Annotated in this window: 30 protein-coding genes; 13 read left to right on the top strand and 17 right to left on the bottom strand. The window is 53.2% G+C overall.

Translation table 11 applies throughout. The annotated features are described in order from the left end of the window. From RIC19_RS23500 to RIC19_RS23490, 3 genes are all read left to right on the top strand, one after another. The coding region (locus RIC19_RS23500; protein ID WP_502930855.1) for a T9SS type A sorting domain-containing protein at positions 1-4,470 on the top strand (4,470 nt) is incomplete at its 5' end. A gap of 233 nt (positions 4,471-4,703) precedes the next feature. Then, positions 4,704-5,609, top strand: a complete 906-nt coding sequence (locus RIC19_RS23495; RefSeq protein ID WP_350180830.1) for a helix-turn-helix domain-containing protein — start codon at positions 4,704-4,706, stop codon at positions 5,607-5,609. A gap of 100 nt (positions 5,610-5,709) precedes the next feature. Beyond that, entirely contained in the window at positions 5,710-6,768 is a 1,059-nt protein-coding gene (locus tag RIC19_RS23490; protein WP_350180829.1) for an NAD-dependent epimerase/dehydratase family protein, read from the top strand. Here the strand turns inward: RIC19_RS23490 and RIC19_RS23485 are convergent. The 5 genes from RIC19_RS23485 to RIC19_RS23465 form a co-directional block, all read right to left on the bottom strand. Further along, positions 6,746-7,204 (bottom strand): hypothetical protein, encoded by a 459-nt coding sequence (locus RIC19_RS23485; RefSeq protein ID WP_350180828.1) that lies wholly within the window; start codon positions 7,202-7,204, stop codon positions 6,746-6,748. The genes RIC19_RS23490 and RIC19_RS23485 overlap by 23 nt on opposite strands. 89 nt (positions 7,205-7,293) lie before the next feature. Next, positions 7,294-7,662 (bottom strand): DoxX family protein, encoded by a 369-nt coding sequence (locus tag RIC19_RS23480; RefSeq protein WP_350180827.1) that lies wholly within the window; start codon positions 7,660-7,662, stop codon positions 7,294-7,296. Between the two features lie 101 nt (positions 7,663-7,763). After that, positions 7,764-8,237: a Crp/Fnr family transcriptional regulator gene (locus RIC19_RS23475; protein WP_350180826.1), complete on the bottom strand. Its 474-nt coding sequence runs from the start codon at positions 8,235-8,237 to the stop codon at positions 7,764-7,766. Positions 8,238-8,246: 9 nt separating this feature from the next. Beyond that, positions 8,247-9,281, bottom strand: a complete 1,035-nt coding sequence (locus RIC19_RS23470) for a bestrophin family protein (RefSeq protein ID WP_350180825.1) — start codon at positions 9,279-9,281, stop codon at positions 8,247-8,249. A 12-nt stretch (positions 9,282-9,293) separates the two neighbouring features. Then, positions 9,294-10,403, bottom strand: a complete 1,110-nt coding sequence (locus RIC19_RS23465) for an MBL fold metallo-hydrolase (protein WP_350180824.1) — start codon at positions 10,401-10,403, stop codon at positions 9,294-9,296. Between the two features lie 453 nt (positions 10,404-10,856). Here RIC19_RS23465 and RIC19_RS23460 point away from each other — a divergent pair, with 453 nt between their 5' ends. The 5 genes from RIC19_RS23460 (at position 10,857) to RIC19_RS23440 (ending at position 16,574) form a co-directional block, all read left to right on the top strand. Next, on the top strand, positions 10,857-11,483 hold the full coding sequence (locus tag RIC19_RS23460; protein WP_350180823.1) for a hypothetical protein: 627 nt from the start codon (positions 10,857-10,859) through the stop codon (positions 11,481-11,483). Between the two features lie 26 nt (positions 11,484-11,509). Continuing rightward, on the top strand, positions 11,510-11,992 hold the full coding sequence (locus tag RIC19_RS23455; RefSeq protein ID WP_350180822.1) for a (2Fe-2S)-binding protein: 483 nt from the start codon (positions 11,510-11,512) through the stop codon (positions 11,990-11,992). Next, positions 11,989-14,157, top strand: coding sequence for a xanthine dehydrogenase family protein molybdopterin-binding subunit (locus tag RIC19_RS23450; RefSeq protein WP_350180821.1), 2,169 nt, complete (start codon positions 11,989-11,991; stop codon positions 14,155-14,157). Before RIC19_RS23455 ends, RIC19_RS23450 begins: the two co-directional genes overlap by 4 nt. Positions 14,158-14,325: 168 nt before the next feature. Continuing rightward, positions 14,326-15,357, top strand: a complete 1,032-nt coding sequence (ruvB, locus tag RIC19_RS23445; protein WP_350180820.1) for a Holliday junction branch migration DNA helicase RuvB — start codon at positions 14,326-14,328, stop codon at positions 15,355-15,357. 650 nt (positions 15,358-16,007) lie between these two features. Beyond that, complete coding sequence (locus tag RIC19_RS23440; protein ID WP_350180819.1) at positions 16,008-16,574, top strand: GNAT family N-acetyltransferase; 567 nt, start codon at positions 16,008-16,010, stop codon at positions 16,572-16,574. Between the two features lie 7 nt (positions 16,575-16,581). On the opposite strand, the gene RIC19_RS23435 is transcribed toward RIC19_RS23440, so the two are convergent. The 10 genes from RIC19_RS23435 to RIC19_RS23390 form a co-directional block, all read right to left on the bottom strand. After that, positions 16,582-17,844 carry a zinc dependent phospholipase C family protein gene (locus tag RIC19_RS23435; protein WP_350180818.1) on the bottom strand — a complete coding sequence of 421 codons (1,263 nt, stop codon included), beginning with the start codon at positions 17,842-17,844 and terminating at the stop codon, positions 16,582-16,584. 61 nt (positions 17,845-17,905) lie between these two features. After that, on the bottom strand, positions 17,906-18,946 hold the full coding sequence (locus tag RIC19_RS23430; protein WP_350180817.1) for a DUF4340 domain-containing protein: 1,041 nt from the start codon (positions 18,944-18,946) through the stop codon (positions 17,906-17,908). Positions 18,947-18,972: 26 nt separating this feature from the next. Then, a complete protein-coding gene (gldG, locus tag RIC19_RS23425) occupies positions 18,973-20,694 on the bottom strand; it encodes a gliding motility-associated ABC transporter substrate-binding protein GldG (protein WP_350180816.1) in 1,722 nt (573 codons plus the stop codon). Positions 20,695-20,786: 92 nt separating this feature from the next. Further along, on the bottom strand, positions 20,787-21,518 hold the full coding sequence (gene gldF / locus RIC19_RS23420; protein WP_350180815.1) for a gliding motility-associated ABC transporter permease subunit GldF: 732 nt from the start codon (positions 21,516-21,518) through the stop codon (positions 20,787-20,789). Positions 21,519-21,524: 6 nt separating this feature from the next. Then, complete coding sequence (locus RIC19_RS23415) at positions 21,525-22,223, bottom strand: hypothetical protein (protein WP_350180814.1); 699 nt, start codon at positions 22,221-22,223, stop codon at positions 21,525-21,527. A gap of 6 nt (positions 22,224-22,229) precedes the next feature. Further along, on the bottom strand, positions 22,230-23,135 hold the full coding sequence (gene gldA, locus RIC19_RS23410; protein ID WP_350180813.1) for a gliding motility-associated ABC transporter ATP-binding subunit GldA: 906 nt from the start codon (positions 23,133-23,135) through the stop codon (positions 22,230-22,232). A 61-nt stretch (positions 23,136-23,196) separates the two neighbouring features. Beyond that, a complete protein-coding gene (locus RIC19_RS23405; protein WP_350180812.1) occupies positions 23,197-24,969 on the bottom strand; it encodes a hypothetical protein in 1,773 nt (590 codons plus the stop codon). 103 nt (positions 24,970-25,072) lie between these two features. After that, on the bottom strand, positions 25,073-26,404 hold the full coding sequence (purB, locus tag RIC19_RS23400; RefSeq protein ID WP_350180811.1) for an adenylosuccinate lyase: 1,332 nt from the start codon (positions 26,402-26,404) through the stop codon (positions 25,073-25,075). A gap of 40 nt (positions 26,405-26,444) precedes the next feature. Next, entirely contained in the window at positions 26,445-26,732 is a 288-nt protein-coding gene (locus RIC19_RS23395; protein ID WP_282778690.1) for an ArsR/SmtB family transcription factor, read from the bottom strand. 122 nt (positions 26,733-26,854) lie between these two features. Next, on the bottom strand, positions 26,855-29,263 hold the full coding sequence (locus RIC19_RS23390) for a TonB-dependent receptor (protein ID WP_350180810.1): 2,409 nt from the start codon (positions 29,261-29,263) through the stop codon (positions 26,855-26,857). A 524-nt stretch (positions 29,264-29,787) separates the two neighbouring features. Between RIC19_RS23390 and nhaA the strand changes: the two genes are divergently transcribed. Then, entirely contained in the window at positions 29,788-31,098 is a 1,311-nt protein-coding gene (gene nhaA, locus RIC19_RS23385) for a Na+/H+ antiporter NhaA (protein WP_350180809.1), read from the top strand. 54 nt (positions 31,099-31,152) lie between these two features. Beyond that, a complete protein-coding gene (locus tag RIC19_RS23380; RefSeq protein ID WP_350180808.1) occupies positions 31,153-31,395 on the top strand; it encodes a Kazal-type serine protease inhibitor family protein in 243 nt (80 codons plus the stop codon). A 12-nt stretch (positions 31,396-31,407) separates the two neighbouring features. On the opposite strand, the gene RIC19_RS23375 is transcribed toward RIC19_RS23380, so the two are convergent. After that, on the bottom strand, positions 31,408-33,636 hold the full coding sequence (locus RIC19_RS23375) for an OmpA family protein (protein ID WP_350180807.1): 2,229 nt from the start codon (positions 33,634-33,636) through the stop codon (positions 31,408-31,410). A 234-nt stretch (positions 33,637-33,870) separates the two neighbouring features. Between RIC19_RS23375 and RIC19_RS23370 the strand changes: the two genes are divergently transcribed. After that, complete coding sequence (locus RIC19_RS23370) at positions 33,871-34,677, top strand: MOSC domain-containing protein (protein ID WP_350180806.1); 807 nt, start codon at positions 33,871-33,873, stop codon at positions 34,675-34,677. Positions 34,678-34,727: 50 nt separating this feature from the next. Here RIC19_RS23370 and RIC19_RS23365 read toward each other — a convergent pair whose 3' ends face one another. Continuing rightward, positions 34,728-35,804 carry a hypothetical protein gene (locus RIC19_RS23365; RefSeq protein WP_350180805.1) on the bottom strand — a complete coding sequence of 359 codons (1,077 nt, stop codon included), beginning with the start codon at positions 35,802-35,804 and terminating at the stop codon, positions 34,728-34,730. Positions 35,805-35,995: 191 nt separating this feature from the next. On the opposite strand from RIC19_RS23365, the gene RIC19_RS23360 reads away from it, so the two are divergent. Together RIC19_RS23360 and RIC19_RS23355 are read left to right on the top strand one after the other, a co-directional pair. Continuing rightward, on the top strand, positions 35,996-37,144 hold the full coding sequence (locus RIC19_RS23360) for an alkaline phosphatase (protein WP_350180804.1): 1,149 nt from the start codon (positions 35,996-35,998) through the stop codon (positions 37,142-37,144). 41 nt (positions 37,145-37,185) lie between these two features. Then, positions 37,186-40,302, top strand: coding sequence for a WD40/YVTN/BNR-like repeat-containing protein (locus RIC19_RS23355; RefSeq protein WP_350180803.1), 3,117 nt, complete (start codon positions 37,186-37,188; stop codon positions 40,300-40,302). Positions 40,303-40,461: the final 159 nt, after the last annotated feature.

Genomic DNA, 40,461 nt, shown 5'->3' with positions numbered 1-40,461 from the left:
ACGGTAGAAGACGAAAACAGCAACATCAGCACCTGTACGGCAACGGTGACCGTGGAAGATACGATTGCGCCGGTTGCGCTTTGCCAGGACCTTACCGTACAATTAGATGATGGGGGTGCCATAGTGCTGACGCCCGCTGAGGTCGATGCCGGTTCTACTGATGGCTGCGGCCTATCGGGGCTGTCACTGGATGTAGATGAGTTTGGCTGTGGGGAAGTCGGCTTGCAGGTCGTCACCCTCACTACAACCGACACCAATGGCAACAGCAACACCTGCACATCCAATATCATAGTGGAAGACAGCGTGGCCCCTGTGGCGCTTTGCCAGGACGTGACCGTACAGCTGGATGCTCTGGGCAACGCAAGCCTTACCGCGGCAGAAATCGACAACGGTTCCGGTGACGCCTGCGGTATTGAAATCCTGACCCTGGATGTTTCCGCCTTCGGCTGCGGTGATGTAGGCTCCGAAACTGTAACCCTGACCGTGGAAGACGAAAACGGCAATACCAGCACCTGTACTGCAGTAGTTACAGTGGAGGACAACATCGCGCCAAGCCTGGACTGCCAGGATATTACCGTTCAGCTTGATGGCGATGGTCTGGCCAACATCAGCCCTGCCCAAATTGGCGGAAGCCCTGGCGATGGTTGTGGGGTGTTTAGCGCTGCACTGGATGTCAGTGGCTTCGACTGTGGCGATGTGGGCCCGAACACCGTGACTTTAACGGTAGAAGACGAAAACAGCAACATCAGCACCTGTACGGCAACGGTGACCGTGGAAGATACGATTGCGCCGGTTGCGCTTTGCCAGGACCTTACCCTGCAATTGGATACCGGAGGCGCTGTATTGCTGACGCCGGGTCAACTGGACAACGGTTCAACGGATGCCTGTGGTATTACACTTGCATTCGGAGATGCCCTGCCTGCCGTAATTGAGTTTGGCTGTGGGGATGTCGGTGTACAAATCATATCATTGATCGCAACCGACACCAACGGCAACAGCAACGCCTGCACATCCAATATCACAGTGGAAGACACCGTGGCCCCTGTGGCGTTTTGCCAGGACGTGACCGTACAACTGGATGCTCTGGGCAACGCAAGCCTTACCGCGGCAGAAATCGACAACGGTTCCGGTGACGCCTGCGGTATTGAAAGCCTGAGCCTGGATGTTTCCGCCTTCGGCTGCGGTGATGTAGGTTCCGAAACCGTAACGCTGACCGTGGAAGACGAGAACGGTAATACCAGCACTTGCACTGCTGAGGTTACGGTTGAGGACAACACCGTACCTGTAGCCGTTTGCCAGAACCTGACCGTTGAGTTGGATGCAAGCGGAATGGCTTTCATCTCCGTCAATCAGATTGACAACGGCTCATTTGATGCTTGCGGTCTGGCTGAACGAGGGCTAAATATTGCCAGTTTTGATTGCGAGGATATTGGTCCGAACAACGTTCTGCTCACCGTAGAGGACTTCAGTGGCAACATGAGTGCCTGTATGGCCGTAGTGACCGTGGTAGACAATACGGCTCCTGAAGCCTTATGCCAGAATGTGACGGTTCAGTTGGATGCTGCGGGAATGGGCAGCCTGTCTGCTGCTCAGGTAAATAACGGCTCGAACGATGCCTGTGGCGTTGCCGAAGTCGCAATCGACCAATCTGAATTCACCTGTAATGATTTGGGAGCCAATTCAGTAATTCTTGCGGTTACAGATAATAACGGCAACAGCAACATCTGTACCGCCACGGTAACCGTTGAGGACAACGTTGCTCCTCAGGCGCTTTGCCAGGACATCACCGTTGCGCTGGATGCCTCCGGAAATGCTACAATTACTGCCGGTCAAATTGATAATGGATCGAATGATGCCTGCAGCGTTCTGCAACTCAGTCTTGATCAGACCGTATTTGATTGTGGTGATGTTGGTGAAAATACGGTCACGCTTTCCGTAACGGATGTAAATGGCAATCTTAGCACCTGTACCGCTACGGTTTCGGTGGAGGATAATACGATTCCCGCGGCACTCTGCGAAGACCGGACCGTACAACTTGACGCTTCCGGTGCAGGAAGTATTACTCCCGGCCAGGTCTTCGAAGGTGAGATTGATCCTTGCGGGCTCGCCAGCCTCAGTCTGGACAAGACCACTTTTGATTGCAATGATGTAGGTACAAATACAGTCACACTTACCGCAACTGACGTCAATGGCAATACCAGCACTTGTACTTCTACGGTCACGGTAGTGGATAATGTAGCTCCACAGGCGCTTTGCCAGGACGTTACGGTACAGCTTGATGCCTCTGGCAACGGTGCTCTGAGCACCGCCCAGGTAGATAGCGGTTCTGGCGATGGGTGCGGCATTTTCAGCCTAAGCCTGGACAAGACTGCTTTTGATTGCGGTGATGTAGGTACAAATACAGTCACGCTTACCGCAACAGACGTTAATGGCAACACCAGCACCTGTACTTCTACGGTCACGGTCGTGGACAACGTCGCCCCACAGGCGTTGTGTGAAGATGTGACGGTACAGCTCGATGCCTTTGGCAACGGTGCCCTGAGTGCCGCCCAGGTAAACGGCGGTTCCAACGATGCCTGCGACATTTCCAGTCTAAGCCTGAGCCAGACGAGCTTCAATTGTGAAGATGTGGGCAGCCAGAGTGTTGAGCTGACAGTAACGGATCTCAACGGCAACAGCAGCACTTGCACGGTCAACGTAACGGTCGTGGACAACGTCGCTCCACAGGCGTTGTGTGAAGATGTGACGGTGCAGCTTGATGCCTTCGGCAGCGGTGCTCTGAACACAGACCAGATAGATGGCGGTTCAGGTGATGCCTGTAGCCTTTCCGGCCTGAGCCTGAGCCAGACGAGCTTCGGTTGTGTGGATGTGGGCAGCCAGACTGTTACCCTGACCGTGACTGACCTCAATGGCAACAGCAGCACTTGTACTTCTACGGTCACCGTGGAAGACAACATCGCACCAGAAGCGCTGTGTGAAGATGCGACGGTACAGCTTGATGCCTTTGGCAACGGTGCCCTGAACACAGACCAGATAGATGGCGGTTCAGGTGATGCCTGTAGCCTTTCCGGCCTGAGCCTGAGCCAGACGAGCTTCGATTGCAGTGATGTGGGCATCCGGAGCGTTACGTTAACAGCCACGGACGTCAACGGCAACAGCAGCACTTGTACTTCTACGGTCACGGTCGTGGACAACGTCGCTCCACAGGCGTTGTGTGAAGATGTGACGGTGCAGCTTGATGCCTTTGGCAACGGTGCCCTGAACACAGACCAGATAGATGGCGGTTCAGGTGATGCGTGTGGCATTTCCAGCCTAAGTCTGAGCCAGACGAGCTTCGATTGTGAAGATGTGGGCAGCGCGAGTGTTGAGCTGACCGTGACTGACCTCAATGGCAATAGCAGCACCTGCACGGCCAATGTGACGGTCGTGGACAACGTCGCTCCACAGGCGTTGTGTGAAGATGTGACAGTGCAGCTTGATGCTTCCGGCAATGCTAGTCTGACTGCTGCCCAGGTGGACGGTAGTTCGTCGGATGCCTGTGGAATCGCTACCCGTAGCCTGAATGTGAACAGCTTTGACTGTGGTGATATTGGTACGCAATCCATCACCTTGACAGTGGTTGACAACAACGGCAACAGCAGCAGTTGTACGGCCACCGTAACGGTAGCAGACAACGTAGCCCCTCAGGCCCTTTGCCAGGACCTCACCGTTCAGTTGGATGACTTTGGCGAAGGTTTCCTTACCCCCGGACAAGTCAATAACGGCTCCAACGATGCATGCGAAATCGCTACGCTAAGTCTTGATAAAACGGAGTTTAGCTGTGACGATGTAGGGGCTCAGACCGTCACGCTCACCGCCACCGATGTCAATGGCAATAGCAGTTCCTGCACGGCCAATATTACTGTAGAGGACAATATCGCCCCGGTTGCCCAGTGCCAGGACCTGACGATTCAGCTGGGTATGAATGGTTCGGCCAGTATCACCGTTGCAGATATTGAAAATGGCTCCACGGATGCCTGTGGGGTATCAGGGCTGGCTTTGGATATCACTACTTTTGGTATTGCTGATGTAGGTGATAATACTGTTACGCTCACCGTAACTGACGATAATGACAATAGCAGCACTTGTACTGCTACCGTAACTGTAGAGAACAACTTCGCACCCCCAACAGGAGGCATAGAAAGCAACCGTAGTCAAAGTAAGGATTCAAGTGTGCGCTACCAGGCTAAAGTCTTCCCGAACCCGACACTTGGCGTTTTCACCCTGCGCTTTGAGCAGCCACTTCAAGCTCCGGCCCACGCGATACTCCGCAATGATTTGGGACAGGTGATTAGTCAGGTGACCTTGCCGGAAGGAACCAAAGACCACAGATGGAGCAACGTCTACCTCGCTGCCGGTCTGTACTATCTCGAAGTGCAACATGCAGATGGTAACCGGGAAATACTGAAAATTGTCCGGAAGCAGTTCTAAACCTGCTATTTTGTTTAGGCTTTTGAAACCTGATGATGAGGCTGTCTCTTGATACAGAGGCAGCCTCAATGGTTATTACCTGCTTTCCAGTTTTCATGCTCGCCAGGAATGCCTGTAGTCTGCTCTTGGTTGCCAGAGGAACAATTTCCCGGAAATGTGTTGCCGATTCGCTAAATTGTGTTCTCCGCAAAGCTGGAATGTGCTCACCTTTGCACTAAAGAAATGCAGTAATAATGTCTGACCAGTTTTTAAAGATCGAATCCATTTCCCAGCTCCATGAACTTTTGGGCTGTGATAAGCCCAAGCACCCGCTCATCACCGTACTTGACCCGCAGGAGCTACAGGTCTCCCCTCAAATGAGGAATGTACGCGTAGTCTCCAACTTCTACGCTGTATGGCTGAAAACAACCGATTGCGGAATAGAGTACGGGCGCAACCACTACGATTTCGAGGAAGGCGCACTGGTCTTCACCGCTCCGCAGCAAGTCGTATCGGTAAGCGGGGAAGTGGCAGAAGATGAAGAAGGCTGGATGCTGTTTTTTCACCCCGACCTGATCCGCGCTACGAGCCTGGGGAAAAAAATCGGGCAGTACACGTTCTTCTCCTATGAGATCCACGAAGCCCTGCACCTGTCCGATGCAGAAAAGGACACGATCACGCAGTGCATCCGCAACATCAAAGAGGAGTACGAGCAGCGCATTGATGATCACAGCCAAAACGTTATCGTTACCAATATCGAGCTGCTGCTCAACTATTGTGCCCGCTACTACGCCCGGCAGTTCAATACCCGTACTACGGCTAATAAAGGCCTGTTGACCCGCTTTGAGCGTGCATTGAAAGACTACTTTGAGTCTGAGCAGCTGATTCAGCAGGGTACGCCCTCTGTACAACACCTGGCAGAACAGGTTCACCTTTCAGCGGATTACCTTAGCGACCTGCTGAAAAAAGAAACCGGCCGGTCCGCTAAAGACCATATCAATAATTTTGTGGTGGAACGGGCCAAATACCTGCTCCTGAACAGTCAGGACACCATCAGCGGCATTGCCTATGAGCTGGGCTTTAATTACCCGCACTACTTCAGCCGCCTGTTTAAAGCAAAAACGGGGCAAACACCACAGGAATTCCGTTCGTTAAATTAAGCATCATTTCTGCCGTAGTCAGCTGTTCACCGGGTGCTAAAGCCATTGGTAGAATAGTCTGCTGCGGCCCATTCCATACAAACATTAAAATTCAAACTCGATGACCACGATAGATCAAAGTAAACCCGTAATGGTAACCGGCGCTACCGGGTACGTAGCCGGATGGCTGGTGAAGCAACTCCTCGAAGCCGGCCTAACGGTCCACGCTGCGGTCAGGAACCCTTCAAAAACCGAAAAAATTGCCCACCTGGAGCAGATTGCTGCCGCATCAAAAGGCTCCATCAAATACTTTAAAGCTGATCTGCTGAAAGACGGTTCCTACGCCGAGGCTATGGAAGGCTGCGAACTCGTTTACCACACCGCTTCCCCCTTTACCTCCAACTTTGAAGACGCACAAAGAGACCTTGTAGACCCTGCGGTCCTGGGTACAAAAAATGTGCTGGAGCAAGCCAACAAAACGGCCTCCGTCAAGCGGGTAGTCCTCACCAGCAGCTGCGCTTCCATCTATACCGATGCCATTGAAGTGAAAAATGCCCCTAATGGCGTACTTACCGAAGACATCTGGAATACCACTGCCTCCCTGGATTATCAGCCCTATTCCTACTCCAAGACCATGGCGGAGCGTGCCGCCTGGGAGATTAATGAAAAGCAGGACCGCTGGGACCTCGTGGTCATCAACCCCTGCCTGGTGATGGGCCCGCCCCTCAATCCTAAAGCCACAACTTCCGAAAGCTTCAACCTGCTCAAGCAACTGGGCGATGGTACCCTTAAGACCGGTGTACCTAATGTCGGTATCGGCCTGGTGGATGTACGCGATGTCGCTGATGCTCACTTTCAGGCGGGGTTCCGCCCGGAGGCAGAAGGCCGGCATATCACCTGCGGGCACAATACCAACTTTCTGGCATTAGCCCAGGCTTTACAGCCCAAATACGGCAAAGACTATCCGGTGCCTAAGAATGCCCTGCCTAAGTGGCTGGTGGTTCTTGCCGGCCCGTTGTTGGACAAATCTCTGGACCGCAAGTTTCTGCGCAACAACGTCAACCACGTCTGGCGTGCGGACAACAGCAAGAGCCGGGAGAAGCTGGGGGTCACATACCGGCCTATGCAGGAAACGATGGAAGACTCCTTTGCAGCGCTTATTGAGGCAGGGGTGTTTTAAAGCCCCTCTTTCTGTAAGCAATCAGGCTCAGAATAAGAGCAGAACCTGAAATCAGGGTCATGATGGTGCCAGGAATAAAATTCACATATCCCCCCAGGTCCAAAAATAAAAAATACCCTAAGTCTGCCAGGCCTCCGACCAGAGCGGCCAGGCCTACGGCAAGCCATTTTTGTTTCCAGACCCAAAAGCTGCCAATCAAAGTGACCAGCCCAAACCACAGGAGGTTGAAGCCATGCTGGCTCAGTATGCCGGCTAACGCATTTGGATAGGATTGGTCAAGCTTGTCGCCTGATACCGCATCGGCAATGCCACCAATAGCAGTGCTTATTTCGCCACTAAGCGCAAAGGTGATAGTCGCTGCACCGGCAAAAACATGAACGATGCCCCATATTGCCCATAACACGGCAACGATTTTAAGAATTAAGGATGGATTCATAAGAATTGGTTTTGAATGGTGTGGGGGCAAATACCCTCACCTGCGATGACTTACAACGTTTTACAATACACAGCCTCAAATGCAATGCGCTATTTGAAGCCTTGCTTTCGTAGGTTAAGGAGTTCTTCTTTTCTCAGCCAAACCAGTAGCCCGGACAAAATCAGCAGTACGAGGGGTGGAATAAAAGGCTCCCCAACGCGAATATGGGTGCCGATTGCGCCCAGCAGGAGTAAAGCAAGCCCGATAGCTGCAAGCGCTCGCCATTTTTTCAGGTACATGCCAACAGCAGCTGCTATTTCACAGAGACCTATAAAGTACATCATATTTTTGGAGATCCCCCACCGTTCAAAGTTCAGGACCATTTCAGCCTGCCCGGTTATTTTCGTAATGCCCGCCATAAGGAATGCCAGGGAAAGCAGTACTGCAATTATCCAGGCTAGTATATTCTTGGTTTTCATAATAAATACCGTGTTTGGTTTTCAAACACAATATTGGGCAGAACCGGGGAGAATAGCATTAATCTAGATTAAGGATTTGGCCCTATCATTTGAATAGAGCGTTATCGCTTTCTATGCCATTCACTTTTGAGCTTACTCAGTGCCTCAGGCGTTATACCGAGGTAAGAAGCAACCATTCGCTGGGGTACTCTTTGCAGTAAGTTGGGGTAAGTAGCGGTAAAATGCTGGTATCTTTCCAGTGCGGGAGTGCTCATCAACATAAGCACCCGCTCCTGTAATACGGCTATCCTCCGGAGCAGGGCAGCAGTATTCAGGTTGGGGCTTTGCAGGTCCTTTTCTAAAATGAGCACTTCGGTATCTTCAAGGGCATCAATAAATAAATCACAGGCAGTATCCGGTGGATGGCTATCGGCAATAATCCAACCTTCCGGAGCAAACATGAAGATATGCTCCTTCCCTTTGGCATCTATGATATAGCTGCGCAATAAGCCCTTTTTGACCCGGTATACCTTGGTGTACCGTTCGCCAGTGCGTTGGAGGATTTTTCCTTTGGGAATGGAAGTTAAATCAGGCATAAGTAAGCATTACATCAATATTCCTTTCCTGGCTTTGATTGCCGGAGGCAGATCTGTTTCCCCCAGCATTTCTCTAAGGTCAATCTCAATCACCCTGCATAGCGATAGCATCGGAATATCGTTTGCCATGCCCTGGAAAGGGTTTTCAGAGTAATCGCCAACCACCTCCATCATCACGTAGACCCAGCCAATAAGTGCTGTGATCGGAATAGACATCCAGAAGCCCCATTCCCCGAGCTCCATGAGTTCAGGGATCATCGCGAAGGGTAACAGGAAGATGAAAATCCCCACAAAATACCGGCTCATATTGGCATACTGCCGGGGCAGGGGGAATTTCTTGATACGTTCGCATTTGCCCTGATGATCATAGAAATCATAAAGGAGCTTCATGAGTTCCATATGACGGAAATCATCAATTAGCCCCTGTTCGCGAATGGCTGTCAGGTCCCGGGACTGCGCATTAATGATTTGGGTGGCGGTGTTGACATTATTGATAAGTTGGTCATGTTCTGCTTTTGGCAGGAACAACGCTAACTCTGTCCGGGTCACCTGGTCATCCACAAGACCGACTCCGAACTCTCTTTGGTAGAAATCAGCCGTTCGGGCAAGGTGTCCACCCTGGCTGATATGTTCCCAAGGTGTGGGCATCAGCAGTTGACTGCGCAGCGCGTAAAGCCAGCCAATGTGCCGGTAAATCAGCTGCTTTTTTATATCTTTAATCACCTTATCGGGTTGAGGATCGTCTGCAAACAAATTGGAGACAAAGCTATCAATATAGGTTCCCCACGCCCGACTGGTATTGATGATCGCTCCCCATATTTTCCGGGCTTCCCACATTCGGTCGTAGGCGCTGTTGTTTTTGAAGCCAACATAAAAGGCCACAGCCGTTCCAATGACTGAAACTGGCAACCAGGGAATACTAAAGTTGAGCCATTCGTAGCGGTATAAAAAGGCAATAGCGGTTGCCCCGCTCACTAACCATAGTATATGGTGGCCAGACCATCGGATGAGTTTTCCTACACTGACACTTTTGGTAACAATCATATGAATTGGGGTTTAGTTGTAATCTTCCCACCACGGACTGGTCGGTAGCGGAGCTTCACTGGTTAACCTTTGCCCGATTTTCGGGACAGCAATTGGCAACTGCTCCTGTTGTGCCGCCTTAACAAATCTTTGTACCGGATCCCGCCAGTCGTGTGGGGCAAGCTTGAAGCCGCCCCAGTGTACCGGCGTGCTCACTTTTGCACCTGCTTCAATCGCCACCTGCACCGCTTCCTCCGGCAGGGCATGTATCTGCGTCCAGAGTTTGTAGTACTGCCCGCATTCCATAAAGGCCCAGTCGAAGGGGCCGAAGCGCTCCCCAATTTCCCGGAAGTGGGTGTCATAACCGCCATCGCCGCTCCAGTAGACCTTGTAGTCCGGTACCTGAAAGACCCAGCCGCCCCACAGACATTTGGTCCGGTCGGTCAGGCCACGCCCGGAAAAGTGACGGGAGGGAGTAAAGGTGAAGGTTATGTCACCCAACTGCCCCTGATCCCACCAGTCGAGTTCGGTGATGCGTTCGGGAGCAATACCCCAGCGTACCAAATGGCGCTTGACCCCAAGGGCAACGAAATAATGCCCAACCTTGCCTTTGAGGCGCTGAATGCTCTGGTAGTCCAGGTGGTCGTAATGGTCGTGGGTAAGAAATACGGCATCCAGTTCCGGCAACTGCTGAATAAGCCCAAGGGTATTTTCGCTAAACCGATTGGTGCGAATGGGGCCAACTGGTGACGCATCCGGGCCAAACATAGGGTCAATGAGTAGGTTCTGACCGCCTAACCGCATCAGACAAACCGAATGCCCGTACCAAATAAACTGGAAAGGAGCCGTTGAGCCGGACCAGGCTTTCTGGTCAAAGGGCTCAACCGGGATGGGGCGCTGTGGAATCTTGCGTTTGGCATCTTTCAAGTTGGCTCTGATCAGTTCGGGGAGATTGGAGAGGTTGACGTCATCGCTTGTCGGGCTTTGGTTAACAAAAATCTGCCCGTTCCACTGTGGCGACTGAGTGTACTTTTGCTGGTGCTTAGCCGTGACCGGACCGCCAAACTGTGGGTTGTAGTTCAGGTAAGCCCAAAGGGCAACCGCGCAACTGGCAAATAAGAGGAGAATACTGATTAAGATCAAAGCGATTTGGTTTTTAAAGGTCTGTGAAAATCCTGGTTCTGGCACTTTCCAGGCTCAATCCGGTGCGGTCTTGCTTTAAAAAGCGGCATACCCTGTTCTGTACGCCGGGTTCTCAACGCCCTTGCTCTGCTCGTGCTGTTGATGCAGACTGCTATTCAAAAGGGCTGTACTGCGCTCAGTTTCAAGCGTTGGAGTTTCAAAGAAAAGTAAAGTTTGAGGGTTATTGCGGGTACGTGGGCTGATTCCCGGAAAAATGTTAGGATTTCCTGAATAAATGCGGAAAAGAACGATGAGAATCCCCGAACTTGTGGCTATAACGTTCAACCATCCGGCATGTTCTGTCAGTAACCGGGAGCAGACTGGAAAGAAAGGAAGAAAGATTTTGCCTTACTTTTGGAGATAGCTGCCTTCCGGATAGATCCGAAAAAATGAAGTACACCTAAACCTTTGATCATGATAAATAGAACTTACCGTGTCTGCTTAGTAGCCTGTTTGGTTATCCCCGGGCTCGTTGTAGGGCTGGGCTATTCTAAGGAGCCGGCTTCTGGCCCTGTGCCTACGGTACCCTCGGCCTCAGCTCAGACCGAACTAACACCGGAGAAAGCCTTCGACCTTATGATGCAGGTGCTGACCCATAAGCGCTGTGTTAATTGCCACCCATCCGATGATTATCCGCGACAAGGGGAGGACAGCCATATCCATAATTTTGAAGTGCAGCGAGGCCCTGAGAACCATGGAGTTGCCGCGCTACAGTGCCAGACCTGCCACCAACAGGAGAACAACAACCACTCAGGGGTACCCGGAGCGCCGGAGTGGAGCCTGGCGCCCCGGAAGATGGCCTGGCAGGGGCTGTCCCGTGTAGAAATTGCAAAGTCAATGCTCAATCCGGAAAATAACGGCGGCAGGACGCTGGCCGAAACGGTACACCACCTCACGGAGCACGAGTTGGTGCTCTGGGCCTGGGAACCGGGCGTCGATGCGAATGGCACCCCGCGGGAAAAGCCGCCCGTACCTAAAGCGGAATACATCAAAGCCGTGAAAACCTGGGCTGCGGGCGGCGCTCCGATCCCCGAAGAATAATCTGATCAACCGGAAAATAAACCATCATGACTATTTCATTCAACATAAACGGGAAGCCCACTTCCCTTGACGTGGACGGCGATACGCCCCTGCTGTGGGTCGTTCGGGATATGCTTGACCTGAAAGGCACTAAATTTGGCTGCGGCAAGGCGGCCTGTGGCGCCTGTACCCTCCATGTGGATGGCAAGGCAATCCGCTCCTGTTCCTACGCCGTGAAGTACGCAGAGGGAAAAAACATCACCACCATCGAAGGGCTCTCCGATGGGGATCAACTGCACCCCGTTCAGCAAGCTTGGATGGAAGAGGTAGTCCCGCAGTGTGGCTATTGTCAGCCGGGTTTTATGATGGCCACAGCAGCTTTGCTGGAACAAATTCCCCACCCTACTGATGAAGATATTGACAACAATATCGTCAATGTTTGCCGTTGTGCTACTTACTACCGCATGCGGAAAGCCATCCACCGGGCAGCCGATATCCAATCACAAAACGCCAAAACCCAAACCTCATGAGCGACACAAAACCTAAAAAGAAATTCTCCAGAAGGAAATTTATCATTCGGTCGACCGTAGGGGTGGGCGTAGCCATTGGCGCTACCTATTTTACCCGGCCGCTGTGGCGGCGCACTCTTGCCAGTCTGGCTAATTCTGCGGAAACACCCTACATGGGCAATACCGATGAGCCTCGCTTATGGTTTGAAGTCACTGCTGAAAATGAGGTCATCCTCAACTCGCCCAAGGTGGAAATGGGGCAGGGCACCTTCACCGGGCTTGCCCAAATCGCAGCGGACGAATTGGAGGTGAATATTCAGCAAATAAAAGTCATACATGCACCAACCGATTCCGGCAATATCGATGGAATGTCCACGGGCGGGAGCCTTTCGATTTCCGGACTCTGGCAACCCCTGCGGGAACTGGCTGCAACTATGCGCGAGATGCTGAAGATCGAAGCGGCAAAACAGCTGGGCGCAGAGGTCACTGCTTTGAGTGTCAGCGATGGCGTAGTATCAGCCAACGGCCAATCATTAACCTACGGCGAGATCGTAAAGAACGTAACCGAGTGGGAAATGCCGGACACGCCTCCGCTCAAAGATGTTTCGGCCTATAAATATGTGGGTAAGCCAATCCCCCGGGTTGACCTGAAAGACAAAGTTTTGGGCGCTCCGATGTTTGGGATGGATGCCAGCCTGCCGGGTATGCTTTTTGGCGCGGTCGTTCGTCCGGACCAAGTCGGTGCCACCTTTGTGGAGGCAGATACGAGCAAGGCTGAAAATATGCCCGGGGTGGTCAAAATTGTCACGGAGCCCGACTTTGTAGGCGTAGTTGCCACATCCCGTATGGAGGCCGAACAGGCCCGGCAGGCCATCAAAGCAGTCTGGAAGACTGACCGGAACTGGCAGTCGGAGGATATCGAGGCTATGATTAAAGTGGGGCAGGGTGATCCGGTGACCATCCAAAAGTCGGGCCGTGCCAAACGCATACTGAACAATGAGGAAGATGTCGTCACGGCTGAATTTACCAGCCCGATTGGTGCACATGCCCAACTGGAGCCCAATGGCGCGGTCGCACATGTAGAGGGAGATAAAGCAACGGTAATTATGTCCACACAGGTGGTAAATCTGACCCGAAAGGAAGTAGCCGACCGGCTTGGACTGGCTCCGGAAGCTGTGAACCTTATCCCCACTTATCTCGGTGGTGGGTTCGGGCGGCGGTTGCACACGCCCAACGCGGTTCAGGCGGCTGTGCTTTCCAAGGCGGTGGGCAAGCCTGTGAAGTGCTTTTTCAATCGGAAGGAGGAGTTTCAGAACGATACCTTCCGGCCACCAACCCACCACATTATGCGTGGCAAGCTGGATGAAAACGGCAAAATCAAAGCGATTGAGCATAACTTGTCTAGTGGTGACGTCATGTTCGGTTCCCCTATGTTCCCCGGCATTGCAGAGCCTATTCTGGGGGCCGATATTGGCGCCTGGCGGGGTGGTATGATTCAGTACCGGGCTATCCCCAACTTACGTACCGTTTCATGGCGGGTGAAACTCCCTTTCGCGACCAGCTGGTGGCGGAGCCTGGGCCTTCTGGCTAATACCTTCGCTATCGAGAGTTTTATGGACGAACTGGCCATCAAGGCAGGGAAGGACCCTGTGCAGTTCCGCCTGGAGCACATTCAGGACGATGAAGCAGGCTACCGGTTGAGTGAGGTGATTAAAGCAGCGGCTCAAAAAGCGGGGTGGAAAGACGAAGTCGTCAACGGCAGAGCTATGGGGTTTGCAGCTTCAACGGATGCCAATACCCCCTGTGCCCACGTTGTTGAGGTGACGATGGAGGATGGGCAAATCAAAGTCCAAAAAGTTACCTGTGCGATTGATCCCGGTATGGCGGTCAACCCTGATCAGATCCGGGCACAGTGCGAAGGCAACATCATTATGGGGCAGAGTGCAGCCATGTACGAGCGCATGATCGTGAAAGATGGCCAGCTTCTGCCCAGCATATACGGGCCTTACCGAATGGCGCTGATGCGGGATGCACCCCGGGAAATTGACGTCGTCATACTGGAAAACGGTGATGCGCCAGGTGCCGTTGGTGAACCCCCGATGGGACCCATTGGTGCAGCGATTGCCAACGCAGCTTTCCGGCTCACCGGGGAGCGGCTTCGGTCTATGCCGTTAGTCAGCAGTTAAAAGCAGATTAGTAGCGGTAATAGCAGGGGGGGCGGGAGGAGCAGGGAACTGTAACCCTTTTGCCTGAGGTCCGGTTCTGGTCTCGAAATGAGCCTGTAGAATAAAAGGCCTGCCCTGGCCGGTTCCCAAAAAAAATGCCATATTTGTCCAGACTACAAAACGGCATACATGAGCAATCCATACCTCGATCCTACCGGCGAAGAGTTTTCGCCCGATGAGCAAAGCACTGAAGTACAGCTCCGGCCCCAGGCCCTGGATGACTTTAGCGGGCAGCCTAAGATCGTGGAGAACTTACAGATTTTTATTCAGGCGGCCCTGGGCAGGGGAGAAGCTCTGGACCATGTACTTTTGCATGGCCCTCCGGGCTTGGGCAAGACTACCCTTTCTCATATCATTGCCAACGAACTGCAGGCAGAGCTAAAAATGACCTCCGGGCCGGTACTGGAAAAACCGGGCGACCTGGCAGGCCTGCTCACCAATCTGGAAGAAGGCGATGTCCTCTTCATTGATGAAATCCACCGCCTCAATACCGTGGTGGAAGAGTACCTGTACTCGGCAATGGAGGACTATCGTATCGATATCATGATTGACAGTGGCCCCAATGCGCGGAGTATACAGATTGCCCTCAACCCTTTCACCCTGATTGGGGCTACCACGCGTATGGGCCTGCTCACTGCGCCCATGCGTGCCCGTTTCGGCATCAACTGTCACCTGGATTATTACGATACCAAAACCCTTAATCGCATCATCAAGCGATCAGCCGGGATACTCGATGTTCCGATCACGGAAGATGGTGCCAAAGAGATTGCCCGCCGCAGCCGGGGTACGCCACGTATTGCCAATGCGTTGTTACGGCGTATCCGGGACTTTGCCCAAATTAAAGGGGACGGGACCATCGATCGCAAGATCGCAGAGTATGGCCTTTCTGCACTCAATGTAGACGAAGGAGGCTTGGATGAGATGGATAACAAGATTTTATCGACCATCATTCATAAGTTTAAAGGTGGCCCGGTGGGCATCACCACCATAGGTACGGCAGTAGGAGAGGAGGCTGGCACGATTGAAGAAGTACACGAGCCTTTCCTGATCATGGAGGGCTATATTCAACGGACGCCCCGTGGGCGGGAAGCAACGGAAAAGGCCTACAAACACCTGGGCGCTGTACCTCCCGGACGGGCTGGTACTTTGTTTGATGAGTAGGGTGATTTTTCAAACCGACCAAGGCGTCGCAATAACCCCCCTTCCGTGTATTCCGTGTATTCCGTGGTTCACCCCCTGCCCCCAGCGTGCTGTGGATAGAGGACCACAGAACACACAGAACACACAGACGATGTTTCGTGCTTCCAAGGCGTCGCAATTAACCCCCCTTCCGTGTATTCCGTGTATTCCGTGGTTCCCCCCCTGCCCCCAGCGTGCTGTGAATAGAGGACCACAGAACACACAGAACACACAGACGATGTTTCGTGCTTCCAAGGCGTCGCAATAACCCCCCCTTCCGTGTATTCCGTGTATTCCGTGGTTCCCCCCCTGCCCTCCAAAGCGTCGCAATACCCCCCCTTCCGTGTATTCCGTGTATTCCGTGGTTCCCCCCCCTGCCCTCCAAAGCGTCGCAATAACCCCCCTTCCGTGTATTCCGTGGTTTAAAACTCCCCCCCACCCAAAACGTCACAATTAATCGGCAAGTATAAAATCCCGGACTGAGAGTGGGCTATCGGCAGCAAGTCAGGTGGCGACTCAACAGGTGCCACTTAACTTAAAGGGGGAAGGAAGGTATGGTTTTTGGGCACCGGTATATCCTCCAGAGGAACGATTACATGAGGCTCGACGTTTCCACTTGAAATCTCCGGATCATGCCAACGATACCCATACCCAACTTCCAGACAGCCTTCCGGCAAAAAGCATTACAGAGACGAGACCTACAGCTGCGTCGCCTGACCAAAGCAGACGCACCACAACTGACCACCTATGCCAACAACCCAAAAATTGCCGCCAACCTCATGGACCGGTTTCCAAGCCCCTACACCCTGGAAAGTGCGCATTGGTTTATCAACTACGCAGCAGAAAATGAGGGAGAATCGGTTTTCGCCATCGATCGGGGAGAAGGGCTCATAGGCGTCATCAGCCTGATCTTCAAGCCCGATATTTACGCGGCCTCAGTAGAGCTAGGGTACTGGCTGGGCGAGCCATTCTGGGGACAAGGGATTATGACCGGGGCTATCTCGCTGATTGTCCAGCACGCCTTTGAAGACTTACAGCACAGCCGGGTGTATGCCAATGTCTTTCATACGAACACCTCTTCCCAACGGGTACTGGAGAAAGCAGGTTTCGAACGGGAGGGCATTGCCCGTAAAGCGATCGTGAAGAAGGGGCGGATATTAGATGTATGGACGTATGGGAAGGTGAACCCCAAACTGTGATGGGCTGTTAATCGTGGGCCCGGCCTTTCTGGCCACCCGTTCGGACTTTTTCTTCCAACACTTGCAGCTCTTCCATCTCTTCTGGTGATAACTGGTATTTATCGATAGTATTCAGGTCAGGCTGCCCGGCATCTACCCAGGCGGTGTACCAGGCGCTGCCAATGGAAAGGATCGTAGCCCGCATCCGGTCCTCCACCATGCCCTTCATGCGCTGCTGATAGGCATTGGCATATTCCCGACATTGAGTGCGTATCGTCCGGCCCAGGCGCTCTTCGTAGCAGTATTGCTTGTCTTCCGGGAACGTCTCGCTGAGTTCCCGTTCTATTTGCAATACGCTGTCCACCAGTTCATGGCTGTCCAGCACCACTTCCCAGTAGTAGTCTTTAGGGTTAGAGATGTACTCCGCCTTGCCTACAAAGTAGTCGTACATTTGGTCAGCAAACAGCTCCGGGATGCGGCTTTCCCAAAAAGCGTGTATACCCACCTGATCGGTGAGCTGCCCATTGTAGTTTGTAGTGGTGTGAAGGGGCACATGTGCATCCCCGATATAATGTCCAAACTCAGCAGAGGTACGAAGAATACTGGGGATATCCCGGTTGCGGAAGGCCGCAGTAAGGCGGCGCTGCATAGCGGGCAAATGATAAGGCACAATACCATACTCCGAGAAGTGGTCCACCGCGTAGGCTTTTTCGCAATCAATCGCGCCCGGGCTCAGCCCGAATAGCATCGCCAGGGTGTCGCAACTCAGCTTCCATTCGTCCTCATAGTACTGTGGCATGATTTCCTGAATGAAGTAAGTCTTGTAGTCCGATTGATAGGGGATTTGCAACGCTCCGCCTTCCGTCTCCAGGCTGATTAGGACCTGCCGCCTGATGGTATCCCGATAGAGGCGGGTGGTATCTCCTGCCGCATTCACTACCCCTACTTCCGTGAATTTCATCAGGGCTTCTGTCCAATCTCTTGGCACTTCAGGAAACGGATAAGTGCCCCAGTGGTCGATATCAATATAGTGGCGCACGGCTTCATGCCGGGTGGCGTAACGCCGTTTGTCGGGGTCTACGGCATGTTCGGTGACGTACTCCAGGTTTTTCTTGTAGAAGACGATCATCTCCGGCGGGAGGGTGAATACCGCCATTCGGTTGAGCCGGCGGTGCCCCCAAAAACCCCAGCGCTCAGAAGGTGCAGCGCCTAGCCCGATGAGCAGGAGCAGCGTTGCGATGAGGGCATTCCGGCCTGCTCGCTGAGGGGTGAATGGCAGTTGATGGTTCATGATCCGGCTCGGTTTGGTTTACGGAATGGGCTCCAGCAGGCTTTTGAGTACTCCTCGATTATCAATTCAGCAGATTCGTATCCTGATAGAAGGAGCCGTACCCCCAAAAGACCTTTTGCACCACGATTTGCTGTGCCAGCATAAAGTCCTTTTGGTTGCGGAGCACAAAGTAGCGGTCCAGGTACCCGCCTGTGGTGACGTAGTCTCCGGTTTTGCGATCCTGAGTAGTGATGGTTTCCTTGATAATTGGGTAGAAGACAGCACGCGTGGTGTCTTCGCTCTTGTTGACCAGCGTGATGCTGCAGAAGGGGATGGTCTGCAAAATAGAGTCCCGGCCCGAGTGTTGATTGCGGAAAGCTTCTGCGCCGACGCTTTCGAAGTTGGTCAGACAGGCTTCTACACTGCCCTCCTTGAAAGGGCGCTGTATTTCAGGCGTGATATCGTAGAACGGCTTCACCGTAAAGTCGCTGCCCGAAGCCTCCAGAATGAAAGACTGGTTCTTCTGTTTGGGGTATTCGACCGAAAGGTATTTGATGTCTTCCACCTTTTTAGAAAACAGGTTCTTATCGCGCCATTCGTCGCCGAGGCGGTCAAACCGGACGCTTAGGTTGCCTGAAAAGCCCGGCATTTCGGCTACATACGGCTGTTCTGCGCCGTCCATAATAATGTAGGTGCCCCGTTCGTCCGCTGTTGAGCCGCCAATGTAATAGGCTTTGAGCAGGTTCCCTTCCTTGTCGTAGAGTTCCACCTTTTTGCTCTGTGTGGCCAGTACATTGACCATGTTTTTCAACGCATTATCTGAGGGCTTGTATTTGATCCGCACGTTATGGATAGCCTCCAGTAGGGGGTTCATAACATTAGGGTTGGTTTTACCGCCCCCCTCGACATCCCAGCCGCCTTCGTCATTGCGCAGCAGCGTCGTGCGTTCGCCTTTGCGCCCGGCGATGAAGATTTTATGCAACTTGCTCATGTCCTCAACGGCAAAATCCCGGTCGGAGCCAGCCAGGGTCATCTTATTGCGTTCATCATCTGTGGAGAGGTACCAAAATGCCCCGCCGCCCAGCAGCAAGAATACAATCAGTAAAATTAAGGTTCTTTTCATCTCTGTGTTTTATACCTGTTGTTTGATTAGGCAGCGTATCGGCGCCGCCGGACAAAGTTGTATACAAATCCAAAAAGGGCGAGGAATAACAAAGGCACACCAATATTCAGAAATTGCCAGAACCCTTTTTGCTCCCGGGCTTCTACCGAGTCCAGCAATCGTAGCTTGACCTCCTTGCCACGGGCCTGTATGACACCCTCCTCGTTGATCATATACTCCAGGGTATTGACCAGCAGGTCTTTATTGGCAAAAAGGTATTTATCAAATTCATTGAAGCCCAGCGGGCTGAATTGCTTGCCGTCCCGTCCTACTTTATTGCGGGCTATATCTCCATCGGAAATGACCACCATTTTGGTGGGCTCGCTTTGCGCCCGGAACTCGAGGTTGAGGTCTCGCAGTCCCTGTAGCATACTCTCCGTGACCCGGTTTTCGTAAAGGGATGGGAAGGTGCCTTCCAGCAACAGCCCCAGCGTTTGGGGTTCTGCTTTAAACTTGTCGGGGTCCAGGTCGTACTGCAGGAATTCAAAGTTCATCTCTACCGGGATGTACTGTACGCGGGTATTGTCGGAGGACTGTAGCAGTGGGGTTTTTTTGATCTCGGTTTTTGTTGTTACATCCAAATCTATGGTACTGGGATACTTAAAGTTGACCAGGCCGAGGTTGTTGACAATAGGGTGGCGGGCTTTGGGGGCGACCACCGGGTGGTAGGGGTAACGGAAGTTCTCAAACTGCGGCGCATTGCCCTGCATGCCTACCACCAGCGGGATGCTTGAGCACTGCAGGTCCAGGACCAGGTTGGGCTGAATACGTATCCCGTAGCGGAAAAGCAGGTCGTCCAGGTTCAGGTCGTACTCATTGGGATAGTACTTGGCGCGGCCCTGCAGGCTGTCGAGGCTTACCCGGACTTGATCCAGCAGCCATAAAACTTTGCCGCCCTGCATAACGTACTGGTCAATTTTGAATTTGTCTCTTTCGGAAAAAGGTTGCGTGGGCTTGGCGACGATGAGCAGATCAGCCTCTTCGCCAATGTAAACGACGCTGTCCAGGTTAATGCGCCCGAACTCGTAATAGCTTCCCAGTGTTTTTTGCAGGTCAGCGGTTTCTATAGGCTCAAGCTCCCCGTGCCCGGTGGTGAATAGCACGTTGGGCTGAATCGTGGACCGCAGCTGCTGAATGGCATTGGCCAGCTTGTACTCCAGCAGGCCTACAGAGTTATTCAGGGTGCGTTCCTGTGGCATGCCGGGTACATCGTTTTCCAGCAGGTTGACGGCCAGCTCGCGGTTTTTGTAATAAATGATGGCATAAGGATAGATCACCTTGCGTTCAGTGCCCTCCACTCCTTTTACGGTCAGTTGGGTGGGTGTAATCCCCTGATCGCTCAGGTTTTTGCGGCGCTCATTGATCTCTTGTGTCGTACCCTGATTGGGGTTTTCAAACTCATACTCCACATAGCCCGAGACGCCCCGGAAGTCGTCCAGAATATCTTGCGTAGCATTGCGCAAACGCTTAAAACCGGCCGGGAATTCACCTTCCAGCAGCACGCGGATGTAGACCACGTCGTCCAGGTCTTCCAGCAGCTCCCGGGTTGGCTCTGTCAGGGTAAAGCGCTTTTCCTCCGTCATATCCAGGTAGCCATACAAAGGCTTGCCCGCTATCCTCGCATTGGCCAGGATATTGAGAAACAGCAGAATGCCGAAAAAGAGCAGCAGCTGAATTACAAATTGTGTCTTTTGTTGCTTCTTAGCCATTGGAGCGTACAGATTACGTTCTTTGAGTCAATGATACAATTAGAATTGTGCGAGGGTTGCCTTTCAGGGTGTGAATCATGCCTTTTGTCGATTTACCACTTGCGGCGTTCCATGGAAAACAGGGTGAGGCCCAGAAAAAGGGCAATCACAGACAAGAAGTAAATGAGGTCCCGGCTGTCAATCAATCCGCGGCTGATAGAACGGTAGTGGTAGTCGATACCAAACATTTGCACCACATCGTCTACCTTACCTACCAGGCCGGGCAGCCGGCTCATGAAATCAAAACCGTAGTAGAGGAAGAAGCCCAGAAAGGTGGCCAGGAGAAAGGCTACAATTTGGTTGTTGGACAGGGAGGAGGCAAACAACCCGATGGCTACATAAACCGCCGCCAGAAAAAACAGCCCGATGTAGGAGCCAAGCACCGCTCCACCATCGATGTTGCCCACCGGTGAACCCAACTGATAAACGGTGTAGTAGTACAGCAAGGTAGGGAGCAGGGCAAAAAGCACCAGCACGATACACGCCAGGTACTTGCCTAAAATGATCTGCAAGCTGCTGATGGGGCGCGTGGCCAGCAGCTCAATCGTGCCGTTTTGGTATTCCTCCGCAAACGAGCGCATTGTGACCGCCGGAATCAGAAAAAGGAAGACCATCGGGCCAATCTCAAAGAGCGGGCCAAGGCTGGCGTAGTTGACATTCAGCAGGCTCGTATCCGGGAAGACAAAAAGAATGAGCCCGGTAACAACCAGAAAAACCCCGACGACAATATAGCCGATCAGGGAACTGAAAAATGCGTTGACTTCCTTTAGGAATATGCTTTGCATGTACGCTTAATTTTTTGATTTTGAAGCATCCGGGACAGGGATGAAGATCGGGTTCCGGTCATCGTAGATCAAGACACATTTATAGAGCATTTCTGTGCTGCCATTTTCGGGCAGTTCTTCTACGGTGCGGTACATTTTGGTATCGTCTCCAATCATGCCCATCAGGGTAGACCGGTCCAGGGGCCCTTCCTGACCAGTGGGCAGGTGCAAAATACGGGACTCATTGATGATCTCCCGTTTGGAAATATTACCGCGCCGGAAAGGGCGGCCCGTGAGTGGATTGTAGGCTTTGATCTCCACTAGGCGTTCTTCCTCCCGCTCGAATTCATAGTAACAGATCCGCCCGCGTACCCGCATCCCGGCAAAGTGCAGGATGGTGGAGTCATTCGTAACCTCCCTGGGCAGGCGGACATAAGGCAGCCCGTCGAGCACGATCCCCCAAATCTGCTCATCCGCAAGTGGAGGGGCATCAATTGGGCGGATGTATTCTGCCTGTGCCCGGTAAGATTCCGCATTCGCTGCGAGTTTGGCCTGTAGGGCTTTCCATTGGAAGTCCGGTTGATTGGCCTGTAGGGCAGCAATAGATAAATAAACCCCATCCTGAAAACGAAACGCGGCTTTTAACTGAGCAGAATCAGCCTGTGCGCCCAGCCAGAGCGGCAGGAAAAAGAAGCAGCTAATCGTGAGTAGTCGTGTTACAGGCATATAAGATTACTTTGTGAGGCGCTGGAATACTTCGTCCATTTCAAATACTTCTTTGCGCATTTCAAGCAGCTTCACTTTTTGGTCCACTGCGAAATCAAAGACCGATGCCCGCAGGTCCTCCTCCGCTTCTGCCAGGATTTGGTAACGATACCCATTGAGGTGACGGACTTCGCGCACACCGCTGATGCGCTTTAATTGCTGCTGTGATATTTTAGTTTGGAACTCTACCGTAATCACCGACTCTCCGGTAGTGACGGACTGCAGGTGGTCGATGGTGTCATCCGCTACGAGATTCCCCCGGTTGATGATGACCACGCGGTCGCAGATGGCTTTCACTTCCTGCATGATGTGGGTGGAAAAAATCACGGTTTTCTCTTCCCCCAGTTTTTTAATCAGTGCCCGGATATCAGCCAGCTGATTGGGGTCAAGGCCGGCGGTAGGCTCATCCAATATCAGCACCTGCGGGTCATGCAGCAGTGCCTGCGCCAGCCCTACCCGTTGCCGGTACCCTTTGGAAAGGGCACCAATCGGCTTGCGCTGCTCCCGTTCCAGCCCCGTCATTTCTATCATCTCGCTGATGCGCTGACCGGGTTTGCTGATCTTGTGGAGCCCGGCAATAAACCGGAGGTACTCCCGAACGTACATATCCAGGTACAGGGGGTTATGCTCTGGCAGGTAGCCGATGTTCCGGCGCACCTCCATAGGCGATTCCTGTACATCATACCCGCAAACGGTGGCTTTGCCGCTGCTTTGCGGGATGTAGCAGGTCAGCACCTTCATGGTCGTGGTTTTCCCGGCACCGTTTGGGCCCAGGAAGCCTAGTACCTGCCCGGGCTTCGCCTCAAAGGAGATATCGTTTACTGCTTTTTGCTCACCGTAAATTTTGGTCAGGTTTTGCACCTCTACCGACATAGATTCGAGATTTTATTCCGCAAAACTATAAAAAAATGACCGCAAGCTTGCGCCTGGAGCACTATTGCAACGGTCTTTGTCGTACGACAACCTGCGCGCAGGCTTTGGAACGTCGCAACGACAACCCAAATTGTGCCAGTGATGACCGTGCGGCAGCGATACTGCTGCAGTCCAGGTGCCCGCGGAAGAGCTGCACTTCCCCGACGGATAAGTTGTTGTGCACAGGCACGCCCAGTTCCCGTTGCATGAGCTGCAGTACTTCTGACAATGGGGCCCGCAGGACTAGTGCCGTGCGTTCCTGTGCATCCCAGATGATGCGTCCGGGGTCTTCAGTGGTCAGGTGCTCCTTCAAAAGCAGGCTGTCGCTCAGGTGCAGTTCGTACTGTGGTGGCGTTGGCCGCCAGTCTATCTCCAAGCGGTATTGATCTTCCAGTTGCTCCAGGATCATCGCCCGCCCGTCGGACAGGGAGTATCGGCTGGAGGCAAAAGTGATATTCAGCTCCGGATCTTGGTGAAGGCCGCCAAGGTTTACCTGACTGCTGTCGAGCTCTAACAATTCCAACAGGGCGTTTGACAAGGTCACGCCCTGAATAGATAGCCGGACGGGCGATCCGGTTGTATCCTGGCCGGAAACAAAGAAAGGTTTTGCGGAGGCCGTTTCCTTAAGGACAAGCCGGAAGGGGCGTGCAGCTTCGATATTGAAAGCAAAAGCCTGGGGGAAGAGTTGCAGGCAGCCGGGCTCGGGTTCTACAATAATGCGATTGACGTAAAGGGTCTGTGCGGGCTGCAGTTGCCACAGGCGTTTGGCAAGTTCGGTCTGTTGGAGGCTGCTCGCTACCCACATTTCCGGTTGCTGTGCCTCCCCGGCAATAATAAGCTGAAAGCTGTGGATGGGCAGAAGGCGCGGTCCTACAAAAAGCTGCAGGGCTTGTTGCAATTGCCCTTCGATTTGCCAGAGGTGATAATTGGTGCTCATGGGGTTGGCTACAAGCTGGCCCCACCGGAGCTCAACTTCCGGTCCCCGGTAGTCCATATAATCTGGCAGCGCCCTCCAGTCGATCGGGTCGGTGAGGGCAGTCGTGCGCCGAATTTCCTGGGTAGAGAACAACTGATCCCGGTCGGCAATGAGGCGGTTATAGGTGCGGAATCCCGGGATATTGATGATTTTGTACAGGGCATTTTGCTGGTAAAGCTCATAAATATGGCGGGTGTGGGTTGCGGCGGTATCAATGCGCAGCATAGGGCGTTGCCCACTTTCCTGAATCACCTGAAAGCCGAACGCTTCCTGCGTATGCCGGGGGTGGGGCACCTTGACCACAGGGCTGTAGGGCAGTAGGGGGTCGATAATCCGGATCCGTAAGTATTGAATCCGGATGCTGTCTGCTGCATCAATCCGGAGATCAATCACATTGCCGGGGCGTATCCCGCTTTGGAAGGTGGAAACGACCGAGGCATCGAAACCCTCCCCGGGTGTATAGTCGGGGTAGGAAAACCAGAAGGCCCCAAAGCGCTGATAGGGCTCCCGATGGATTTGAACCACCTCAAAAGGCAGGGATTGCCCCTCGTGAAGTACGCTTAATGGTTGTCCGATAAGGGTCCTGAATTCGTCCAGGGCCAACTCGGCTTCACCTTTATAGACCTCAGGGTTGGCGAATTTGGAAAGAGGGATGCGGAGCGAGCCCCATTCAATGCGGTAGGGGCTGGGTGCCAATGTTTCTTCATGAATAGGCAGATAACCCGGTTGGCCTTCAGGTGTAGCCTTATAGGCGGGCTGTGAACAGCTCGCGGTAAGCCCGATCATCAGGGCTGCAATAAATCCGGTTAATCCGCGCATAACTCAGTGAATGTGCTTCTTTTTAGCATCTCTAAGTTAACGCGTATTTCGGACAATTGCTTAGTTTGCCTTCCTAACGAAACGTTAAGAGGGAATCCGGAGGCTACCGGCCAATATAGTTGTGTGGTGTTATCTGCTTCAGCTCTGCCTTGATGGCCTCGGCTACGTCCAGCCCGTCCACAAACGCATGAATATCAGCTTTGGTAATGGCGGCCTTGCCCCGGGTCAGGGCTTTCAGAGCCTCGTAAGGCTGCGGGTAGCCCTCCCGCCGCAGAATATTTTGGATACCTTCGGCGACCACCATCCAGTTTTTCTCCAGGTCGGCCTCTAGTTTGGCGCGGTTCAGGAGGAGCTTGCCCAGCCCTTTCCCGATGGACTTGAACGCAATCAGGGCATGCGCAAAGGGTACGCCAACGTTGCGCAGTACAGTGCTATCCGTCAGGTCGCGTTGCAGGCGGGAAATCGGAAGCTTATCGGCCAGATGGGTGAACAGCGCATTCGCAATGCCCAGGTTACCTTCCGCATTCTCAAAATCAATGGGGTTGACTTTGTGGGGCATAGCCGAAGAACCAACTTCTCCCTCCACTACCTTTTGCCCAAAGTAATCCATAGAGATATAGGTCCAGATATCCCGGCACAGGTCGAGCAGAATGGTATTGATACGCTTTTGTGCCATGAAAATGGCAGCGAGGTTGTCGTAATGCTCAATCTGCGTGGTGGGGAAAGCCCGGTGGATGCCCAGGGCTTCTTCCACGAAGGCTTTGCCGAATGCGTGCCAGTCGATATCCGGATAGGCGACATAGTGGGCATTGAAATTACCGGTAGCGCCCCCAAACTTAGCTTTGAATGGAATGCGGTCCAGCTGCTCCAGTTGTTCGTCAATACGAGAAACGAACACCTGTATTTCCTTGCCCAGTGCCGTTGGGGAAGCCGGCTGCCCATGAGTGCGCGCCAGCATGGGGATGCCCGACCATTCTTCTGCAAGGCCCGACAGTTGGCTACGGATCTCCTTGAGCGCCGGCAGCCATACCTGATACAGGGCGTGCTTGATCATCAGGGGGGTCGCCGTATTGTTGATATCCTGAGAGGTCAGCCCAAAGTGGATGAACTCTTTGTATTTTTCCAGCCCAAGTGCATCAAACTGCTCCTTGAGGAAGTACTCCACCGCCTTGACATCATGGTTGGTGACCTTTTCGATGGCCTTGATGCGTTCCGCGTCTTCCGTTGAAAACTGATTAGCTATCCGCAGCAAGTCATCGAGCTTGGCTGTTGGGAAGTCCTGCAGTTGGGGCAGCGGGTGGTTGACCAATGCCGTGAAATACTGAACCTCCACCAGCACCCGGTACTTGATCAGGGCAAATTCGGAGAAAAAATGAGAAAGGTCTTGAGTCTTGGCGGCATAGCGCCCGTCGACGGGGGAAATAGCGGTGAGCATAACGTCCTTGATTTTTGCGTGCGCAAAAATAGGAACAAAATCATGAGTTTTCCAGTAATTCCAGGATTTCCCCAAAGGCATCACTCGTGAGTTCATAGTACGCATAGCGCCCGTCCCGCCGTGGACGCAGTATTCCCGCCTGCCTCAGGATCTTCAGGTGGTGGGAAGCCGTAGCCTGCTCAATGCTCAGGGCCTCGTGGATATTGGTTACCGTAAGGGGCGCCTGCCGGTGGAGCAGGTTGAGTATGGCGAGCCGTACGGGGTGGGCAATTGCCCGCAGCTGTTCTGTCTGCCGCTCAAAAGATTTAAAGTGAGGTGTTGCAACCATGTATCATGAGTTTTCAAAGTGGGTAGGTTGGGGCAGGAGAATAGCTCAAACATAAGGGCATTTTCCATCCTTCCCGCCTTTTTCCGGGAATAGGCAGGCTTGACAATAGGCGGTACACCCTCCTAAAACCTAACCCGCCCGCTTAGCACCATATTCCGTCCGGCGCCTGCCAGTCCTGAAGAGTAAGGCCGGTACCGCTGATCAGTCAGGTTTTCCACCCCGGCACTAAGGGTGAAGGTGTCATTGACCCGGTAAAGCGCCCGGAAATCCAGCGTGTACCAGGCCGGTGCATAAGGATTGCCATTAGCGTCAGCGGCGTACAAGTACGGCTTATCCTGCTCTGTCAGCGGCAGGTCTTCGAAAGCGAAAGCGCTGTGGTACTGCGCGTTCAGTTCCAGCCGGAAGGCCTCCTGCTCGTATTGCAACCGAAATACTCCAAACCAGGGTGCCGCATGGCGCAGCGGCGTGGTGCCCCCTTCCTCCAGTTCTTCCTCCCCTTCCTGAATGTTGAAGCGGGCGTGCATGCCTAAGCCGTTAGCCCACTGCGCGTCCACTCCTGCTTGTAGTCCGTAAACCCTTGCTTGTGCGGCATTTTGCACGGCCTGCACCCGGCTTAGGGTACCATCATAAAAAATACTGTCTTGTCCGGAAAGCGAAAAATCCCGACGAACTAAAGCATTGTCCAGCAACGTGTAATAGCCTGTAAGATCGAGCTGTATGCCATCCCCAATCACTCTGGAAAAGCCCAGTTCTGCATTGTAGGCATATTCCGCCCCCAGGTTGGGATTGGGCACGACTACAGAGCCGGGTTCGGAGTCAAATACCTTGCCAACATCATCGACATTGGGCGAACGGAACCCAGTGGAGAGGTTGGCACGTATCCCCCACAATGGAGCGGGCCGGTACACCGCACCCAGGCTGCCGGTAAGGGCTCCGTTATTCAGGCTTGCGTTGGTGAAGGGGAAGGGAAAAAACGTGGTATCAAAATCAGCGTCAAGCAGAAAGTGGTTGTAACGTGCCCCGGCCTGCAAACGGAGCTTAGGGTTTACTTCAAGCTGATACGTCAGATAGGCCGCATAGGATTGCCAGTTGGCCTGAGGATATCGGGCAGGGCCGGCATCTTCCGCTCCTGTGTCCAGATTATTGAGCTGCCCTTCTGAGGCCACCTTATTGTAAAGGGCTTCGAATCCGTATAGTAACCGTTGGTGCCGCCCGGGACGTTTGGTGAAATCCAGATTGGCCGAAAGCGCATCCACCGCTTCGGTGCGGGTGCGCCGGACCGGATCTCCAAAATCCCGGTCAATACGGCTTTCCTCAAAAAACTGATGGGCCAGGCTTAGCCGGGCTTCGTCATAAAACGTGTTTTGCCCGGTATGTGAAGCCTGTAGCTGATTCATTTGCCATACCTGTGGGCCATAGGACCATTCCGCACTTCGGGGCACGCCATTGCGGTCGCGGACCAGGCGGTCGTACCGGGCATAATCAGTCGTGGCAGAATAGTGGAAAGCATAAGTGAAGTCCCAGGCTGCATTGGGCCGAAACCGTACCTTCTGCATCAGGTTGGTCTGTTCGTACCCCGTAGGCGTTTGCAACAGCGGGTCGGGGTTAGAAACCACCCTGTCAGTGCCGTCAATGCGTTCCACATAAAAAGGCCGCAGGTAATCTTCGGGCCCATTTTGGCCCATCCGGAGGTCGCCGTAGCGGTTGTGGGAAAAGCTGCTCACTGCTGCCCATTTTTGCCCGCCGATATTGATGTCGAAGTGCCCGGTCAGCTCCTCATTGGCGGAAGCATAGCGCAGGGCGGCGCTACCCGAAGACTGCCGCTCCTGACTATCCGCGAGGGTAGGGGTGAGGGTGTAAAAAGCCATAACGCCCCCGATGGCATCGCTGCCGTAGAGTACGGAGCCGGGCCCAAAGAGCAATTCCGTTTGCTCGGTGGCGAAGGGGTCGAGGGAAATCACATTTTGCAGGTTGCCGCTCCGGAAAATAGCCGTATTCATCCGCACACCATCCACAGCAATCAGCAGCCGGTTGGTAGCGAAGCCCCGGATCATCGGGCTGCCGCCTCCCTGCTGGCTTTTTTGAATGAACACCTCCCCCGAGCTGCCCAGCAGGTCAGCAGCAGTTTGCGGGTTGCGCAGCAGCACTTCCTCCGATTGGATGACGGAAATCCGGTTGGGGACGCGGCTGGCATTTTGAGCCCAGCGGCTGGCGGAAATGACGACCTGATCCAGTGCCAGGGCGGTCATCTCGAGTTGTACACGGAAGCCTTTCGCGCGGACAGCCGTGTAGGTGATCCGCTGTGTTTTGTAGCCCAGGAGCTGTATGTGCAGCGTGTCAGAAGAAGCGAAAAGGCTTAGGTCGGCCTGCCCGTTCTGGTCTGTAACAGCGAAATTACTGCTGGGCTGCCCGATCACCGTAGCGCCCGGCAGGGGAGTGTTCGCTGAATTGGTCAGATTAAGGGTCTGGGCATGCAGTGCAGGTATAGCCAGTAGACATAAACAGGCCAGCGTAAGAAACGATTTCGTCATATCATATCAGAACTTTTCCGGGGCTCACTTTTTGTAACGAAGGTAGGGAAAATTGAAGCATGTGGCAATGCATGGAGCGTCGGGGTGTGCATAACAAATTGCACTTTTTGAATAGCTTGCCAGCATTTGCCGTTTGCCTCTCCTGGATAAGCTGGAGCAGAGCGGGAAGCTCTACCCCAGCAGCCATAGGGCTTAAATGCAGAGGGTTGCCTTTGTGTTTTGTGCAATTTGTTATACACACAGCGTCGGGAGCACTGCAATTCTCCTTAGTTAGAGAATGGATTTGATGTTAAAAGGCGGGTAGGCCACTCCATTTCGTACAGGTAGCAGAGACGGTTTTTTAAACTTGTAACCCTGCATTACAGCACCTATCGGTTTTTATCGGGAAGGTGATTTTGCCAGCTGTTTTGACGCATCGCACATCGGATATGCCGGCATCTCTTCGCGGAAGCTGAAAAAAGCCCCCAAAACTGCGAACGCAATGACCGGAACCGTGTTGATTTTTCGTCCAAAAACGAAAAACCATGTTAAAGCAACTGCTGACTTCCCCGATGGAGAAGTTCATAAAGATTGAAAGCCTCAGTGGGGTATTGCTCTTTGCAGCGACGATCATTGCCGTAGTCTGGGCTAATTCTCCATTCGGCGACTCCTATCAGGCAGTTTGGGGGTACGAGCTTGGTGTGAAAATGACCAACTTTGAGCTGGTCAAGCCTGTCATCCTCTGGATCAACGATGGGCTTATGGCGCTCTTCTTTTTCCTGATCGGGCTGGAAATTAAGCGGGAGCTTTCTGTCGGAGAGTTAAACGCGCCCAAAAAGGCCATTTTCCCTTTATTCGCAGCTATTGGAGGTATTGCTTTCCCGGCGTTGGTATTTGTACTGTCTAATAACGATCCGGAGGCGCTGGCCGGCTGGGCGATTCCTATGGCCACAGATATTGCCTTCTCTCTGGCCATTATGAAATTGCTGGGCGACCGGGTGCCGCTCAATCTCAAGGTCTTTCTTACGGCTTTTGCGATCGTGGATGACCTGGGGGCGGTAATGATCATCGCACTATTTTATAGCGCTGGTGTCAAATGGATGCTGATCCTGGTTGCTTTCGTTTTATTAGGGGTATTATTTCTTCTGACCATGCGGGGGCTGTACTCTAAATACCTGCTCGTAGTGCTGGGCGTAGTGATTTGGCTGCTATTCCTGAAGGCGGGTATCCATCCTACTATTGCCGGCGTGCTGCTGGCCTTTACCGTTCCCATTCACCGAAAGGTGAAGATACCTGAGTTTATGGAGGCGCTGGACGAGTTGCAGGAAAAGATCATTAAAGCCCCGCGTCAGGAAAACGGCCTGTTGTCCAAAGCACAGATAGAGCATATTGACAACCTGGATGAATGGACCACGGAGGTGCAGTCGCCCCTGCAGCGCATGGAGCATAAGCTGCACGACTGGGTGGCTTACGTGATCATGCCCGTATTTGCCCTGTCCAATGCCGGCGTCACCGTGAGTACGGACACGGCTTTGAATATGAACCTCATTCTGGGCATTGCACTGGCACTGATTGTGGGTAAAGCAGTAGGTATTTTCCTAATGTCCAACCTGGCGCTTCGGCTTGGTATTTCCAAACTGCCCGATGGCGTGAGCAAGATGCAAATACTCGGCGTGTCCTTCCTGGCCGGAGTAGGCTTTACCATGTCTATTTTCATTGCCAACCTTGCCTTCAAAGACAACCCCGCACTACTGGACTCCGCAAAAGTGGGTATTCTGATCGGCTCATTGATTGCTGGGTTGACAGGTTTTCTGATACTGCGCGCGCTGGGCAACCCCAAAAGCGATTCCCGGTAGCGGGCATGCAACTCCACGATCCTCTTCTACGTTTCTTGAAAAACGGTATCCATTATGAAGTATCATCTGATCTTGTCTGTTCTCGCTCTATTGCTCATGGGGGCTACCTGCAACCGGGGCGGCGCTATAGCTGACGATTGCATCGACCCCGCCAAAATCGATAAAGAGGCGGCTTGCATTGAAATTTACCAACCGGTCTGTGGCTGTGACGGCAAAACCTATCCTAATTCCTGCAATGCCGAGAACTACGGTGGTGTCACCTACTGGGAAGAAGGGACCTGCGAGGATAGAGAGTAGGCTGTTTGGGAATCACTGCCGCAGCACCCTGAATTCCGTACGCCGGTTCTCCTGATGCTTCCAATCGGGGCAATCCACGTCATCTGCACATTCATTGGTCAGGAGGGCTTCCCCGTAGCCTACGGGGATCATGCGCCCACGGTCGATACCCTCACTGGTAAGATAACGGACAATCGCATTTGCCCGCCGCTGGCTAAGCTCCTCATTGCCCACAGCATTGCCATTGGCATCAGTATGAGAGGATATTTCCACCACAAGATTTGGATTTTTAAGCAGCAGATCCCTCAACTTCAGTAGTTCGCTTACCGACGAGGGCTGCACACTGGAGCGGCCGGTGTCGTAGTACACATTTAGTTTGAAGGTTTGGGCACTGGAGGTGTCCTTTGCACTGGGGCGGCTGCGTTCAAAACCCTCGAAAAGATCTGGCTCAGCTTCAGCTGGTGGGCTGGCGCTGACTGCCGTATCTACAGGGGCAGACACCGGCATGGCTTTGCTGACTGGCTGCAGGAAAAGATTGAGGTATTGTTCGCGGTTCAGGCCGGTGGCGCACACAGAATGCTGGGGGGTGACGCTTTCAAAATGCTCGAGGGTGGACGTGATGGTGTAGCAGCATTCGTTTTGCAGCTCTACGGTAAACCGTCCCTGTGCATTGGCATACACCGTTGAGGTAGCCGTGCAGTCACCTTCGGGCTGTAGTTGTATTTTGGCTCCCTGAAGGGGGCGGCCGGAAGTGCGGTCAAAGACGACGCCTTTCAGGATTTGCGGGATATCCGGCTGTAGGGCAATGGCGAGGAACAAGGTATCCGACTGGCCTGGTATATCGTCTGGGCAAATATCTACTGATTTAGGGAAGAAGCCTTCCTGCCATCCGGTAAAAGTCGTGCAGGAAGGGACCCGGAGGAAGATACGCCCGCTGTCATCCGTTTGGAGGGTGTCGCCGCTATGTGTATTCAGGAGTGCTGCATTGGGTACCGGCATCCCGTTGGTGAGGTCGAGCACATCCACCGCCGCAAGACGCCCGCTGCGCTGGAAAAAGTAGATGTCATCACCGCCGGCACCGCCTTGCCGGTTGGAAGTGAAGAACCCCTTTTCGCTGTTATCCAGTTGTGTATACCCAAAGTCATCGGCTGCGGAGTTGAATGGGGCACCCAGGTTTTCGGGGCGTTGCCAGGTGCCGTCTGCGCCTTCACGGGTAACGAAAATATCTTGCATACCCAGGCCAAGCAGCCCATTGGAGGAGAAGTACAAATCGTTGTTGAGGCCGACGTAAGGGTACAGCTCGTCACCGGGGGTGTTGATGACGGGCCCCAGGTTGATGGGCTGTCCCCAGTCACCATTGATACGGACACTGGCATAAAGATCTACACCTCCGTAGCCGCCCGGCATATCGGAGGCAAAGAACAGCCGGTTGCCATCGGGGCTGAGGGCGGGGAAAGCCACTGCGTATTCGTCACTGCAAAAAGGTAGGGGATAAAGTGCGCTCCAGGTGCCCTGCGGTAGTAACCGGCCAGTCCTGATCTCCAGTTTCTTCCGTGCCTGACTGCCTGGTCGGGTACGGGTATAGAAAATTTCGTTCCCACTGGTATTGAAGGTTGCCGGGCCTTCGTGCAGGTTTTCTGGTGTTCCCACATCAAATGCTTTGGGCGTACTGAAGCCCAGGCTGTCCTCATCCGTAACCGTTACTTTGTACAGATGAGCCAATTGTTGCCCTTCCAGTTGATAACGGTCGCTTGTAAAGACGAGGCCGTCCTGGTAACGGACCGGAGAGAAATCATTGCTGGGTGCATTGAAAGGTAAGCTGGCCACCTCAATTTGTCCTTTGGATTTGTTTTCCAGCATCTGACGCTTATTGCACGCATCAAGCAGATCGGGCTTGCGGGGGTCGAAGGGGCGTTGTTCCAGGTAGAGTTTGAACCAGCGCACCGCCGTCTCGCATTTGCCACTATGGAGCAGTGCATAACCGTACTTTAACTGGTGGACCGGCTGGCATTCTTCCATAGGCATGACCAGCGCGAACCAGTTGGCCGCAGTGTGGTAGTCCCCGATGCCGTAGTAGGCTTCCGCCAGATTGACTTTAGCATACGGTACATCCTGTCGCTGCAGCACCTGATGGTAGAGCGGTATAGCAGCCTGCAGCTTGCCTTCGTAAAAATAGTCATCCGCTTTGCTAAGTCGTGTGCTCTGTCCGTGTAAGGTCAGTGCTACCAGTGAAAAGGCTGTAAAGAGGGGCCAAAATTTCATAACAATGGTGTTAAATCGGTTGTCTACAGGGCGAAATTGTATTCGCGGGTATGCCTTACTGCTTTCCGGCTCAGCTCTTAACTTCAGCAACAAACCAGTGGAAAGAGCAATAGTCTGTCTTGGATCAGGTCACTAAAATTACACTGGGCATTCCAAATTGTAAATACATTACTTACAGCAAGTGTACGAATTCCTCTACTTTTGGTTGCAAAATTTGCTTTTGAATACCAGAATATGAAACAAATTAGTGGAATTTATATCTATCCGGTGAAGAGTCTCGGCGGGATTGCCTTAGAGGAGGCGAGCATTGGTCTGCACGGGCTAACCTACGACCGGCAGTGGATGGTGGTGGACCTGAAAGGCATGTTTATCACCCAGCGCAAGGTGCCGCAGATGGCATTGATCGAGCCGGCATTGCAAGCGGGGCAGCTGGTACTGAAGCACCGGCACCGGGGGGAGGAGAGTGTGTCTACCCCTTTATCCGGACCGACGGAAGGGACACCTGTAGCCGTGCAGGTCTGGAATGATGAAGTAACGGCTGTAGCCTGCGCTGATGCCGTCAACGAATGGCTGAGCGATCAGTTGGGGACTTTTTGCCGGTTGGTTTACCTGCCCGCTCAAAATGCCCGGCCGCTTTCTGAGGCGTATGGGCAGAGCGGGGAAGCGACCTTGTTTTCAGACAGTTGCCCCCTACTGATTACCGGAGAGGAGTCGTTGCAAGACCTCAACAGCCACCTCGCTGAGCCGGTGCCAATGAGCCGTTTTCGGCCTAATTTGGTGTTCTCTGGCGGTACGGCTTTCGAAGAAGACAACTGGCAGTCCTTTCGTATCGGGCAAATCCCGTTCAGGGGGATCCGGAAGTGCACCCGCTGCAAGGTGATCAACATCGATCAAACCACTGCTGCCGTAAACAGGGAACCCCTGGAAATGCTGGCACAGTACCGGCGCGACGCAAAGGGGATTTACTTTGGGCTGCATGCATCTCTGGCGTTGGGGCAGTCACCCGGTAAGGTCAGTATGGGCGACTTCGTCGGATTTTAACCCATCTTTGGCAGTTGATTTGCAACGTTAGGGTTGCTTCGGAAACAGCGTTACCGCCTCACTTCACTTGTGCCTTTGCCCGGAGCTTTCAGGGCTTGTTGCTGCAGTGTTTCGCGCATAGGAGAGCCGCTGAGGATTTGCTCAGCTTCCTTGAAAAAAGTATCCAAATAGCGCGTTATTTCTGTACGGTTCTGCCGGTCAAGGAGTTTGAAATCATCAATAGTTTCTTCCATTGCTGACCGCTGATCCAGGAAGTGCTGCAGGGTAGAGGACAGCACAGCGCTGTCAACCTTATTGCCCAGGAACACCCGCTGCTTCACGGAGACGAGCCCGTAGTCCGAGTTGGGGATGGCGTAAGACGGGTTCACAAAGCCCGCAAAGTCGAAGTCATAGGGTACGGGTATAACACCAGTGCCGGTGTAGGGGCGTACCATTTTGACGTTGCGCATCATACCCGTGTTATAGTCGGCATTGCCGATCATATACTGGAAGACAGCCATAGTGTGCTCATCATTGAGGGAAAGCTCATTGGCAGGTACATTGATGCATGCTTCGCATTCCTTGCCACCGGCACGGTGCGCCATCTCATCGGTATCCTCCAGAATGAAGCCATAGCGCTTGATCCGGCTGACCCGGTCTTTGCTGTCTATGTAATTGATGCGGACGAGCTGCACGCGGTAGCTCTTGTCCGAAATCAGGTTGTATAGGCGGTAAGCCAGGTACTCCCGGGCCACGTTTTCTTTGGAAGCATACTTGTCATCGATGCAGTGGGTGACCAACTTGAGCTTGTCGTATTCAGCGATGTAGTTGCGTTCCATCAGCCGGTCCTTGGAAAAGTTCAGCTTGATGGGCGGAAAGTCGCAGATGTTACGCCGGAACTTACCACGCGGTTTGAGCTTCATATCGTGCTGTTCCAGCTCGCCCGCTGCGTTTTCAAAAGAGAAAATCGCATACTGATATTCGTCCTTCTTGCGGTTGTCTATAAGATTAGAGAGGTCCGTCTCAATGTTGACCTCTAATATTTCGGGTGAATGCAGGGCATCAAAAATAGTTTGCTTATCTTGAGCAATCCCTATTATACTGAGCCCGATCATCGCCATTAAAGTGGACAAAAGCCGATTCATCATAGTTCGTTTTCGGTTGAGTGAAAAAATGGCGTTCTGTTTTCTATATTAACACGGCAAAGCTACAGTGGTTCCAAATAATATTCCACAAAGCGTTGTTTAATTCTGTGTTAACAGAATATTTTATCGCCTGAATTAGCCAATTGGTGTATAATTTGATTAGGATCGGGAAAAGGGCTATGGATTGACAAAGTATGACAAAACGACAAAATATTAATTTTGCGCCCATTTATCGTTTAGGGCTCATAATAGCCTTAATCGTAGTATTTGATGCCTGCCGGGTGCAACAACTGCCTCCATCAGAAAAGACCACTGCCCGCAACATCATTTTTTTGATTGGTGACGGCATGGGTATGGGGCAGATTTCTGCTGCCTTGTTCGCTAATGATAACAGGCTCAGCCTGGAACAGTTCACCCATATCGGCTTTCAAAAAACCTATTCTGCTAACGACCTGATCACGGATTCTGCTGCCGGGGCTACGGCATTTGCCTGCGGGGTCAAAACCTACAACGGGGCTATTGGGCTTACTGTTGATTCTGCAGCCTGCGAAACCATTCTGGAAGAGCTGCAGGGCAAAGGGTATGCCACCGGACTGGTCGCTACCGCAACTATTGTGCACGCCACACCTGCTGCATTTGCAGCCCATCAGCCCATCAGGGTCTTTTATGAGGAAATTGCCCAAGACCTGGCCGAGTCTAATATCGACTACCTCGTAGGTGGGGGTAAGCGGTATTTCGACCGGCGGGAAAAAGACGACCGGGACCTCATCCGGGAGATGGAAAGCCGCAATTACTACGTGACCAACTACCTGGAGCATGAACTAAAGGACCTCGTCCCCAGCCCGATGAGCCGTTTCTGCTACTTTGCTGCCGATAAGCACCCGCTGACGAAAGCGGCAGGGCGGGACTACCTTCCCCGAGCCGTTTCTCTGGGCATCAGCTACCTGACCCGCCGCAGTGATACCGGCTTTTTCCTCATGGCAGAAGGCTCCATGATTGATTGGGGCGGGCACTCTAACGACGGGACCCTGGTCATCGAAGAGGCTAAAGATTTTGACCGGGCCATAAAGGAAGCGCTCAACTTTGCCCGGCGGGACGGCGAAACGCTCGTGCTCGTTACCGCTGATCACGAATCGGGGGGTATGGCTATCAATCCAGGCTCCTCCTTTGAGTCGATCAACGCCAGTTTTACCACCAACGGGCATACAGCCGCTATGGTGCCGGTTTTTGCCTTTGGCCCCGGAGCGGAGCTCTTCGACGGCATTTATGAAAACACAGAAATTTATTATAAAATGCGGCAAGCTCTCGGCCTTCCTGAGAAAACGGTCGCTCAGGGGCAATAACTTTTTTGACGATTACACCCTAATTGAAAAATACCACGAATATGTTCAAGCAACTTTTACGGGCAGCAGTAGCGCTGTTGCTGTGGGCTCTATCACCTCAGCTTTACGCTCAATCCACTCTTGATTTTGAACCCGGCCTTTACGAAAGCCTGGAATGGCGCAGTATTGGTCCGTTCCGGGGAGGAAGGAGCTGTGCAGTGACCGGCGTGCCGGGGCAACCCAATCTCTTTTACTTCGGCAGCACCGGCGGTGGCGTTTGGAAAACCAAAGATGGGGGCCAAACCTGGGAGAACCTCTCGGATGGCTACTTTGGGGGCTCCGTTGGCGCAGTTGCCGTCAGCACCTTCGACCCCAACGTGATCTACGTGGGCGGAGGCGAAAAAACGGTGCGCGGCAACGTCTCCTTCGGCTATGGGATATGGAAGAGCGTGGATGGCGGCAAAACCTGGGAACAAAAAGGGCTGAAGGCCTCGCGCCACATTGGGCGCATCCGTGTTCATCCGCGCAACCCGGATATTGCCTATGCAGCGGTTATGGGCGATTTGTTCCAAAGTTCGGAAATGCGTGGCGTGTACCGCACTACGGACGGCGGTGGCACCTGGGAGCGGGTGCTGTTTACCAACGCCGATGCAGGTGCTGTAGACCTGCTACTCGATCCCACCAACCCCCGCGTAGTCTATGCTTCTACCTGGCGCATCCGGCGAACGCCCTATAGCCTGGAGAGTGGAGGCGAAGGTTCTGCCCTTTGGAAAAGTACCGATGGGGGCGACACCTGGGAAGATCTGTCCGCCAAGGAAGGCTTCCCTGAAGGCCCGTTAGGGATTATTGGCGTTGCGGTGTCTCCGGTCAATGCAGAGCGGGTTTGGGCACTGGTGGAAGCTAAAGATGGCGGGGTACTGCGCTCGGAAGATGGCGGGGAGACCTGGTCGCGTATCAACGACAGCCGGGCGCTGCGCCAACGTGCCTGGTACTACACCCGCATCTATGCAGACCCCAAAGACGAAGACGGGGTCTACGTGATGAATGTCCGTTACCACAAATCTAAAGATGGAGGGCGGACTTTTAAGCCTTATGCGGCACCCCACGGCGACCATCATGACCTTTGGATTGCACCGGAAGACCCGGACCGCATGATTATTGGGGACGACGGAGGCGCACAGGTATCCTTTGACGGAGGGGGCAACTGGACGACCTATCACAATCAGCCCACCGCTCAGTTTTACCGGGTAATAACGGATAATGCTTTCCCTTACCGGATTTATGCGGCGCAACAGGATAATTCCACGATCCGGATCCGCCACCGTACCGATGGCAGTAGTATTGGTGAGTCCGACTGGGAATCAACAGCTGGCGGAGAAAGTGCGCACCTGGCGGTAGACCCTCTCGATAGCGAAGTCGTCTACGGCGGTAGCTACGGCGGTTTCCTGACTATGAAGAACCACCGCACCGGAGAGCGCCGGGCGATAAACGTCTGGCCAGACAACCCGATGGGCTATGGGGCTGAAGGCATGCAGTACCGCTTTCAGTGGAACTTCCCATTGTTTTTCTCACCCCATGACCCCGAGAAGCTCTATGCAGCATCCAACCACCTGCATGTCAGCACCAACGGTGGGCAGAGCTGGCAGTTAATCAGCCCCGACCTGACCCGCAACGATTCCACTAAACTGGGGCCATCAGGCGGGCCCATTACAAAAGACAACACTGGTGTGGAATATTACTGTACCATCTTCGCCGCTGCTGAGTCTCCCTTTGAACGAGGCCTGATCTGGACCGGATCTGACGATGGGCTGGTGCACCTGTCGCGTGATGGCGGTACCAACTGGGACAACATCACCCCCCGTGATTTCCCGGAATGGCTTATGATCAATAGTATTGACCCTGACCCTTTCAACGCAGGCGCCGCCTTTATTGCCGGTACCCGCTACAAGCTTGGGGATTATCAGCCGTACCTCTACCACGTGACGGACTATGGCGAAAACTGGCGCCTGATGGTGGAGGGCATCGCCGAGGAGCATTTCACCAGAGTGGTAAGGGCTGACCCGGACCGGGAAGGTTTGCTTTACGCCGGTACGGAAAGCGGCATGTACCTTTCCTTTGACAACGGCGCATCATGGGCACCCTTTCAGCTCAACCTGCCCATCGTGCCTGTGACGGACCTTACGGTAAAAGAAAAGAACCTGATCGCTGCCACACAGGGGCGCAGCCTGTGGATGATTGACGATCTGACCCCGCTCCATCAGCTGAGCGCGGATATGGACACTACTAGCGTCCACTTGTTCGAGCCCATAGACAGCTACCGGATGGACGGGCGGCAGCGCAAAGGTTTGAAAACCGCAGGTACGAATCATCCGGGGGGCATAACGGTCCACTTCTTTTTACCCGAAGGTCTGGTGGCAGATTCTCAAAAAGTCGCACTGGCTTTTTACGAAGAGTCGGGCAAGCACATCCGTACCTTTTCCACCGGCGCAGAGGAAAAAGAAGATCAGCTGACTGTTAAAGCGGGGGCCAATACCTTCAACTGGGATTTGCATTACCCGAAAGCTATGGAAGTGGAAGGGATGATCCTTTGGTGGGCAGGCCTGAACGGACCGGAGGCGGTACCCGGCTATTACACCGTAAAGCTGATGACGCCTCAGGATACTCTGGAGCAGCCCTGGCAGCTGAAAAAGGACCCCCGGATTTCGGCTACCGTGGGCGATCTGCAAGCCCGTTTCGATTTTATGCAATCGGTCAACGAAAAAGTATCAGAGGCGCATCAGGCCATCACGGATATCCGGGAAGTACGCAAGCAGATGCAGCCCTTCATGAAGCGCTGGAAATCACGCGAAGGGCATGAAAGCCTGCTGGCGCAGGCGGAAGCCATAGACTCCGTCATGACAGAGGTGGAGGAAGCGCTATACCAAACGAAGAACCGCAGCCGGCAAGATCCGCTGAATTTTCCGATAAAGCTGACCAATAAGCTGGCGCACATCAATGCGCTGTTGGGCTCCGGCGACTTTCCGCCTACCGAGCAGGACCGCGAGGTTAGGGAAGCGCTGACGCAAGAGATTGATAAACAGCTGAACCGGTTCTATGCCCTGAAAGCAGATGCAATCCCCGCCTTTAATGCCGCGGTGAAGGCCCGGGCAGTGGATGTTATCATGCTGAAAGAAAACTGATAAGGATGCCGTCGGGCTCTTAGAGCGTGTTGGGACTTTAGTAATCGGCCTGCAAACTACACTTTTTTGCTTATACTTCGTCCCGAAAATCCTCATTTAGCTAAGGCTAAACTCCGGTTTTCGTGCCTCGTCTAACCAAAAAATTGTTAGTTTTCGACT

Origin of the sequence: Phaeodactylibacter sp. (assembly GCF_040219495.1) — a bacterium.
Taxonomy (GTDB): domain Bacteria; phylum Bacteroidota; class Bacteroidia; order Chitinophagales; family Saprospiraceae; genus Phaeodactylibacter.
Note: the sequence above shows the minus strand (reverse complement) of the source record. Positions and strands in the feature narration are given on the sequence as shown.

Excerpts from the sequence above, each read along its gene's own strand:
- RIC19_RS23405 (WP_350180812.1), bottom strand. The coding sequence starts at position 24,969 with ATGCGCGGATTAACCGGATTTATTGCAGCCCTGATGATCGGGCTTACC.
- RIC19_RS23375 (WP_350180807.1), bottom strand. The coding sequence starts at position 33,636 with ATGAAATTTTGGCCCCTCTTTACAGCCTTTTCACTGGTAGCACTGACC.
- ruvB (WP_350180820.1), top strand. The coding sequence starts at position 14,326 with ATGAGCAATCCATACCTCGATCCTACCGGCGAAGAGTTTTCGCCCGAT.
- RIC19_RS23460 (WP_350180823.1), top strand. The coding sequence starts at position 10,857 with ATGATAAATAGAACTTACCGTGTCTGCTTAGTAGCCTGTTTGGTTATC.
- nhaA (WP_350180809.1), top strand. The coding sequence starts at position 29,788 with ATGTTAAAGCAACTGCTGACTTCCCCGATGGAGAAGTTCATAAAGATT.
- gldA (WP_350180813.1), bottom strand. The coding sequence starts at position 23,135 with ATGTCGGTAGAGGTGCAAAACCTGACCAAAATTTACGGTGAGCAAAAA.
- RIC19_RS23355 (WP_350180803.1), top strand. The coding sequence starts at position 37,186 with ATGTTCAAGCAACTTTTACGGGCAGCAGTAGCGCTGTTGCTGTGGGCT.
- RIC19_RS23455 (WP_350180822.1), top strand. The coding sequence starts at position 11,510 with ATGACTATTTCATTCAACATAAACGGGAAGCCCACTTCCCTTGACGTG.
- RIC19_RS23430 (WP_350180817.1), bottom strand. The coding sequence starts at position 18,946 with ATGAAAAGAACCTTAATTTTACTGATTGTATTCTTGCTGCTGGGCGGC.
- RIC19_RS23440 (WP_350180819.1), top strand. The coding sequence starts at position 16,008 with ATGCCAACGATACCCATACCCAACTTCCAGACAGCCTTCCGGCAAAAA.
- RIC19_RS23435 (WP_350180818.1), bottom strand. The coding sequence starts at position 17,844 with ATGAACCATCAACTGCCATTCACCCCTCAGCGAGCAGGCCGGAATGCC.
- RIC19_RS23485 (WP_350180828.1), bottom strand. The coding sequence starts at position 7,204 with ATGAATCCATCCTTAATTCTTAAAATCGTTGCCGTGTTATGGGCAATA.
- RIC19_RS23490 (WP_350180829.1), top strand. The coding sequence starts at position 5,710 with ATGACCACGATAGATCAAAGTAAACCCGTAATGGTAACCGGCGCTACC.
- gldG (WP_350180816.1), bottom strand. The coding sequence starts at position 20,694 with ATGGCTAAGAAGCAACAAAAGACACAATTTGTAATTCAGCTGCTGCTC.
- RIC19_RS23475 (WP_350180826.1), bottom strand. The coding sequence starts at position 8,237 with ATGCCTGATTTAACTTCCATTCCCAAAGGAAAAATCCTCCAACGCACT.
- RIC19_RS23470 (WP_350180825.1), bottom strand. The coding sequence starts at position 9,281 with ATGATTGTTACCAAAAGTGTCAGTGTAGGAAAACTCATCCGATGGTCT.
- RIC19_RS23480 (WP_350180827.1), bottom strand. The coding sequence starts at position 7,662 with ATGAAAACCAAGAATATACTAGCCTGGATAATTGCAGTACTGCTTTCC.
- RIC19_RS23415 (WP_350180814.1), bottom strand. The coding sequence starts at position 22,223 with ATGCCTGTAACACGACTACTCACGATTAGCTGCTTCTTTTTCCTGCCG.
- RIC19_RS23395 (WP_282778690.1), bottom strand. The coding sequence starts at position 26,732 with ATGGTTGCAACACCTCACTTTAAATCTTTTGAGCGGCAGACAGAACAG.
- RIC19_RS23495 (WP_350180830.1), top strand. The coding sequence starts at position 4,704 with ATGTCTGACCAGTTTTTAAAGATCGAATCCATTTCCCAGCTCCATGAA.
- RIC19_RS23370 (WP_350180806.1), top strand. The coding sequence starts at position 33,871 with ATGAAACAAATTAGTGGAATTTATATCTATCCGGTGAAGAGTCTCGGC.
- RIC19_RS23360 (WP_350180804.1), top strand. The coding sequence starts at position 35,996 with ATGACAAAACGACAAAATATTAATTTTGCGCCCATTTATCGTTTAGGG.
- RIC19_RS23450 (WP_350180821.1), top strand. The coding sequence starts at position 11,989 with ATGAGCGACACAAAACCTAAAAAGAAATTCTCCAGAAGGAAATTTATC.
- RIC19_RS23390 (WP_350180810.1), bottom strand. The coding sequence starts at position 29,263 with ATGACGAAATCGTTTCTTACGCTGGCCTGTTTATGTCTACTGGCTATA.
- RIC19_RS23380 (WP_350180808.1), top strand. The coding sequence starts at position 31,153 with ATGAAGTATCATCTGATCTTGTCTGTTCTCGCTCTATTGCTCATGGGG.
- purB (WP_350180811.1), bottom strand. The coding sequence starts at position 26,404 with ATGCTCACCGCTATTTCCCCCGTCGACGGGCGCTATGCCGCCAAGACT.
- gldF (WP_350180815.1), bottom strand. The coding sequence starts at position 21,518 with ATGCAAAGCATATTCCTAAAGGAAGTCAACGCATTTTTCAGTTCCCTG.
- RIC19_RS23365 (WP_350180805.1), bottom strand. The coding sequence starts at position 35,804 with ATGATGAATCGGCTTTTGTCCACTTTAATGGCGATGATCGGGCTCAGT.